At 70.1% G+C, this 56,313-nt stretch carries 56 protein-coding genes (2 of these 56 running past the window's edge); 20 read left to right on the top strand and 36 right to left on the bottom strand.

Annotated elements, in window-relative coordinates; all coding sequences use genetic code 11:
• From ADL25_RS22480 to ADL25_RS22470, 3 genes are all read left to right on the top strand, one after another.
• Positions 1-742: the 3' portion of a xanthine dehydrogenase family protein molybdopterin-binding subunit gene (locus ADL25_RS22480; protein WP_059129553.1), read on the top strand. The gene continues 1,637 nt to the left of window position 1, outside the view; only the last 742 of its 2,379 coding nucleotides appear in the window; its start codon lies beyond the left edge, outside the window; its stop codon occupies positions 740-742.
• Positions 743-897: 155 nt separating this feature from the next.
• Entirely contained in the window at positions 898-2,355 is a 1,458-nt protein-coding gene (locus ADL25_RS22475) for an NCS2 family permease (RefSeq protein WP_059129552.1), read from the top strand.
• Between the two features lie 45 nt (positions 2,356-2,400).
• Positions 2,401-3,552 (top strand): XdhC family protein, encoded by a 1,152-nt coding sequence (locus ADL25_RS22470; protein ID WP_059129551.1) that lies wholly within the window; start codon positions 2,401-2,403, stop codon positions 3,550-3,552.
• A 7-nt stretch (positions 3,553-3,559) separates the two neighbouring features.
• Here the strand turns inward: ADL25_RS22470 and ADL25_RS22465 are convergent, their stop codons facing one another.
• Both ADL25_RS22465 and ADL25_RS22460 read right to left on the bottom strand, forming a co-directional pair.
• Complete coding sequence (locus ADL25_RS22465; RefSeq protein ID WP_059129550.1) at positions 3,560-4,210, bottom strand: class I SAM-dependent methyltransferase; 651 nt, start codon at positions 4,208-4,210, stop codon at positions 3,560-3,562.
• Positions 4,207-4,674 (bottom strand): SRPBCC family protein, encoded by a 468-nt coding sequence (locus tag ADL25_RS22460; RefSeq protein ID WP_059129549.1) that lies wholly within the window; start codon positions 4,672-4,674, stop codon positions 4,207-4,209. Before ADL25_RS22460 ends, ADL25_RS22465 begins: the two co-directional genes overlap by 4 nt.
• Positions 4,675-4,832: 158 nt before the next feature.
• Between ADL25_RS22460 and ADL25_RS22455 the strand changes: the two genes are divergently transcribed.
• A complete protein-coding gene (locus ADL25_RS22455) occupies positions 4,833-5,840 on the top strand; it encodes a DUF2278 family protein (RefSeq protein WP_059129548.1) in 1,008 nt (335 codons plus the stop codon).
• Positions 5,841-5,865: 25 nt separating this feature from the next.
• On the opposite strand, the gene ADL25_RS22450 is transcribed toward ADL25_RS22455, so the two are convergent.
• From ADL25_RS22450 to ADL25_RS22425, 6 genes are all read right to left on the bottom strand, one after another.
• A complete protein-coding gene (locus ADL25_RS22450; RefSeq protein ID WP_420711354.1) occupies positions 5,866-6,576 on the bottom strand; it encodes a polysaccharide deacetylase family protein in 711 nt (236 codons plus the stop codon).
• A 275-nt stretch (positions 6,577-6,851) separates the two neighbouring features.
• Positions 6,852-9,074, bottom strand: coding sequence for a catalase/peroxidase HPI (katG, locus tag ADL25_RS22445; RefSeq protein WP_059129546.1), 2,223 nt, complete (start codon positions 9,072-9,074; stop codon positions 6,852-6,854).
• Between the two features lie 33 nt (positions 9,075-9,107).
• Complete coding sequence (locus tag ADL25_RS22440; protein WP_059129545.1) at positions 9,108-9,545, bottom strand: Fur family transcriptional regulator; 438 nt, start codon at positions 9,543-9,545, stop codon at positions 9,108-9,110.
• Positions 9,546-9,816: 271 nt separating this feature from the next.
• Positions 9,817-11,661, bottom strand: coding sequence for a M1 family aminopeptidase (locus tag ADL25_RS22435; protein WP_059129544.1), 1,845 nt, complete (start codon positions 11,659-11,661; stop codon positions 9,817-9,819).
• Positions 11,662-11,895: 234 nt separating this feature from the next.
• Complete coding sequence (locus ADL25_RS22430; protein WP_059129543.1) at positions 11,896-13,056, bottom strand: magnesium and cobalt transport protein CorA; 1,161 nt, start codon at positions 13,054-13,056, stop codon at positions 11,896-11,898.
• Between the two features lie 195 nt (positions 13,057-13,251).
• Positions 13,252-13,776, bottom strand: a complete 525-nt coding sequence (locus ADL25_RS22425; protein WP_059129542.1) for a hypothetical protein — start codon at positions 13,774-13,776, stop codon at positions 13,252-13,254.
• A gap of 83 nt (positions 13,777-13,859) precedes the next feature.
• On the opposite strand from ADL25_RS22425, the gene ADL25_RS22420 reads away from it, so the two are divergent.
• Both ADL25_RS22420 and ADL25_RS22415 read left to right on the top strand, forming a co-directional pair.
• Entirely contained in the window at positions 13,860-14,417 is a 558-nt protein-coding gene (locus ADL25_RS22420) for a hypothetical protein (RefSeq protein WP_181923184.1), read from the top strand.
• A gap of 67 nt (positions 14,418-14,484) precedes the next feature.
• Positions 14,485-15,618, top strand: coding sequence for a winged helix DNA-binding domain-containing protein (locus tag ADL25_RS22415; RefSeq protein ID WP_059129540.1), 1,134 nt, complete (start codon positions 14,485-14,487; stop codon positions 15,616-15,618).
• A 99-nt stretch (positions 15,619-15,717) separates the two neighbouring features.
• Here the strand turns inward: ADL25_RS22415 and ADL25_RS22410 are convergent, their stop codons facing one another.
• The 3 genes from ADL25_RS22410 to ADL25_RS22400 all read right to left on the bottom strand — a co-directional run bounded on the left by ADL25_RS22410 (position 15,718) and on the right by ADL25_RS22400 (position 20,105).
• Positions 15,718-16,047: a hypothetical protein gene (locus tag ADL25_RS22410; RefSeq protein WP_059129539.1), complete on the bottom strand. Its 330-nt coding sequence runs from the start codon at positions 16,045-16,047 to the stop codon at positions 15,718-15,720.
• Between the two features lie 184 nt (positions 16,048-16,231).
• On the bottom strand, positions 16,232-19,042 hold the full coding sequence (locus ADL25_RS22405; protein ID WP_420711353.1) for an ATP-binding protein: 2,811 nt from the start codon (positions 19,040-19,042) through the stop codon (positions 16,232-16,234).
• A gap of 226 nt (positions 19,043-19,268) precedes the next feature.
• Positions 19,269-20,105: a helix-turn-helix transcriptional regulator gene (locus ADL25_RS22400; RefSeq protein WP_059129538.1), complete on the bottom strand. Its 837-nt coding sequence runs from the start codon at positions 20,103-20,105 to the stop codon at positions 19,269-19,271.
• Positions 20,106-20,206: 101 nt separating this feature from the next.
• Here ADL25_RS22400 and ADL25_RS22395 point away from each other — a divergent pair, with 101 nt between their 5' ends.
• Positions 20,207-21,886, top strand: a complete 1,680-nt coding sequence (locus ADL25_RS22395; protein WP_059129537.1) for an AMP-binding protein — start codon at positions 20,207-20,209, stop codon at positions 21,884-21,886.
• Complete coding sequence (locus ADL25_RS22390) at positions 21,883-23,490, top strand: AMP-binding protein (RefSeq protein ID WP_059129536.1); 1,608 nt, start codon at positions 21,883-21,885, stop codon at positions 23,488-23,490. The genes ADL25_RS22395 and ADL25_RS22390 overlap by 4 nt, the downstream gene beginning before the upstream one ends.
• Positions 23,491-23,586: 96 nt before the next feature.
• Here the strand turns inward: ADL25_RS22390 and ADL25_RS22385 are convergent, their stop codons facing one another.
• The gene (locus tag ADL25_RS22385) at positions 23,587-24,345 is read right to left on the bottom strand and encodes a hypothetical protein (RefSeq protein WP_059129535.1); all 759 of its coding nucleotides are present in this window, start codon (positions 24,343-24,345) and stop codon (positions 23,587-23,589) included.
• A gap of 229 nt (positions 24,346-24,574) precedes the next feature.
• Here ADL25_RS22385 and gcl point away from each other — a divergent pair, with 229 nt between their 5' ends.
• Positions 24,575-26,359, top strand: coding sequence for a glyoxylate carboligase (gene gcl, locus ADL25_RS22380; RefSeq protein WP_059129534.1), 1,785 nt, complete (start codon positions 24,575-24,577; stop codon positions 26,357-26,359).
• 202 nt (positions 26,360-26,561) lie between these two features.
• Here gcl and ADL25_RS22375 read toward each other — a convergent pair whose 3' ends face one another.
• From ADL25_RS22375 to ADL25_RS22360, 4 genes are all read right to left on the bottom strand, one after another.
• Positions 26,562-27,200, bottom strand: coding sequence for a TIGR04222 domain-containing membrane protein (locus tag ADL25_RS22375; protein WP_267889272.1), 639 nt, complete (start codon positions 27,198-27,200; stop codon positions 26,562-26,564).
• Positions 27,201-27,297: 97 nt separating this feature from the next.
• Positions 27,298-27,534, bottom strand: a complete 237-nt coding sequence (locus ADL25_RS22370; RefSeq protein ID WP_059129532.1) for a hypothetical protein — start codon at positions 27,532-27,534, stop codon at positions 27,298-27,300.
• A gap of 402 nt (positions 27,535-27,936) precedes the next feature.
• Positions 27,937-28,830, bottom strand: a complete 894-nt coding sequence (locus tag ADL25_RS22365; RefSeq protein WP_059129531.1) for a 2-hydroxy-3-oxopropionate reductase — start codon at positions 28,828-28,830, stop codon at positions 27,937-27,939.
• 43 nt (positions 28,831-28,873) lie between these two features.
• A complete protein-coding gene (locus tag ADL25_RS22360) occupies positions 28,874-29,713 on the bottom strand; it encodes a TIM barrel protein (protein ID WP_059129530.1) in 840 nt (279 codons plus the stop codon).
• A 265-nt stretch (positions 29,714-29,978) separates the two neighbouring features.
• Between ADL25_RS22360 and ADL25_RS22355 the strand changes: the two genes are divergently transcribed.
• From ADL25_RS22355 to ADL25_RS22325, 7 genes are all read left to right on the top strand, one after another.
• The gene (locus ADL25_RS22355) at positions 29,979-30,227 is read left to right on the top strand and encodes a hypothetical protein (RefSeq protein WP_059129663.1); all 249 of its coding nucleotides are present in this window, start codon (positions 29,979-29,981) and stop codon (positions 30,225-30,227) included.
• A complete protein-coding gene (locus ADL25_RS22350; protein WP_059129529.1) occupies positions 30,224-30,592 on the top strand; it encodes a helix-turn-helix domain-containing protein in 369 nt (122 codons plus the stop codon). The genes ADL25_RS22355 and ADL25_RS22350 overlap by 4 nt, the downstream gene beginning before the upstream one ends.
• Positions 30,593-30,766: 174 nt before the next feature.
• Positions 30,767-31,276 (top strand): 2-oxo-4-hydroxy-4-carboxy-5-ureidoimidazoline decarboxylase, encoded by a 510-nt coding sequence (uraD, locus tag ADL25_RS22345; protein WP_059129528.1) that lies wholly within the window; start codon positions 30,767-30,769, stop codon positions 31,274-31,276.
• A 12-nt stretch (positions 31,277-31,288) separates the two neighbouring features.
• Positions 31,289-31,687 (top strand): hydroxyisourate hydrolase, encoded by a 399-nt coding sequence (uraH, locus tag ADL25_RS22340; protein ID WP_059129527.1) that lies wholly within the window; start codon positions 31,289-31,291, stop codon positions 31,685-31,687.
• A gap of 8 nt (positions 31,688-31,695) precedes the next feature.
• On the top strand, positions 31,696-32,616 hold the full coding sequence (gene pucL, locus ADL25_RS22335; protein WP_059129526.1) for a factor-independent urate hydroxylase: 921 nt from the start codon (positions 31,696-31,698) through the stop codon (positions 32,614-32,616).
• A gap of 124 nt (positions 32,617-32,740) precedes the next feature.
• Positions 32,741-34,120 (top strand): 8-oxoguanine deaminase, encoded by a 1,380-nt coding sequence (locus ADL25_RS22330; RefSeq protein WP_059129525.1) that lies wholly within the window; start codon positions 32,741-32,743, stop codon positions 34,118-34,120.
• 201 nt (positions 34,121-34,321) lie between these two features.
• Complete coding sequence (locus tag ADL25_RS22325) at positions 34,322-35,689, top strand: nucleobase:cation symporter-2 family protein (protein ID WP_059129662.1); 1,368 nt, start codon at positions 34,322-34,324, stop codon at positions 35,687-35,689.
• An 8-nt stretch (positions 35,690-35,697) separates the two neighbouring features.
• On the opposite strand, the gene ADL25_RS22320 is transcribed toward ADL25_RS22325, so the two are convergent.
• Positions 35,698-36,291 carry an exonuclease domain-containing protein gene (locus tag ADL25_RS22320; protein WP_059129524.1) on the bottom strand — a complete coding sequence of 198 codons (594 nt, stop codon included), beginning with the start codon at positions 36,289-36,291 and terminating at the stop codon, positions 35,698-35,700.
• Between the two features lie 602 nt (positions 36,292-36,893).
• On the bottom strand, positions 36,894-37,142 hold the full coding sequence (locus ADL25_RS22315) for a GntR family transcriptional regulator (RefSeq protein ID WP_059129523.1): 249 nt from the start codon (positions 37,140-37,142) through the stop codon (positions 36,894-36,896).
• A gap of 123 nt (positions 37,143-37,265) precedes the next feature.
• On the opposite strand from ADL25_RS22315, the gene ADL25_RS22310 reads away from it, so the two are divergent.
• On the top strand, positions 37,266-37,670 hold the full coding sequence (locus ADL25_RS22310; RefSeq protein ID WP_234380995.1) for a DUF6415 family natural product biosynthesis protein: 405 nt from the start codon (positions 37,266-37,268) through the stop codon (positions 37,668-37,670).
• Between the two features lie 264 nt (positions 37,671-37,934).
• On the opposite strand, the gene ADL25_RS22305 is transcribed toward ADL25_RS22310, so the two are convergent.
• From ADL25_RS22305 to ADL25_RS22275, 11 genes are all read right to left on the bottom strand, one after another.
• The gene (locus ADL25_RS22305; RefSeq protein ID WP_059129522.1) at positions 37,935-38,120 is read right to left on the bottom strand and encodes a hypothetical protein; all 186 of its coding nucleotides are present in this window, start codon (positions 38,118-38,120) and stop codon (positions 37,935-37,937) included.
• A gap of 65 nt (positions 38,121-38,185) precedes the next feature.
• Complete coding sequence (locus tag ADL25_RS22300; RefSeq protein WP_059129521.1) at positions 38,186-38,371, bottom strand: hypothetical protein; 186 nt, start codon at positions 38,369-38,371, stop codon at positions 38,186-38,188.
• Positions 38,371-38,853 (bottom strand): hypothetical protein, encoded by a 483-nt coding sequence (locus ADL25_RS22295; RefSeq protein ID WP_059129520.1) that lies wholly within the window; start codon positions 38,851-38,853, stop codon positions 38,371-38,373. Before ADL25_RS22295 ends, ADL25_RS22300 begins: the two co-directional genes overlap by 1 nt.
• A gap of 547 nt (positions 38,854-39,400) precedes the next feature.
• Positions 39,401-39,685, bottom strand: a complete 285-nt coding sequence (locus ADL25_RS22290) for a hypothetical protein (protein ID WP_059129519.1) — start codon at positions 39,683-39,685, stop codon at positions 39,401-39,403.
• Positions 39,682-39,834, bottom strand: coding sequence for a zinc finger domain-containing protein (locus ADL25_RS52240; RefSeq protein WP_420711356.1), 153 nt, complete (start codon positions 39,832-39,834; stop codon positions 39,682-39,684). Before ADL25_RS52240 ends, ADL25_RS22290 begins: the two co-directional genes overlap by 4 nt.
• 26 nt (positions 39,835-39,860) lie before the next feature.
• A complete protein-coding gene (locus ADL25_RS22285) occupies positions 39,861-42,452 on the bottom strand; it encodes a phage/plasmid primase, P4 family (protein WP_059129518.1) in 2,592 nt (863 codons plus the stop codon).
• A 203-nt stretch (positions 42,453-42,655) separates the two neighbouring features.
• Positions 42,656-42,796: a hypothetical protein gene (locus tag ADL25_RS49065; RefSeq protein WP_159044976.1), complete on the bottom strand. Its 141-nt coding sequence runs from the start codon at positions 42,794-42,796 to the stop codon at positions 42,656-42,658.
• Positions 42,797-42,821: 25 nt separating this feature from the next.
• Complete coding sequence (locus ADL25_RS49060; protein WP_159044975.1) at positions 42,822-42,971, bottom strand: hypothetical protein; 150 nt, start codon at positions 42,969-42,971, stop codon at positions 42,822-42,824.
• A 3-nt stretch (positions 42,972-42,974) separates the two neighbouring features.
• The gene (locus ADL25_RS49055; RefSeq protein ID WP_159044974.1) at positions 42,975-43,211 is read right to left on the bottom strand and encodes a hypothetical protein; all 237 of its coding nucleotides are present in this window, start codon (positions 43,209-43,211) and stop codon (positions 42,975-42,977) included.
• Between the two features lie 168 nt (positions 43,212-43,379).
• Positions 43,380-44,885: a recombinase family protein gene (locus tag ADL25_RS22280; protein ID WP_059129517.1), complete on the bottom strand. Its 1,506-nt coding sequence runs from the start codon at positions 44,883-44,885 to the stop codon at positions 43,380-43,382.
• 225 nt (positions 44,886-45,110) lie between these two features.
• The gene (locus tag ADL25_RS22275) at positions 45,111-46,445 is read right to left on the bottom strand and encodes an MFS transporter (RefSeq protein WP_420711355.1); all 1,335 of its coding nucleotides are present in this window, start codon (positions 46,443-46,445) and stop codon (positions 45,111-45,113) included.
• 197 nt (positions 46,446-46,642) lie between these two features.
• Between ADL25_RS22275 and ADL25_RS22270 the strand changes: the two genes are divergently transcribed.
• Entirely contained in the window at positions 46,643-47,044 is a 402-nt protein-coding gene (locus tag ADL25_RS22270; protein ID WP_059129515.1) for a winged helix-turn-helix transcriptional regulator, read from the top strand.
• A 10-nt stretch (positions 47,045-47,054) separates the two neighbouring features.
• Here the strand turns inward: ADL25_RS22270 and ADL25_RS22265 are convergent, their stop codons facing one another.
• The 4 genes from ADL25_RS22265 to ADL25_RS22250 form a co-directional block, all read right to left on the bottom strand.
• The gene (locus ADL25_RS22265) at positions 47,055-47,489 is read right to left on the bottom strand and encodes an acyl-CoA thioesterase (protein WP_059129514.1); all 435 of its coding nucleotides are present in this window, start codon (positions 47,487-47,489) and stop codon (positions 47,055-47,057) included.
• A gap of 118 nt (positions 47,490-47,607) precedes the next feature.
• Positions 47,608-48,237, bottom strand: a complete 630-nt coding sequence (locus tag ADL25_RS22260; protein ID WP_059129513.1) for a hypothetical protein — start codon at positions 48,235-48,237, stop codon at positions 47,608-47,610.
• 50 nt (positions 48,238-48,287) lie between these two features.
• Positions 48,288-48,938, bottom strand: a complete 651-nt coding sequence (locus ADL25_RS22255) for a histidine phosphatase family protein (protein ID WP_059129512.1) — start codon at positions 48,936-48,938, stop codon at positions 48,288-48,290.
• 85 nt (positions 48,939-49,023) lie between these two features.
• Positions 49,024-50,232: a pyridoxal phosphate-dependent aminotransferase gene (locus ADL25_RS22250; protein WP_059129511.1), complete on the bottom strand. Its 1,209-nt coding sequence runs from the start codon at positions 50,230-50,232 to the stop codon at positions 49,024-49,026.
• A gap of 87 nt (positions 50,233-50,319) precedes the next feature.
• Here ADL25_RS22250 and ADL25_RS22245 point away from each other — a divergent pair, with 87 nt between their 5' ends.
• On the top strand, positions 50,320-50,949 hold the full coding sequence (locus tag ADL25_RS22245) for a winged helix-turn-helix transcriptional regulator (RefSeq protein WP_059129510.1): 630 nt from the start codon (positions 50,320-50,322) through the stop codon (positions 50,947-50,949).
• A 99-nt stretch (positions 50,950-51,048) separates the two neighbouring features.
• Here the strand turns inward: ADL25_RS22245 and ADL25_RS22240 are convergent, their stop codons facing one another.
• The 3 genes from ADL25_RS22240 to ADL25_RS22230 form a co-directional block, all read right to left on the bottom strand.
• Entirely contained in the window at positions 51,049-51,858 is an 810-nt protein-coding gene (locus tag ADL25_RS22240; RefSeq protein ID WP_059129509.1) for a hypothetical protein, read from the bottom strand.
• Entirely contained in the window at positions 51,858-53,123 is a 1,266-nt protein-coding gene (locus tag ADL25_RS22235) for a VWA domain-containing protein (protein ID WP_059129508.1), read from the bottom strand. The genes ADL25_RS22240 and ADL25_RS22235 overlap by 1 nt, the downstream gene beginning before the upstream one ends.
• Positions 53,124-53,308: 185 nt before the next feature.
• Positions 53,309-54,817, bottom strand: coding sequence for an IucA/IucC family protein (locus ADL25_RS22230; protein ID WP_059129507.1), 1,509 nt, complete (start codon positions 54,815-54,817; stop codon positions 53,309-53,311).
• 87 nt (positions 54,818-54,904) lie between these two features.
• Between ADL25_RS22230 and ADL25_RS22225 the strand changes: the two genes are divergently transcribed.
• Positions 54,905-56,313: the 5' portion of an IucA/IucC family protein gene (locus tag ADL25_RS22225; RefSeq protein ID WP_059129506.1), read on the top strand. The gene runs 91 nt beyond the window's last position; only the first 1,409 of its 1,500 coding nucleotides appear in the window; the start codon lies at positions 54,905-54,907; its stop codon lies beyond the right edge, outside the window.

Raw genomic sequence — 56,313 nt, 5'->3', positions numbered from 1 at the left:
CGGGTCGGCCGGTTCGACGTCCGCCTCCCGCCAGACGTATCTCACCGGTGGTGCCGTGAAGCACGCCTGCGAACTGGTCCGCGAGGAGGTTCTCGACAAGGGCCGCCGCAAGTTCGGTTCGTACCATCCGGCCTGGGCCACGGCCGAACTGCTGCTGGAGAGAGGGAAGGTGGTCACCGACGCGGGCGAGGTGCTCGCGGACCTCGTGGACGTTCTCGGCGACGAGGCCGTCGAGCTGGAGCGCGAGTGGCGCCACCGCCCCACCGAGCCCTTCGACCTGCGCACCGGACAGGGCAACGGCCATGTCCAGTACTCCTTCGCCGCGCACCGCGCCGTGGTGGAGGTCGACACCGAGCTGGGGCTGGTCAAGGTCGTCGAACTGGCCTGCGCCCAGGACGTCGGCAAGGCGCTCAACCCGCTGTCCGTCGCCGGCCAGATCCAGGGCGGTACCACCCAGGGCCTGGGCATCGCGGTCATGGAGGAGATCGTCGTCGACCCGAGGACCGCGAAGGTGAAGAACCCCTCCTTCACCGACTATCTGATCCCCACCATCCTCGACACGCCGACCATCCCGGTTGACGTGCTCGAACTCGCCGACATCAACGCCCCGTACGGGCTGCGCGGTATCGGCGAGGCTCCGACCCTGTCCTCGACTCCGGCGGTCCTGGCGGCCATTCGCGACGCCACGGGCCTGGAGCTGAACCGGACGCCGGTACGGCCCGAGCACCTCACGGGCACGTGAACCTCCGGCAGCCGGGCAGGTGAACTCCTCCGGGGGACCGTGTCCCCCGGCCCCCGATGTTCGTCTCGGGCCGTCCCCCGGGTCGTGCAGATCCCCTGATCCCGTGTCCGTCACGGCGGTTGCACGGGTGCCCCATGAGCTAGGGAGACGGCAGCATGACCCAGCAGTCCGTGGACTCCAGGACCACGGCCGAGGACGCGGGCGCGGGAACCCGCGTCCCGGCCGGCCGGTCCTGGCTCGACCGCTACTTCCACATATCCCGGCGAGGCTCCACCCTCGCGCGCGAAGTGCGCGGCGGCGTCACCACCTTCATGGCGATGGCGTACATCCTGTTGCTCAACCCCCTGATCCTGTCCGGCAAGGACGCGGCCGGGGACACGCTCGGCCGTCAGGCGCTCATCACCGCGACCGCGTTCGCCGCCGCCTTCACCACACTTCTGATGGGCTTTGCCGGCAAGGCGCCGCTCGCCCTCGCCGCCGGCCTCTCGGTCTCCGGTGTTCTGTCCTCGCAGGTCGCCCCGCAGATGACATGGCCTCAGGCGATGGGGATGTGCGTGGTGTACGGCGCGGTCATCATGCTTCTGGTCGTCACCGGCCTGCGTGAGATGGTCATGAGCGCGATCCCGCCGGCGCTCAAGTACGGCATCACCATGGGCATCGGCCTGTTCATCGCCCTCATCGGCTTCTACAAGTCCGGTTTCGTGCACCAGGGCAAGGCCACCCCCGTCACTCTCGGGCCCGCCGGACAGCTGACCGGATGGCCCGTCCTGCTCTTCGCCGGAACCCTGTTGCTGATCTTCATGCTCCAGGCCCGCAACGTGCCCGGCGCCATCCTCATCGGCATCGTCAGCGGCACGGTCGTCGCCTCGGGCCTCAACGCACTGGGTGTCGTCGACGCGAACTCCTGGGCGAGCGGCGCACCCGAACTGCACGGCAGCGCGATGTCGATGCCGGACTTCTCGCTCCTCGGACACGTCGACTTCGGCGGTTGGGGCGACGTCGGCGCGATGACCGTCGGCCTGATCGTCTTCACGCTGGTCCTCGCCGGTTTCTTCGACGCGATGGCCACCATCATCGGCGTCGGCACGGAGGCCGGACTCGCCGACGACAAGGGCCGTATGCCGGGTCTGTCCAAGGCGTTGTTCATCGACGGCGCCGGCGGCGTGATCGGCGGTGTCGCGGGCGGCTCCGGGCAGACGGTGTTCATCGAGTCGGCCACGGGCGTCGGCGAGGGTGCCCGCACGGGACTCGCCTCCGTCGTCATCGGGCTGTTCTTCGCGGCCTGTCTGTTCTTCACCCCGCTGACGGCGATCGTCCCCCAGGAGGTGGCCTCGGCGGCCCTGGTGGTCATCGGGGCCATGATGCTGATGAACGCCCGTCATGTGGACTGGTCCGACCGCGCCACCGCGATACCGGTCTTCCTGACCGTGGTCCTGATGCCGTTCACCTACACGATCACCACCGGCGTCGCCGCGGGTGTCGTCTCGTACGTCGCCATCAAGGCCGCGCAGGGCAAGGCGCGAGAGATCGGCGCCTTCATGTGGGGGCTGACGGCCGTCTTCCTGATCTATTTCGCCCTCAACCCGATCGAGAGTTGGCTCGGCGTCCACTAGACGCCCCGACCGCCCTTCCGCTCACGTCGTCAAGGAGACCGAGAGATGCTGGACATCGCCGAAGATCTGCACCGGTGGGTCGAGCAGGGGCGCGACTTCGCCGTCGCCACGGTGGTAGCGGTCGGCGGCAGCGGTCCTCGCGGGCCAGGCGCCGCCCTCGCGGTGGACGCCGACGGCACGGCGATCGGCTCGGTTTCCGGCGGCTGTGTGGAGGGCGCGGTCTACGACCTGTGCCTGCAGGCGCTGGAGGACGGCGAGGTGGTCCTGGAGCGTTTCGGCTACAGCGACGAGGACGCCTTCGCCGTCGGGCTGACCTGCGGCGGCGTCATCGACATCCTCGTCACGCCGGTGCGGGCGGCCGATGCCGCCCGCCCGGTGCTCGCCGCAGCGCTTGCCGCCGCCGCCCGCGGCGAGGCCGCGGCGGTCGCGCAAATCGTGGGCGGTCCGGCCGACATGCTCGGCGGGGCGCAGCTGGTACGCCCCGACGGTGGGTACGAGGGAGGATTCGGCGCCCATCCGGAACTGGACCGCACGGTGGCGGCCGAGGCGGCCGCCTTCCTTGAGGTCGGCCGGACGGGCACCCTGGAGATCGGGGAACAGGGCTCGCGTTGCGGTGCACCGCTCACGGTCCTGGTGGAGTCCTCCGTTCCCCCGCCGCGGATGATCGTGTTCGGCGCGATCGACTTCGCCTCCGCGCTCGTCCGTGTCGGCGCGTTCCTCGGCTACCGCGTCACGGTGTGCGACGCGCGCCCGGTCTTCGCCACCCGCACCCGCTTCCCCGAGGCCGACGAGATCGTCGTCGAGTGGCCGCACCGGTATCTGGAGCGCACGCATGTCGACGGCCGCACCGTCCTGTGCGTGCTGACGCACGATTCCAAGTTCGACGTGCCGTTGCTGCGGCTGGCGCTCGGCCTCCCGGTCGCCTACGTCGGCGCGATGGGCTCGCGCCGTACGCATCTGGACCGCACCGCGCGCCTGCGCGACGTCGGTGTCACCGACCTGGAGCTGGCCCGCCTGCGCTCACCGATCGGTCTCGACCTCGGCGCCCGCACACCGGAGGAGACCGCGCTGTCCATCGCCGCGGAGATCGTCGCGGCCCGGCACGGCGGCAGCGGCGTCTCCCTCACCGGCGCCCACACCCCGATCCACCGCGATACGACGCCCCTCTCTCCGGGGCGGATCGTGTCACCTGCCTGATGGGGGATCAGACCGGTCTGCGGGCGAGGAGGTAGGCCTGCGGGGTCCTCTCCCCAAGGCCGTCGGCCGCCCGCACGAGTCGGGCGACCTCCTCGAAGCCTGCGCGGACCAGCAGTTCGGAGATCCGCTCCGGCGGATGGCGGTAGACGTCCAGCGCGAGCTCGTGCCCGTAGGCGTGGTCGAGGTGCACACACTCGTCGCCGACCTTGAAGGCCATGAGGAGATGTCCGCCGGGAGCGAGCACCCGGTGGAACTCTGCGAAGACCACGGGCAGTTCCCCGGGCGGGGTGTGCACGGTGGAGTACCAGGCGAGAGCCCCGGACAGCTCGCCGTCCCTCAGGTCGAGGCCGGTCATCGACCCCACCTCGAAGCTGAGGGCGGGGTAGGCCTGCCGGGCGACGGCCACCATCCGCGGTGACAGATCGATCCCGAAGGCGTCCAGCCCCAGCTTCTCCAGATAGGTCGTGATCCGCCCGGTACCGCATCCGAGGTCTCCGACGAGTCCGCCTCCGCCGTCCAGCACCCGCTCCGCGAACACCCCCAACATGGCACGGTCGAAGGGCATGTTCGCCAGTTCGTCCCGGAGCAACCTGTCGTAGTCCTCGGCCACCCTGTCGTACGAGGCCCGGGTCGTCAGATGGTGCTCGGTCTCCGTCATGCTGGTGGACTGTAGACGTCGCCACCGACACCGGGGCCCGGATCCCGGGCGAGCAACCCGTCCACCGCACGTCCGAACATCCTTCGTCCCGCCCACCCGAGCAGCCCGTCGAAGAGCGCGGGCAACAGTCGGACGGCCAGATCCTCCCGCCACACCACGCGCGAGCCCTCCGTGCCCAAGGGGTGCACCTCGATCTCCGCCCAGCCGGTGACGAGCCTTCCCTGCTTGACCAGGCGGCACAGCGTCGGCGGGCGCCACCGGGCCACCCGCATCGGATCGTCGAAGGTGAGGGGACCGAGACCGGTGCGGGCCACGAAGACCGTGCCCTCGGCCGTGGGCTGCGGGGTGAGCACCGAGACCCGGGTCAGCGGCACCACGGCGCCGTGGCGCGGCCAGTCCGTGAGACGGCGCCAGGCCTGTTCGACGGTGAGCCGGGTGACGCGTTCGACGAGGATGAGGACCACCGGTGGATCGTAGGCGGGGCCCGGCGATTCCTCCGTCAGGCACGCACACATGGACAGAGCGTGAATTCAGGGCAGGAGGGGTGACAGGGGGCGTGCTGTCGCTAGCATGCGCCGCATCGGGTGGATAACGCGCCTGCCTTCATGGGGAGTTGATCACCATGCCGCTGAAGACCTATGGCGTACTGATCGGGCGCGCCGTAGACACCCGCCGCGAGGGTGCGGCCGACACGCCGCACTACCAGATCCATCTGGCCGACGACCAGGGCACCCACTACCGCGCGTCCGTCAACGTGCAGTCCCAGGAGAAGCCCTCGGATCTGCTCTACCTCGTCAGCGAGGACTTCCGCCATCCGGTCACCGCCCGGCTGGAGGGGCTGACCGGCGGCTGGAACACCCTGCCGTCCGGCCCCGGCGGGCCCAACCTCGACTTCGTCCGCGGCAACCTCCTCGACCCGGCGCGTATGCGTCTGCTCCCGCCGGAGGTGTCCGGCCCGGACAACGACCTCGCGGACCTCCTCGACCACTATGTGCGCCGCGCGGTGGACGACGCCTCCGCCCGGCTGTACGTCTTCGGCGAGCGCTGGGGCCCCGAGACGAACGTCCGCGACAAGGTCTTCGGCTTCCTGCCCGGGAACGGCGTCCACGACATCCATATGAACCAGGGCAACAGTGCGCGGTTCGCCAAGGACGACGGCGTCTGGCAGGACGGCGGCCTCCTGATCCACTTCCCCGGGCAGTCCCGGTGGGTCGCGGTCTTTCTCGCCTTCCAGAGCCAGACATGGCACACCGACGACGTTACGGGGCATGCCCTGGTCCCGGGCGGCACACTCCCCGCACCGGGCGGCGGCGCCGTGCGGATCGTGGCCGCCCTGGTCAACCCGCGGGGCCGGAGTCCCGAGGCGGAGACCGTGACCCTCATCAACGTCTCGCCGGACCCGGTCGACCTGGTGGGCTGGCGCCTCGTGGACCGTCTCGGCCACGCCTGCACGATTCCTCCGGGCACCCTGGCCGCCGGCGCCTGTCTGGCGCTGCCCGTGACGGACGGCGCACAACTCGGCAATCACGGTGGCGAGATCACCCTGCTGGACGCCGACGGCCTGAAGGTGCACGGCGTCTCCTACACCGCGGAGCAGGCGGCGCAGGAGGGCTGGTCGGTCGTGTTCTGAGGCCCCCGGCGCGCACATCGGGGGTTCAGGGACGGTAGACGGTGCCCGGCTCTGCCTTCCCGGGGGCGAGCAGCTGGGGCACCGTCACGAAGACGTACCCGCGTTCCTTGAGCGCGTCGATGATCCCGGGAACCGCGGGCACGGTGCCCGGGTAGATGTCGTGGAGGAGGATGATCCCGTCCCGGCCCGCCTGCTCCAGGACCCGCTTGCGGATCAGGTCCGAGTCGTCGGTCAGGTAGTCCTTGGCGGTCACGCTCCACAGCACCTCGGCGAGTCCCTGCTCACGGCTGATGCGGTTCACGGTGTCGTTCGTACGGCCCTGGGGCGGGCGCATCAGCGTGGGCCGGTGGCCGGTGAGCTTCTCTATCGCGTCGTTCGGTTTCTGAAGTTCCTCGCGTATCAGCTGCGGCGAGATCTCGGTCAGTATCTTGTGGTCCCAGGTGTGGCTGGCGACCTCATGGCCCTCCGCGGCCATCCGCCGGACGAGGTCCGGGTACTTCTCGATGTGACCCTTGCCGAGCAGGAAGAAGGTCGCCGGGACCTTCTTCTCCCTGAGGATGTCGAGCAACCGCGCCGAGTGCTCGCTCGGCCCCGCGTCGAAGGTCAGTGCGATGCACTTGGCCTCGCGGCAGTCCACCGCGCCGAACCGGGCGGGTGCGCCCACCGCGACGTGTGCGCGGACGGCCGATGGCGCCGTGGTGTGCAGCGCGGTGCATCCCGAAATCGTGACAACCATCACGAAGAGGGCGGCCACAGCGGACAACCGGCGCGCACGTCTGTTCATCTTCCCTGTTGAGAGCATTCGACGACTATACATGCAGTGTATACACGGCATGTATAGTTACCCGGACCTGCGCCGGATCGGGACGACCGCCCGGTGGGGGAAGGGCCGGCCGAGGGCCACGCTCCCCGACACGGCGACGGTCCCGGCAGGAAAATCTGCCGGGACCGTGGGGCGAGCCGGGTCCCGTCCGGCCGGTGCAGACCGGCCGGACGGGGCGTCGGATCAGATCAGGCCAGGTCGAACCGGTCCAGGTCCATCACCTTGGTCCAGGCGGCGACGAAGTCCTTCGCGAACTTCTCGCGGGCGTCGTCGCTCGCGTAGACCTCCGCCAGCGCGCGCAGCTCGGAGTTCGATCCGAAGACCAGGTCGGCACGGGTGCCGGTCCACTTGACCTCGCCCGTGGCAGCGTCGCGGCCCTCGAACGTGGTCTGGTCCTCGGACGTCGACTTCCACGTCGTGCCCAGGTCGAGCAGGTTGACGAAGAAGTCGTTCGTCAGGACGCCGGGGGTCTCGGTGAACACACCCAGCGAGGACTGCTGGTGGTTCGCGCCGAGGACCCGCAGACCGCCGACGAGCACCGTCATCTCCGGGGCGCTCAGGGTCAGCAGGTTCGCGCGGTCGAGCAGCAGGTACTCGGCCGGCAGGCGGTTGCCCTTGCCGAGGTAGTTGCGGAACCCGTCGGAGGTGGGCTCGAGCGCGACGAAGGACTCCACGTCCGTGTGCTCGTCGGTCGCATCGACACGGCCCGGGGTGAAGGGCACCTCGATGTCGTAGCCGGCGTCCTTGGCGGCCTTCTCCACGGCCGCGGAGCCGCCGAGCACGATCAGGTCGGCCAGGGAGACCTTCTTGGCGCCGGAGTTGAACTCCTGCTGGACACCTTCGAGGACACGCAGGACCGAGGCCAGCTGGTCGGGGCCGTTGACCTCCCAGCCGCGCTGCGGCTCGAGCCGGATGCGCGCGCCGTTGGCGCCGCCGCGCTTGTCACTGCCGCGGAACGTCGAGGCCGACGCCCATGCGGTGGCGACGAGCTGCGAGACGGTCAGATCCGAGTCGAGCAGCCTGGCCTTGAGGGCCGCGACGTCCGCGGCGTCGATGGCCTCGCCCTCGGCCTCAGGCAGCGGGTCCTGCCACAGCAGGGTCTCCTCCGGGACCTCCGGGCCGAGGTACTGCGACTTCGGGCCCATGTCGCGGTGGGTCAGCTTGAACCAGGCCCGGGCGAACGCGTCCGCGAACTCCGCCGGGTTCTCGTAGAAGCGGCGGGAGATCTGCTCGTAGATCGGGTCGAAGCGCAGCGACAGGTCGGTGGTGAGCATCGCCGGGGCGATCTTCTTCGACGGGTCGTGGGCGGCGGGCACCGTGCCCTCGCCCGCGCCGTCCTTCGGCTTCCACTGCTTGGCGCCGGCCGGGGACTCGGTCAGCTCCCACTCGTAGCCGAAGAGGTTCTCGAAGAAGTCGTTGCTCCACCGGGTCGGCGTGGTGGTCCAGGTGACCTCGAGGCCGGACGTGATGGCGTCCGCGCCCTTGCCGGTGCCGAAGGTGTTCCGCCAGCCGAGGCCCTGCTCCTCCATCGAGGCGGCCTCGGGGTCGGGGCCGACGTGGTCCGCCGGGCCGGCGCCGTGGGTCTTGCCGAAGGAGTGGCCACCCGCGATCAGGGCGACCGTCTCCTCGTCGTTCATCGCCATCCGGCGGAACGTCTCGCGGATGTCGCGCGCCGCGGCGATCGGGTCCGGGTTGCCGTTCGGGCCCTCCGGGTTGACGTAGATGAGGCCCATCTGGACGGCGCCGAGGGGGTTCTCCAGCTCACGGTCGCCGGTGTAGCGCTCGTCGCCGAGCCAGGTGGTCTCGGGACCCCAGTAGACGTCCTCCTCCGACTCCCAGACGTCCGCACGACCGCCGCCGAAGCCGAAGGTCTCGAAGCCCATCGACTCCAGCGCCACGTTGCCGGTGAGGATCATGAGGTCGGCCCAGGACAGGCTCTTGCCGTACTTCTTCTTGACCGGCCACAGCAGGCGGCGGGCCTTGTCGAGGTTGCCGTTGTCGGGCCAGCTGTTGAGCGGCGCGAACCGCTGCTGACCGGCGCCCGCGCCACCGCGGCCGTCGCTGATGCGGTACGTGCCGGCGCTGTGCCACGCCATGCGGATCATGAACGGGCCGTAGTGGCCGAAGTCGGCGGGCCACCAGTCCTGCGAGGTGGTCAGCACCTCGGCGATGTCCTGCTTCACGGCCGCGAGGTCGAGGCTCTTGAACGCCTCGGCGTAGTCGAAGTCCTCGCCGAGGGGGTTGGCCACGGCGGGGTTCTTGGCAAGGATCTTCAGGTTGAGCCGCTCCGGCCACCACTGGCGGTTTCCGCCACCCTGCGTCGGGTGCGCGGCGCGCCCGTGCGCGACCGGGCAGCCGCCGGCGCCCTCGGTCTTGGGATCGGTGACGATTGCCTCATGGTTCTCGGACATGGGAATCCTTCCGGACTCGGTGGATCACGGTGCTCACGAACTGCGGGCGATGGAACAGTCGGGGCACAGGCCCCAGTAGATGACCTCGGCCTCGTCGACCGAGAAGCCGTGGTCGTCGGACGCGGTCAGGCAGGGGGCCTCACCGACCGCACAGGCGACGTCGGCGACGGCACCGCACGAGCGGCACACGATGTGATGGTGGTTGTCCCCCACGCGTCCCTCGAACCGGGCCGGACTGCCGGCCGGTTCGATGCGGCGTATGAGTCCCACCCCGGTGAGTGCGTGGAGGGCCTCGTACACGGCTTGGAGGGAGATGTGGCCCACGCGATCGCGGACTGCGGAGGCGATCGCCTCGACGCCGAGGTGGTCACCCTCCCGGACGGTCTCGAGCAGTGCGACGCGGGCGGCCGTCACCCGCAGGCCGGCACCGCGGAGCTCCTCGGCGGTGTTCGGGATCTGGGATGCGGTCACGGCGCTGAACCTACCGCTCCAAACACGAGGGATTCAAGAAAACGAATGACCCAAGTTTGACGGCAGGCCGGGTCGTTTTTGTCATGCTTCGTTGATTTGTGAGGCTTTCATGGTGACATGTTGGCCCGAGGCCGCGTCGAGCCGAGACCGGGACGGGGTCGACCACGTGAGGGGCCGGGGCCCCTCACGCGGTCGCCGGCGGTCTTCGTCCGTGTCACCGGTGCGCCGCGGTGGCGCCGCAGGGCGTTCACCGCGACGCACCGGTGGTGCGTCAGCCCTCGATGCGGTGCGTGGTCCAGAACGAGGTCAGGTCCGTGGTCGTGGCCGCCTGGGCGGCCGCCTTGAACTCGGCCGTGGTCGAGACGCCGTACCAGTGAGCGGTGGCGTAGTCCTTCAGCAGCTTGGCCATGGCGGTGTCGCCGAGGACGCGCCGCAGATCGTGCAGCGCGCACTTGCCGTAGCCGTAGACGACGGTGGAGTACCGGGAGGAGTGGGCGTCCCAGTAGGCCATCGAGTTGGTGATCTTCTCCGCCGACGAGGCCCAGGAGACGCTGTTCCAGCAGTTGGCGCCCGTCTTGTTCAGCGCCAGGTCGGTGGCGTAGTCGGTGAACGCCTCGTCGAGCCAGGGGCTGTTGTACTCGTCGTCGCCGACGATCCCGTACCACCACTGGTGGCCGATCTCATGGGTGAGCGCCGTGGTGCTGACCAGATCGAGGACGAAGCCCGGGTACTCCATGCCCCCGAACCAGAAGTTGTTGTCGATCACCGCGTCCAACTCGCCGTACGGGTAGGCGCCGAAGCGTGCGGCGTGCGCGTCCACGGCGGACTTCGCGGTGGTGAGCATCGACTGCGCGCTGGAGGAGCTGATCCCGGAGACGGAGTAGATGTTGACCGGGACGCCGGCGCTGGAGGAGCCGGAGACCTTGGTGAAGGGGCCGGCGGCCCAGGCGAAGTCACGGACCTTGGAGGCGGTGGCGGTGGTGATCGTGCGGCCGCCCGTGCCCGGGGTGTCGGTCGATGTGCCGGTGGCGGGCACCAGCAGGCTGCCCGGGTGGTCCAGGGTCACCTTGAAATCCGCGGCCAGGGAGTAGAAGGACTCGCCGTTGTTCGTGTACGGGTCCAGGTGCCACCCCGTGCCGTCCCGGACCGCGAGGACGGGCAGGGCGTTGCCGACGAAGCTGAACGCCCCGTCGTGGCCGAACCGGTCGGCGCCGCTGGGGACGGTGATGCCCAGGTCGAAGCCGATCGTGGCGGTCCGCCCCTGGGGCAGCGGCGCGGGCAGGTCGACCCGCAGGGCGGTGCAGCCGACCGACAGGGGGCCCGCGGTGCCGCCGGTGAGGTTGCGGACGGTGATCGGCGGGGCGGAGCAGGTGCCGTGGTAGTTGTCCCACAGCCTCAGATACACCTCGGTGAGCGCGGTGGAGGAGGCGTTGGTGAAGGTCGCGCTCTCGTGGCCGGTCCAGACGGTGCCGCTCGAGTCGCTGCTCAGACTGACGGTGTACGAGGGGGCGGCGGGGGTGCGCGTGGAGTCCGCCGGCGGGGTCGTACCGCCGTCCGAGGTGTCGAGGGCGACGTCGTCGAGGACGAAGCTCGTCTGGAGGCTGGAGTCCTCGGAGCCGGAGAAGGCGAGGGACACGGTCTGGCCCGCGAACGCCGAGACGTCGAACGACTTCTGGACGTACCCGGTGTTCCTGTCGAGATTCGAGTACGTCGCCAGCGTCGTGCTGCCGATCTTCGCCGTCAGCTTGTCGTAGGCGACGGAGGACGTCGTCTCGGCGGTGTCGATGTGCAGCCAGAACGTGAGGCGGGCGCTGCCGCATCCGGCCGGGATCGAGACGGACTGCGAGAGGCTGTCGGTCCGGGTCCGGCCGGTACCGTCCAGCCAGGCGAAGCTGGTTCCGCCGTGAGCGGTCTGACCGGCACGGCTGGTGATCACGGTGGTCGGGGACTGGGTCCAGGGCGATGTGCCGCTCTCGAAGCCGCTGTCGGCGACCACCTGGGCCGGGGAGCAGGCGGCGGGCGCCGCGGACGCCGAGGTGACGGGGAGCGACAGTGCGGCCATCGTCGCGGCGGCGAGCGCGCCTGCGGCGAGGGCCTTGTGGGGGGTTGGTCTCACACGAAACTCCTTTGCGGCGGCCGGGGTTCCGGCCTGCTCGGTGGCCGACGGCCGGTGTGGTGCGCCGGAGGTCGGCCGCGGGTCTGCGCGTACCGGGTTGCGTGATCGCTGGGAAGAGACGTCCGCCGTGTCCGCCCTGCGGGCAGGCCGGCGGCCGCCAAGAGCGTGACAGGTTTGACAAGAACATGCCACCATGCGAATCCTTTGGGCGCCCGAGCGCGCGCCCGCTGGTGTCTAGAGCCAGTCCCGTCGTTTGAAGATCACGTACAAACTGGCGCATACAACGCCCATCAAGCCGATCGCGAAGGGGTATCCGAACCCCCAATGCAGTTCAGGCATGTGGGAGAAGTTCATGCCGTAGATCGTGCCGACGAGTGTGGGAGCGAAGAGAATCGCGGCCCAGCTGGAGATCTTCTTGATCTCCTCGTTCTGCTCGAAGCCCGCCTCCGCCAGTGCCCGCATCTCCGCGTTCTGCTGCTGGGTGACGAGCGTGGCGTTGACCGTCAGGATGTCCGCCAGCGCCTGGCGGAATCCGTCGACGCGCTCGCTGGTGTGGGTGACATGGTCGGCCACGTCCCGCAGATAGCGCTGGAGTTCCTCGTCCGTGCCGTACTTCGCGAAGCCGGCCATCAGGGCGTGCAGCATGCCCACCAGAGGGCGCGTGGCGCGTTGGAACTCCACCATTTCCCGGGAGAGTTCGTAGATGCGGCGGGAGACCTCCGGGTCACCGCGGAAGACCTCGGTCTCGATCTCGTCGATGTCGATCTGCACGCCCTCCACCACGGGGGCGTAACCATCGACCACCGCGTCGAGGATCGCGTAGAGCACCGCCTCCGGGCCCAGCCCGAGGAGTTCCGGTGACTCCTCCATACGCTTGCGGACCGCCGACAGGTCCGGCGCCGCGCCGTGCCTGACCGTGACGACGAAGTCCGGGCCGACGAACACATGGAGCTCGCCGAAGTCGACCTCCTCCGGGGCGTCCAGATAACGGGCGGCGCGCAGTACGACGAAGAGCGTTTCGCCGTACCGCTCCAGCTTCGGCCGCTGGTGCGCCTCCATCGCGTCCTCCACCGCGAGCGGGTGCAGGTCGAACTCGTCGGCCAGGGACAGCAGTTCTGCCTCGGTGGGGCGGGCCAGACCGATCCACGCCATGCCGTCGCGCTCGTCCAGCAGTTCGCGGAAGGTGTCGGCAAGGGTGGCGGGTGAGGAGATGCGGACGCCATCTCGGTACAGGGCCGCCTGCACGATGCTGCCCGTGTCCGCCGGTTCCTCGGGCGCCGGCCCGGGGGCGGGTGCCGCGGAACCCGCGGGCGGGCTCGCCGCCTGGGTCAGGGCGCGGCGCCAGACGGACTTCCTGCCGTTCCTCGGGGCCGGACGGGCACGACGCTCGGACATCGCGGCAGCCTCCCGTGTCGAACGTACGTCTGTGTGATCACCGAGCAGGATATACGGGGGATAGGGCCCATCTCCGTAGAGAACCGGGCCGGAGGCCGTGTCGGACGCTCGGGGAGCGTTGGGGCCCACGTCGCGGTCACCGGTCCACGTCTGTCCCGACAGTGCCTGAGTACACGTGGATCCGGTACGCCGTTGTCATGCGGAGGGGTCCACGTTCCACACCTCCGGCAGGTCACCACCGCAGAAGACGCAGACGAAATGGTCCTCGCGTACGACGTTGTGCTCCCGGCAGCCGGGACAGCGCCGGAACACCGCCTCGTGAGTGAAGCCGGACGGGTGCTCGAGGCCCACCTGATCCAGGGCTCGGGCGACCGCCGGCCAGGAACTGGTGTCCGGGCAGTACCCGGTCGAATGGTTGCTGACGTGGTCGGTCACCCAACGGCCCCCCGCCTCACGGCTGAAGGCGATCTCGCCGGCGCTCAGCACGGGCCCGCCGCCGGCACACGCCACATGCTCGCTCCGTCGTGGCGCCAGCCGCAGCACGCCGTCGGTGCCTACCACGAAGGTGAACGGCTCGGCCAGATCGGCCGCCGATCGCTCCGCGACCCACCCGTCGAAGTCGGCCGCCGAGCCGATCCGTCGGCCGGTGCCGCCGGGCCGGAGGCCGGCGCTCAGGTCGACCGGTCCCACATACCGATAATTCCGCCGCGGAACGCTCATACGGGCCAACTTAGAGCACGTCCGAAGGCCGACCGAGGTACGTCGGGTGACGCGGGTGGCTGCCCACTGGCACGCTGCCGTCCATGGATCGTTCCGAGGTGCTGCTCATCGGCGGGCGGGCCGGGGTCGGCAAGACGACGGTGGGGTGGGAGGTTTCGGCGCTGCTGCGCGCCGCGGCCGTTGCCCACGCGGTCATCGACGGTGACTTCATGGGGCAGGTGCACCCGGCGCCGGAGGGGGACCCGGACCGCTCCGAGGTCACCGAAAGCAATCTGAGGGCCGTGTGGGCGAACTTCGCGCAACGCGGTTACCGCCGCTTGATCTATACGAACACCTCGTGCGTATTGCCCGAGGCGACGGGGATGTTCGAGCGCTCCATGGGGACCGGGGTGAGGATCGTACGGGTACTGCTCACCGCCTCGGACACCACGGCTCGCGCGCGCCTGGAGGGCCGGGAGCTCGGTTCGGAGCTGGCGAAGGAACTGCAGGGCAGCGCCCGCAAGGCACGTCTCCTGGACGAGCGGGTGCCTGCCGAGGTGCCCCGTGTGGTGACGGACGGCCGGTCCGTGGTGGACATCGCCCTGGACGTCATCGCGACCACCGGCTGGGACGGGTCCCGTTCGGACGGCCGGGAAATGTGAGCGTGCCCGAGTATCCGGTGGAAGCAGCGGACAGCGGCTGTCCGCAAGCGTCGATAGCGTGCGGAGCATGACGAAGACGAGTTCCGCGACACGCAAGTCGGCCCGCACGGCCTCGCTGCCCGTTCTCGGTCCGCGCGCCCTCAACCGCGCCACTCTCGACCGTCAACTCCTGCTGCACCGCTCGCCGCTGTCCGCGCAGGCCGCCGTCGGCCATCTCCTCGGGCTCCAGGCGCAGAACGTCAAACCCCCGTACTACGCGCTCGCCGCCCGTCTGGAGGGCTTCGCCCCCGGGCACCTCTCGCGGCTCGTCGGCGACCGCGAGGTCGTCCGCATCGTCACCATGCGCTCCACCATCCACGCCCACACCGCCGACGACTGCCTCGGCCTGCGGCCCCTGGTACAGCCGGCCCGGGACCGTGAACTCGGCCTCTTCCGCGACGGCCTCGCCGGAGTCGACCTGGACCGGCTCGCCGTCCTCGCCCGGGACCTGGTGGAGACCGAACCGCGCACCATGAAGCAGTTGCGCGAGGCCCTGGCCGTCGAATGGCCGCATGCAGACCCCCAGGCCCTCGCGCTCGCGGCCCGGTGCCGGCTGCCGCTGGTCCAGGTCACCCCGCGCGGACTGTGGGGCCGCAGCGGCCGGGTCGCGCTCACCACCGCCGAGCACTGGCTCGGGCGCCCCGCCGAGCCGGCCCCAGCCCCGGACGCCGTCGTCCTGCGCTATCTGGCCGCGTTCGGGCCCGCCTCGGTGAAGGACATGCAGACCTGGGCCGGACTCACCGGTCTGCGTGACGTCTTCGAACGGCTCCGCACGCGGCTCGTCGCCTTCCAGGATGCGAACGGCGTGGAGCTCTTCGACCTTCCCGACGCGCCGCGGCCCGATCCGGACACCCCCGCACCGCCCCGTTTCCTGCCCGAGTTCGACAACCTGCTGCTCTCCCACGCCGACCGCACCCGTGTCGTGCCGCCGGACCTCAAGGGCCGCAGCTGGACCGGCAACCAGGCACACCGCACGCTCCTCGTCGACGGTTTCCTGGCGGGAGTGTGGAAGCTGGAGGAGGACACGCTCGTCGTCGAGCCCTTCGGCGGGCTCACCCGTGCCCAGCGGGAGGACGTGACGCGGGAAGGGGAGCGGATGCTCGCCGTTCTGCATCCGGGAGAGCCGTACGACATCCGGTTCGGGACCGTCGTCGGGCGGTGAGACCGCCCGTTCGTCCCAGGCGCAGGCCGGTTGGAGAGGGGGCGTTGCGGGCCGCTCGTGGAGGCCCGCAACGCCCCCTGGTATCGACCTGAGGGGTACTCAGGAGTCTTCGGGGCGGCTACGGCCCGGCCTGCCGGGTCGCGGGGCGCGAGAGGGTGACCCGGGCGTCCGTCCCCGGGTCACCCGCCTCGGCGGGGCCGCCGCCCGGGAAATACTGCCTGCCAGGACGCCCCCGGTGAGCGGGAGACCGTCGCTGTCGCCCTGGCAGGTGTCCATGCCGCCGGAGAAGGAGCCGGCGAGCACCGTGTCGTACCCGAGGAAGTCGGAGCCGTGGGAGGCGCGGCAGCGGGAGTCGGAGGCGCTGTGCACGGTCGCGGTGGCCACCGGGGCGGCGGCGACGGTTCGTCTGGCGCGGTCGATCCCGAACACGAGTCTCCTCAGGGGGTTGCCGGTGGGGGGTCGCTCGGCCGTGTTGCCCGGGCGAACGGCTTGTTCCATACGCTAGAAGGCGCCGAGGCCGGGCCCAATGAGGGAACGCCCTAAGGGAGTCGGGGAGGGAAAACCCTCGGTCCGCGCGTGCGAAGCGAGCAACGGCTCTGCCGGAGAGGGGTGTTCAGCCCGGTGGCCGTCCCGCCGCCAGCCGCACGATGTCCACCCGGGACCGTATCCCCAGCTTGCGGTAGACCCGCGTGAGCGTCGCCTCCACCGTCTTGACGCTGATGAACAGACGCGCGGCTATCTCCCGGTTGGTCGCTCCCTCCATGACCAGCGCGGCCACCTGACGCTCCGTCGCGGCGAGGGCGTCCAGGGAGACCGCGGCCCGGGACGCCCGGGCAGGGGCCGCCACCGCCGCCGTCTCCACCTGGCGCAGCCACGGCATGGCGCGGCAGCGGCGGAAGAGCCGGGCCGCCTCGTCGTAGGCGGCCGGTGCCGACTGCCGCCCGGGCAGAGCGGCCAGCGCGTACGCCGCCCGCGCCTCCTCCAGGCCGTAACCGAGCCTGGCCAGTCGCGCCCGGCACTGGACCAGTTGCCGGGCCGCGGCGTCCGTCTCGCCACGGGCCGCGCGCGTCAGCGCCTCCGCCCGGTCCAGTACCGCGAGCACGCTCTCCCGTCCCAGGTTCAGCGCCCGGGCGCGGGTGGCGTCGACGACGCCCTGCGCCTCGGCCGGCTCCCCGATGCGCACCAGCGCCTCCGCGAGGTCACCGTGCCAGCGCCCCCGGGCCGGATCGGTGACTCCGAGGCCCTCCTCCAGCTCCCTGGCCCTGCGCAGGGAGTGGACCGCACCCGGTGCGTCCCCGGCCACCAGCTGAGCGTGCCCCAGGGCGGCCAGCGCCCGCGAAAGATAGATCACGTCACCGTTCTTCTCGGCGCGTGCCACCGCCTCACGGGCCAGCGCCAGTGCCCGGTCCACCTCGCCCCCGGCGGCCTCGGCGAGCGAGGTGAGCATCGCGCTCGCGGCCTCCCCGATCCCGGTGTCCCGGGCCAGCCGCAGGCTCTCGCGGGCGAGGTCCAGTGCCCGTCCGCAGTGGCCCGCCCGCAGTTCGGTCTCGGCGAGACCGCGCAGGAAGTGCACCTCGGCCTCGACCATCCCGCGACGGCGCGCCTCGCGCAGCAGTGCGCTGACCGTCTTGCGGGCCTCGGCCAGCTGATCGCTCATGATCAGCCAACGGAACCGTACCGAGCCGGCGCCGTTGTGGTCGGCGGCCACTCGCGGATCCTGCGGCTCCTTCAGCGCCCGTTTGATGGTGAGGGGCGCGTCCGGATGTCCCATCAGCGTCTCGGCCTGGGCCTGGAAGGCCAGCGCCAGCAGTTCGTTGCGCCGGTCGCCCGCCCGGGCCGCCAGGTCCGCGGCGCGCGCGCCCTCCTCCCGCGCCCGCTCGAAGTCACCCTCCACGAGCAGCGCGCGCCAGGCGAGCTGGTAGTGCACGAGGGTCAGCAGCCGCGGGTCGTCCCCGGCGTCGGCCAGCGCCTGCGGGAAGGCCGCGTCCACCTCGGCCATGGCATGCCCGGCGGCGTCGATGACGACCATCCAGGCCCGCACCCGGTCCGCCGGCTCCGTCGCCTGGGCGAGCACGTCGTGGGCGATGTCGCGGGCGAAGTCGGTCTCCCCGGCGGTCAGCGCGTCCGCGGCCGCCTGCAACCGGCGCTCGTCCGGGCCCGGTACGGCGTCGTCCGGGGTGTGCCGGGCCGCGAGCAGCCCGAGCTCCGCCGCCACCGACGGCGCGCCGCGGTCCCGGGCGGCGGCCGCGGCCTCACCGAGACCTGCGGCCACTCGGGGGTCCGTACCCGTGCTCGCGAGCGCGAGATGACGGGCCCGTTCGATCGGATCGGAGGCGGCCGTGGACAGCGCGGCGTGCGCCGCCCGCCGCTCCTGGGCGTCGGCCTGCGCGTACAGCGCGGCGGATATCAGCGGGTGCGCGAACCGCACGCCGGGTGCGTCCTGTTCGGTCACCAGCAGCCCGAGGGCCGCGGCCTGCGCGGTGTCCGCCTCCGCGTTCGTCCGGCCCGCCGCGTGCAGCAGGGCGAGGGTGGGCCGGGCGCCCGCGCTCGCCACCAGCAGGGTGCGGCGCGCCTCCGCGGACAGCGCCTCCAGCCGGTTGAGCACCAGGGCCCGCAACGAGGTCGGCACGGGCAGCGGTTCACCGGGGCTCGGCGGCGTCGTGCTCTCGAAGAGGGCACGGCCGAGTTCCAGCGCGAACAGCGGATTGCCGCCACTGGTGCGGTGGATGTCCCGCACGGTCGAGCGGGGCAGGCCGGTGTAGCCGCGGTGGTCGAGGAGTTCGGCGACATGGGCGCGGGAGAGCGGGTTGATTCTGACGGCGAGCGTGTCCGGCGGGGACGCACTCAGATAGCGGTCCTGCTCCTGGCCCTGCGGTTCGGTGTGGGTGCGCACCGCGCACAGCATCTGGACGGGTGTGCCGCCGAGACGCCGGGCGGCGAAGCCGAGCAGTTCCGCGCTGGCCGGGTCGAGCCATTGGAGGTCGTCGGCGACGATCAGCACGGGGCCGCGGGCGGCGAGGGCACGCAGGGTGGACAGCACCGCGAGCCGCAGTGCGAGTCCGTCCCGTTGCAGGGTGGATTCGCCGCGGCCGGTGAGCGCCGACTCCAGCGCGGTGCGCTGCGGGGCGGGCAACCGGTGGGCGACCTCGTCCAAGACAAGGCCGAGCAGATCGGCGAGGGCCAGGAAGGGCAGATGCGATTCGGACTCGGTCGCCGAGCACCGCAGGACGGTCCGTACCTCTTCGCCGTATTCAGCGGCCAGCAAGCGCAGAACCGTCGACTTTCCAATTCCCGCCGGTCCGTGCACCAGCACACTTCCTCCGGCGGCGAGTTGCCCCCGTGCGCCGGCGAACAGCTCCTCCCGGCCGATGACCAGGTCGGGGCGCGGTCTGCCAGGCTCCTTGAAGTCCCCTCGCACGGTCACCGCTCCCCTCAGGTGTGTCGTGTCCTGGCCAATATTAGGCAACCTGCCATTGAATTCTGGACGGACAGCCGTGGTGAGGGAAACAACAGATGCGTGGCGCAGGGGAATTCATGGGGACTGCCGAATGAATGGAGTGCCGGCGATCCGGAGGAGCGTCCAAGGGGACGGGTGGGTGGTAATCCGCCCGGCGTCCGCCGGGGCCGGGGCGCGGCGACCGCAACGGGGCCTAGGGCAATATCCCCGCCCGCCGCGCCGCGACCACCGCTTCCCATCGCGTGTGCGCCCCCAACTTCCGCATAGCCGATCGTAGATAGCCCTTGACGGTCTCCGGACGCAGCCCCAGCCGCTCCGCCGCCACCGCGTTGGTGGAGCCCACCGCCACGCAGGACAGCACGTCCACCTCTCGAGGGGAGATACCCACGGATGCGGCGGAGGACTCCGGGGACACCGCACTCGCGAGACGCCCGCAGACCTCGAGGACCTCGGCCCGCAACGCCGGGTCCTCGATCCGCTGGGCCAGTGCGCGCAGCGTGCCATGTGCCTCGCGGACCTGCTCCCAGGCCGCGCCCGACGGCCCCGCGGGCTCCCGGACCGCCGTCAGCAGGGCACGCGCCTCGTCCCGTGCGACCAGCGCCTGCTCCACGTCCCGCGCCGCGTCCACCGCCGCGCTCAGCGCGCGGTCGCCCAGGGGCTGCGCGGACCGCAGGGCGCCGTACAGCACTCCGCGCACCCGGCGCCGCACCACGACCGGCACCGCCAGCACGGATTTCAGACCCTCCGTGGCCACCGCCGCGTCGTACTCGTGGCTGATCCGCCGGGAGGCCGAATAATCGGTCACCGCGCACGGCCGGGCCAGCGCCGCCACCTTTCCGCCCAGACCGTTGCCGGAGACGACGGCCAGCGAGCTGAGCGCCGTCGTCGTATTGCCGCTGAGTTCGCTGATGCGGATCTGCGGCCGTCCGGACTCCACGAGTCCCCCGAAGGCGACCGGCAGCCCCGTGGTGCGCCGCAGCCGCACCAGTGCGCCGCGCACCTCCACCGCCTCGGCTGCGTCTGCTGCCACGTGCTCGCCCTTTCATCGTGGCGTACCCCCGTTCGGGGGTGGTGAGACCTGCATCACGGATTACACGATGTTAGGTGGCTGTCCGGCAATGAGGAGGACACATGACGGCGAACACGGACGCGACGGAGGCCTTCCGGGCCGCGCGGGACTTCCTGCTGGAACATCGCGAGGAGTACGAGGCGGCGTACTCGGGCTTCCGGTGGCCGCGCCCGGCGTACTTCAACTGGGCGCTCGACTGGTTCGACGTCATCGCGGACGGCAACGACCGCACGGCGCTGCACATCGTGGAGGAGGACGGCACCGTCACCCGGCTGTCCTTCGCGGAGATGGCCGAGCGCTCGAACCGCGTGGCCAACCGGCTGCGGGAGTGGGGTGTGCGCGCCGAGGACCGTGTCCTCGTCATGCTGGGCAACCAGGGCGAGCTCTGGGAGACCGCGCTGGCCGCGATGAAGCTGCGCGCGGTGGTCATCCCGGCCACTCCGCTGCTCGGTCCCGCCGACCTGCGCGACCGCGTCGAGCGCGGCCGGGTGCGGCATGTCGTCGTCCGCGCCGGGGACACCGCCAAGTTCGACGAGGTGCCCGGCGACTACGGCAGGATCGCGGTCGGCGGCGCGCCCGAGGGCTGGCGGGCGTACGAGGACGCGTACGCCTCGGACGCCGACTTCCGGCCGGACGACCCGACGCACGCCGACGACCCCCTGATGCTGTACTTCACCTCGGGCACCACCGCCCGGCCCAAGCTGGTCGAGCACACCCATGTCTCGTATCCGATCGGCCACCTGGCGACCATGTACTGGATCGGCCTGAAGCCCGGGGACGTGCATCTCAACATCTCCTCGCCCGGCTGGGCCAAGCACGCCTGGTCGAACCTCTTCGCCCCGTGGAACGCGGAGGCGACCGTCTTCCTCTACAACTACACGCGCTTCGACGCGACCCGGCTGATGACCGAGATGGACCGCGCGGGCGTGACCACCTTCTGCGCCCCGCCGACCGTGTGGCGCATGCTCATCCAGGCCGACCTCGGCCAACTGCGCACCGCCCCGCGCGAGGCGGTCGCCGCCGGCGAACCGCTCAACCCCGAGGTGATCGAGCAGGTGCGGCACTCCTGGGGTGTGACCGTGCGGGACGGTTTCGGGCAGACGGAGACGGCCGTACAGGTCTCCAACAGTCCCGGTCAGCCGTTGAAGACGGGGTCCATGGGCCGTCCCAGCCCGGGATTCCGCGTCGAACTGCTGGACCCCGTGACCGGGGCGCCCGGCGTGACGGAGGGCGAGATCGCCCTGGACCTGTCCGAGCGGCCCGTAGGCCTGATGACCGGCTACCACGCGGACGCCGAGCGCACGGCGGAGGCGATGTCCGGCGGCTACTACCGCACCGGGGACATCGGTGCACGCGACGAGGACGGATACATCACCTATGTCGGGCGCTCCGACGACGTGTTCAAGGCGTCCGACTACAAGATCTCCCCCTTCGAGCTGGAGAGCGCGCTCCTCGAACACGAGGCGGTGGCCGAGGCGGCCGTGGTGCCCGCGCCTGACGAGGTGCGCCTCGCGGTGCCGAAGGCGTACATCGTGCTCGCCGCCGGCTGGGAGCCCGGTCCGGACACCGCGAAGGTCCTCTTCGAGCACTCCCGCCTGGTGCTGGCCCCCTACAAGCGTATCCGCCGACTGGAGTTCGGCGAGCTGCCCAAGACCGTGTCCGGCAAGATCCGCAGGATCGAGCTGCGCGAGGCAACGGCCGCCGGCTCCGAACACGAGTACCGCGAGGAGGACTTCCGGTGACCGAACCGTCGTACACGCACGGAACGAGCGGGACGTCCCTGCTGGGGGACACGATCGGTGACAACCTGGACCGGGCCGTGGCCGCCTGGCCGGAGGGTGAGGCACTCGTCGACGTCGCGTCCGGGCGGCGCTGGACCTATGCGCGGTTCGCGGAGGATGTGGACCGGCTGGCCTGCGCGCTGCTGGGGAGCGGGGTCGCCAAGGGCGACCGGGTGGGGATCTGGGCCGTCAACTGCGCCGAGTGGGTGCTGGTCCAGTACGCCACCGCACGCATCGGCGCGATCATGGTCAACATCAATCCGGCCTATCGCACCCACGAGGTCGAGTACGTCCTCAACCAGTCCGGGATCTCGGTGCTCTTCGCCTCCGTCAGCCACAGGACGAGCGACTACCGGGCGATGGTCGAGCAGGTGCGGGGCAGGTGCCCGCAGTTGCGCGAGGTCGTCCACATAGCCGATCCGAGCTGGGACGCGCTGCTCGGGCGCGCAACGCCCGACCTGCGCGAGGAGTACCGCGTCCGCAGGAGCGAGCTGTCCTGCGACGACCCCATCAACATCCAGTACACCTCGGGGACGACCGGCTTCCCGAAGGGAGCCACCCTCTCCCACCACAACATCCTCAACAACGGCTACTTCGTGGGCGAGTTGATCGCCTACACCGAGCAGGACCGGATCTGCATCCCCGTGCCCTTCTACCACTGCTTCGGCATGGTGATGGGCAACCTCGCGGCGACCTCGCACGGCGCCTGCATGGTCATCCCGGCCCCGTCCTTCGACCCGAAGGCCACGCTGCAGGCCGTTCAGCAGGAGCGCTGTACCTCGCTCTACGGCGTGCCGACCATGTTCATCGCGGAGCTGAACCTGTCCGACTTCGCCACGTACGACCTCTCCTCCCTTCGGACGGGCATCATGGCGGGCTCGCCCTGCCCGGTCGAGGTGATGAAGCGGGTGGTCGCCGAGATGCACATGGAGCAGGTCTCCATCTGCTACGGCATGACGGAGACCTCGCCGGTGTCGCTGCAGACACGGATGGACGACGACCTGGAGCACCGCACCGGGACCGTCGGCCGGGTCCTGCCGCACATCGAGGTCAAGGTCGTCGACCCGGCCGGGGTCACCGTGCCGCGCGGCACCGCCGGCGAACTGTGCACCCGCGGCTACAGCGTGATGCTCGGCTACTGGAACGAGCACGACAAGACCGCCGAGGCCGTCGACCCCGGCCGCTGGATGCACACGGGCGACCTCGCGATGATGCGCGAGGACGGCTACGTCGAGATCGTCGGCCGAATCAAGGACATGATCATCCGCGGCGGCGAGAACGTCTACCCGCGCGAGATCGAGGAGTTCCTGTACACGCATCCGAAGATCGCCGACGTCCAGGTGGTCGGGGTTCCCCACGAGCGGTACGGCGAGGAGGTCCTCGCCTGCGTCATCCCGCGCGATGCGGCCGATCCGCCGACGCTTCAGGAGGTGCGGGCCTTCTGTGAGGGACGGCTCGCCCACTACAAGGTCCCGAGCAGACTGCAGATCCTCGGCTCCTTCCCGATGACCGTCTCGGGGAAGGTGCGCAAGATCGAGCTGCGCGAGACCTACGCGCGGGACTAGGGCCTGTCGTGTGGATCATGTCGGCGTCGCGGGGCGCCGAACGGCGCGGTCTCTCCCGGCCGACCTGATCCGAACGACAGATCCTGGGAACGGGCGTCACCGGGCCCGGCCGGCGGCCAGTTCGTCGGCCGGGTTGTTCACCGGCTGCGGCGTGCCGGTGAGGTCGAGGACGAAGAGCGGGACGTCGAGACGGTCGGCCATGGAACGCGCGTCGTCGTCGTAGCCCGCGAGTGAGAAGTAGACGCAGCGGGCGGACGCGGACATGGCGGTCAGCCAGAGGCACTCCACGTCCCGCAGTTCGGCCGGGCGCAGCGTCGGGTCCACCTGCGCGAGGATCCCGCGCGCCGCGAGCCCGATCCCGTTCGGCTGCCGCTGGTCCGCGCGCCGGACGTGGCGGTAGCCGAGCCAGCGCAGATACTGCGCGGCGGCGGTGACGGCGTCCCGGGTGGTGCGGATGGCGACGGGCCGGAAGACGCCTCGGGGAGGCTCACCGTTCCCGCCGCGCAACGGGGCCGCCGTGCCACCTCCGTGCGTTGCCCCCGGGCCCGCGCCGACGGTGTCCGGGCCCGCCGGTGCGGCGGGTGCCGGTCGCGGTTCGCGGCGCAGGGGGAACCTGAGCATCGTTCCGCACGAACAGCCCAGCTCCGGCTGCGGCCACTCGCCCACCCGGTCGCAGGACCCGCAGCGGACCGTTACCCATGCGTCGTCCCAGGTGGGACGGGTGACGACGCGCGGTGCCGCGAGGCGGTCCAGCGGCGGGGTGACGGGCGTGCCGCACGGGCACGGATAGGCCGGCGCGGTGTAGAGGTGCTCGCGCCCACAGGCCGGGCAGCGCACCGGCACGGTCTCGGGCATGGCCCACTCCAAGGCGTCGGTTCAGGACGGCGCTCCCATGGTGCTCCCGCGATCCCCCGCTTGTCCTTCGCTTCGTCAACCGGGAAGCCGGGCGTCAGCGGCCCTTGACGCCTCCGGCCCGCCCACCTAGATTGATTCCAGATAGTAGAAAACAAATTCCACAATACGAAAGTGCTCACCGCGGGGCGCGACGGGAGCGCGAGTCCGACAGCCGAGGCAGGAGTACTCAATGGCTCGTATGACCGCTGCCCGCGCGGCAGTCGAGATCCTCAAGCGCGAAGGCGTCAGCGACGCGTTCGGGGTCCCGGGTGCGGCGATCAACCCCTTCTACGCGGCCCTGAGGGCCGCCGGCGGCATCCACCACACCCTGGCCCGCCATGTCGAGGGCGCCTCCCACATGGCGGAGGGCTACACCCGTACGCGCCCCGGCAACATCGGCGTCTGCATCGGCACGTCCGGCCCGGCCGGGACCGACATGATCACCGGGTTGTACTCCGCCATCGGCGACTCGATCCCGATTCTGTGCATCACCGGTCAGGCGCCGACCGCGGTCATCCACAAGGAGGACTTCCAGGCCGTCGACATCGCGTCGATCGCGAGGCCGGTCACGAAGATGGCCGTCACCGTCCTGGAGGCGGCACAGGTCCCGGGCGTCTTCCAGCAGGCCTTCCATCTGATGCGCTCCGGCCGTCCGGGCCCGGTCCTCGTCGACCTGCCGGTCGACGTCCAGCTCACCGAGATCGAGTTCGACCCGGAGACGTACGAGCCGCTGCCGGTCTACAAACCGGCGGCGACCCGCGCCCAGATCGACAAGGCGATCGGACTGCTCAACGCCTCCGAACGTCCGCTCATCGTGGCCGGCGGCGGTGTCATCAACGCCGACTCCGCCGAACTCCTCGTGGAATTCGCGGAACTGACGGGCACTCCGGTGGTTCCCACGCTGATGGGCTGGGGTGTCCTGCCCGACGACCACGAGCTGAACGCCGGAATGGTGGGCCTGCAGACCTCGCACCGCCACGGCAACGCGACGTTCCTGGAGTCCGACTTCGTCCTCGGCATCGGTAACCGCTGGGCCAACCGCCACACCGGCCGGCTCGACGTCTACACGGCGGGACGCACGTTCGTGCACGTGGATATCGAGCCCACGCAGATCGGCAAGATCTTCGCCCCGGACTACGGCATCACCTCCGACGCCAAGGCGGCCCTCGAGCTGTTCGTCGCGGCGGCACGCGAGCTGAAGGCGGCGGGCCGGCTGCCCGACCGCTCCGAATGGGCCGCCGCTGCCCAGGAGAAGAGGGCCCGCCTCCAGCGCCGGACACACTTCGACGACATCCCGATCAAACCGCAGCGCGTCTACGAGGAGATGAACAAGGTCTTCGGTCCCGAGACGCGGTACGTCTCCACCATCGGCCTCTCACAGATCGCCGGCGCCCAGATGCTGCACGTCTTCAAGCCGCGCCACTGGATCAACTGCGGCCAGGCCGGACCGCTCGGCTGGACCGTCCCCGCCGCGCTCGGCGTCGCCAAGGCCGACCCGGAGGCGCCCGTGGTCGCCCTGTCCGGGGACTACGACTTCCAGTTCCTGATCGAGGAGCTGGCCGTCGGGGCCCAGCACCGGATCCCGTACATCCATGTGCTGGTGAACAACGCCTATCTGGGCCTGATCCGCCAGGCGCAGCGGGCGTTCGAGATCGACTTCCAGGTCAACCTGGAGTTCGAGAACATCAACTCGCCCGAGCTCGGCGTCTACGGCGTCGACCATGTGAAGGTCGCCGAGGGCCTGGGCTGCAAGGCGATCCGGGTGACCGACCCGAACGAACTGGGCGCCGCCTTCGAGCAGGCCAGGAAGCTCGCCGCCGAGTACCGGGTCCCGGTCGTCGTCGAGGCGATCCTGGAGCGCGTCACCAACATCTCGATGTCGACGACCAACGACATCTCCCAGGTGGTCGAGTTCGAGGAGATCGCCACCGAGCCCGGGCACGCGCCCACGTCCATCAGGACGCTGAAGGTCTGACACAACGTGAGGGCCCCGCCGGTGCGGCGAGGCCCTCACCTCTCCCGCGCGGGCCGTCCGTGTGCGGCCCGGCCGGCCGTTGCCGGGTCCCTGCCCACCCCCACGACGGACGTCCGGCGACCCACGCTCCACGCGCCGAACGACGCGCACCCGGGACCTCGTCCCGCGGCACGGACCGCCGCTCCGCAGGACCCGAGCGACCTCATGTCGTGCCGCAGGAGAGACCCGAGCCGTCGCCCCCGCCCCAGGACTGCCGCAGCTCGAGCTCCGTGGTCCCGCTCCGCCCGACGAGCCCCGCCTCGCCTGCGAAGCGCGGTACGAGCGCGGTCAGCGCCCGGTCGCCGTACAGCGCGACGGCGAGCAGCAGTTCGTCGTCGGACAGGCCCGACCTCGACGCGGGGAGAGGGGCGCCGTCCCGAAGGTGCCCGCGCAGGCGCCGCCCGGACACCGTGGGGCCGGGCAGGAAACCGCGCAGCAGTCCGGCCGCCACGAGCTCCCGGCGCAGTTCGGTCAGAGCTTCGCGCACGCCCCGCCGGTCCATCAACTGCCGTAGTCCCGCGGGCCGGTAGAGCGCGGAATGCACGGCCTTGGCGAGCGCGGGCACGGGCCGGCCCGCGGCGCCGAGCGCCCGTGCTGTCCGCATCGTGCCCGCTCGGCCCGCCTCGACGGCGCCTCGCAGATGCAGGTCGAGCACGGCGACCGTGACGGCGGCGCGCGGACCGCCCCGCAGAAACGCGATCTCGTGCGGCTCCGGCCGATTCGTCTCGGTGTCGCCCATGGAATCCTCCGAACGGGGCGGGGCCCGCCGCCCCCGTGTCGGCGGGTCCCGCGTGCCTCGAATCTGCCCCGGCCGAGGGGGAGTTGAAGCCTCCCGAGCGGTGTTCAGAGGTTGATTTGAGGGTTGCGTACCCGGTGTACGCCCGCGGGCGTAGGCGGGCTCATTCGGTGTCGTGCTCGGACAGGCCCGGCCAGTCGTCGGGCCCGCCGCCCTGCCACTCGATGAGGTCGCTCTCCTCGACCTCGATCCGGTCCAGGTCGGCCAGCCGCAGGATCTCGACGACATCGTCCAGGTGACTGGCGATCCCGAGGGTCACCGGGCCCTCGGTGACCCGGCGCGAGCCGTCCAGGGCCGGGGAGTGCACCACGATGTGCGGATGTTCCGTTGAGTTCTGCATGTCTTCAGGCTCCTGCCGTCGGGGCCGATCCGCACCCGGGCACACCGAGAGCGCCGGACACGTCGTTCCGTGTCCGGCGCTCCCGGTGCGTACATGAGGGGGGACCGCGACGGGTGCGACGGTCCGGGGCGGGCCTCTCTCGGGTCGAGAAGCAGGCCCCGGGCCTTCACCACCGCACTGGCTCGCACGCCGCCGCGGCCCTCCCCCCAACCCGCCGCCGGGTCGGGCGACCACCCCTCATCCGGGTCGCCGTCGGCGGCGGGTCATGCGTCCGCTTCCCGACCTTCCGTCAGGGTCCGGACGCGGTCTCGGGCTCGTCGAAGGTGGTTTCCGGGCCGTGGCGGCGCCTTGGGCGCGACAGGACAGTTGTCGGCGCCGCCGCGGCCCGGAGTCTCGGAGGTGTCAGACCTGCTCGCCGGAGAGGCGTTCCACACCGCGCAGCAGGGCCGAGTGGTCCAGTCCACCGTCGCCCTGCGCCCGCAGACTGGCGACCAGTTGGGCGACCACGGCACCCACCGGGATGGCGGCCCCCACGGTGCGGGCCGCGTCCGTGACGATGCCCATGTCCTTGTGGTGCAGGTCGATGCGGAAGCCCGGCTTGAAGTCGCGGGTCAGGAAGTTGTCCTTCTTGCGCGCCAGCACCGTGGAGCCGGCGAGTCCGCCGCCCAGGACGTCGAGGGCCGCTCCGAGATCCACGCCCGACCTCTCCAGGAACACCACGGCCTCGGCGCACGCCTGGATGTTCACCGCGACGATCAGCTGGTTGGCGGCCTTCACCGTCTGGCCCGATCCGTGCGGACCGCACAGGACGACGGTCCTGCCGAGCGCCTCGAAGATCGGTCGCGCCGCGTCGAAGTCGGTCTGCTCACCGCCGACCATGATCGACAGCACGGCCTCGACCGCGCCGGCCTCACCGCCGGAGACCGGGGCGTCGAGCACCCGGATGCCCTTCTTCCCGGCGGCCGCCGCGAGATCGACGGATGTCCGCGGGGTGATCGAGGACATGTCGATCAGGAGGGTGCCGGGCCGGGCGTTCTCCAGGATGCCCTCCGGACCGTATGCGACGGCCTCGACCTGCGGGGACGCGGGCACCATCGTGATCACGACATCGGCGCCCCGGACGGCCTCGGCGACGGAACCGGCCGCGGTGCCGCCCGCGGCGCTCAGCCGCTCCAGCTTCTCCTGCTCCAGGGTGTAGCCGGTGACGTCGTATCCCGCCTTGATCAGGTGCTCCGACATGGGGGAGCCCATGATGCCGAGGCCTATCCAGGCGATCTTGGGGAGCGTGGTGGTCATGGGGCGCCTCTCTGACTACTGCGATACGTCGTTGGGTTGCTGCTCAGCGGGCGGCGCGTGCGTGGGCCGGCAGCCAGCCGAAGGCCTCGGCGCTCGGTGCGTCCCCCGGCTTGTACTCCAGGCCGACCCAGCCGTCGTAGCCCGCCTTGGCCAGCTGGTCGAGGAGGTCCTCCAGGGGGAGGGACCCCGTGCCCGGTGCGCCGCGGCCGGGGTTGTCGGCGATCTGGACGTGGCCGGTCCTGGACGCGTACCGCTCGATCACCGACGGCAGGTCCTCGCCGTTCATCGACAGGTGGTACAGGTCCATCAGGAACCTCGCGTTGCCGAGGCCGGTCGCGGCGTCGACCGCGTCCACGACCTCCATCGCGGAGGGAGCGCTCACCAGCGGGTACCGCGGTGACTCCGGCCTGTTGAGGGCCTCGACCAGCAACACGGCCCCGATGCGCTCCGCGGCCCGCGCCGCGAGCACCAGGTTCTCCAGGGCGAGCGCGTCCTGAGCTGCGGGGTCCACACCGTCGACGCGGTTGCCGTACAGGGCGTTGAGCGCCTTGCAGCCGAGCGACTGCGCGAAGTCCGCCGCGACGTCGACGTTGGCGCGGAACCTCTCCGACTCCTCGCCCGGGACCGACAGCGCCCCGCGGTCCGGCCCCGGAAGCCGTCCTGCGTAGAAGTTCAGCCCGGTGAGCCGGACTCCCGCGTCCTCGATCGCCTTTCTCAGGGCGTCGAGCCGGGACCGCTCCGGGGCGGGGGAGTCGGCCCAGGGCCACCACAGTTCGACCGCGGTGAAGCCCGCCGCGGAAGCGGCCGCGGGACGTTCCAGGAGGGGCAGCTCCGTGAAGAGGATCGACAGGTTGACGTTGAAGCGCTGGTCCGCGAATCCCATCAGGGTGCCGCTCCTTTTCCGTATTGCGGAACTATCTTTCTGCCTTATGGAAAGCCTGCCGCCGGGTGCGGAGGCTGTCAAGGGCGTGCGCCGAAAACCGGGCCCGCAGCCGGCGGGTGCGAGCCGGGTGCTGCTGCCGCCCTCTTTTCGGGGCGGGGTCCGGCGAGGTGGTCCGTTAAGGTCTCTGCAGGCGGCCGGGGCGGTCCGACCCCGACGGTGGACCCGGCGGTACGCGCGGGTCGGAGGAGATGCCATGGGGGCACAGGTGCGACTGAGGGTGGAGTTCACGACCGAGCCCTTCGATCTCGACGAGGCGCCGGCGCATGCGCTGGTCGCCCGGGAGGTCCTCGGCTCGGCCGAACTGGACGCCGTGGACGTGGGCCCGTTCGGCAACACCGCGGAGGGGGCCGCCGACGTAGTGCTCGATGCCGTCGGCGCTGTGCTGCGCAAGTCCCTCGAGGCCGGTGCCACCCGGATCTCCCTGCAGGTCAACGTGATCGGGGAGGGGGAGTGACGGGCCTCGGCGACGAGCCGTTCATCGCGGCCGTGAAGCCGCTCGTCGACGCCATGGGCGGCGAGATGCTGCCCCCGGACCAGGCCGGCCCCGACGATGTCGTACTGGCCTGGGAGGGCGCGGACGTGGTCGCCGTGCGCCTGCCCCAACTCGCCGACTCGCTCGATCACATCCTGGCCGCGATGGAGCGCCGGTGCGGCAAGCCGCTGGCCGAGCTGGACCGCAAGGCCAAGCAGGAGGTCGTCCGGATACTGGAGGCGCGCGGTGCCTTCTCCGTGCGCCATGGGGTGGAGACCGTCGCCGGGGCTCTCGGCGTGAGCCGCTTCACCGTCTACAACTACCTGAATCGTGAGAAGGGGGCCTGACCGGCCCCGGAGTTCCTTTTCTGAGCCCGCCGCGAACCGCCGCCCGGTGTCCGAGTGGCGGTTTCCGTGTTCCGGCCCTCGCGGCCCTGAATTTTCAACAAAGTGTTGACGTTGCGTCGCGGGTGGGCGTTAGCTGTTCGCAAGCCGTTCAGCCCCCAGGCCACGGAGGCTCCCGTGACTTCGACTTCCACGCCGCCGGGTCTCACCCGGTTCAACTCCCTGGCGGAGCCCACGGCCCGGGCCGTGCTCCTGGAGGTGTGCGCCTCCACGACATGGGCCGGGCGGCTCCTCGCCGCGCGCCCCTACACGGCGGCCGAGGACCTGTACGCCGCGAGCGACGCCGCCGTGGCCGGACTGACCGCGGAAGACCTGGACGAGGCCATGGCGGGACACCCCCCGATCGGCCGTCCCCGGGCCGGGGACCCGGCCTCGGCCCGTGAGCAGCGCGGTATGGCCGGGGCCGCCGAGGAACTCAAGGCGGAGATGCTCGAACTCAATCTGGCGTACCAGGAGAAGTTCGGCCATGTCTTCCTGATCTGCGCGAGCGGGAAGACCGGGGAGCAGATGCGTGACGCGGCCAAGGAACGGATCGGCAACGGGCCGGAGCAGGAACGGGAGATCGTCCGCACCGAACTGGGCATGATCAACCGTGTTCGGCTCGCCCGACTGCTCGACACCGCCTGAAGAGGAAACCGCATGAGCACCGAGACCACCGCCTCCGTGTCCACGCACATCCTGGACACCAGCGCCGGCCGCCCCGCCGGGGGAGTCGCCGTCCGCCTCTTTGCCCGATCGGGCCGGGGCGCGGACTGGCGCGCGCTCGGCGGCGGCGCGACCGACGCGGACGGCCGGTGCAAGGACCTCCCGGCCCCGCCGGAGGGAACGACCCACGTACGGCTCGACTTCGCCGTCGAGGCGTACTTCGAGAAGAAGCAAGCCGATGCGCAGCAGGACGCCCCCGCGAATCGGGACAGTGGTGCGGCAGGAGTGTTCTTCCCGGAAGTGGCGATCACGTTCGCGGTCGTACCGGGCGAGCACTACCACGTACCGCTGCTGCTCAACCCGTTCGGCTACTCCGTATACCGAGGGAGCTAGCAGACACCATGGCAGACCATTCCCACCCGGCCCGCCCGGCGGTCCTGGGACAGAACCAGTACGGCAAGGCGGAGAACCGCGTCGTCAAGATCACGAGGGACGGCGCCACCCACCACGTCAAGGACCTCAATGTCTCGGTGTCGCTCTCCGGCGACATGGAGGAGGTCCACTACTCCGGCTCGAACGCCCACGTCCTGCCGACCGACACCACCAAGAACACGGTGTACGCGTTCGCCAAGGAGTACGGCATCGAGTCCGCCGAGCAGTTCGGCATCCATCTGGCCCGGCACTTCGTGACCTCGCAGGAGCCCATCCGGCGGGCACGCATCCGCATCGAGGAGTACGCCTGGCAGCGGATCGCGACCTCCGGTGAAGGCGCGCACTCCTTCGTCCGCGAAGGCCGCGAGACACGGCTTGCGCAGATCACGTACGACGGTGGGACATGGGAGGTCGTCTCGGGTCTGAAGGACCTCGTCGTGATGAACTCGACCGATTCCGAGTTCTGGGGTTACGTCAAGGACAAGTACACGACTCTCCCCGAGGCCTACGACCGCATCCTGGCCACCGAGGTCTCCGGCCGCTGGCGGTTCAACTGGACCGAGGAAGCGCGGGAGATGCCCGACTGGGAGAAGTCCTACGAGCAGATCAGGAAGCACCTGCTCCAGGCCTTCGCCGACACCTACTCCCTGTCGCTGCAGCAGACGCTGTACAAGATGGGGGCACGCATCATCGAGCACCGCGACGAGATCGACGAGGTCCGCTTCTCGCTGCCGAACAAGCACCACTTTCCGGTGGACCTGGAGCCGTTCGGACTGAAGAACGACAACGAGGTGTACCTCGCCGCCGACCGCCCGTACGGCCTGATCGAGGCCACCGTGCTGCGGGACGGCTGCGAGGCGAGGATCCCGGTGGACCTCACCAACCTCTGACGCACCGGGTGCCCCCGGTCCCCCGGGGGCACCCTCATCCTTCGGCACCCGAGGCCCCCGGGCCGCGGCACTCAAACCTCCGGGGTCCTGCCGTGCCCTCTCCACAGAGCGAAAAGGACGAACCGTGGCAGCAGACCGGCGCATCGTCATCGAGAACTGTGCGATCGCGACCGTGGACGCCGACGACACCGAGTACGCCTCGGGACATGTCGTCGTCGCCGGGAACCGGATCGAAGCGGTCGGCGCGGGCAGGGCGCCGGAGAACCTGGAGAACGTCGTGCGGCGCGTCGACGCCTCCGGCCACCTGGTCACCCCCGGCTTGGTCAACACCCACCACCACTTCTACCAGTGGATCACCCGGGGCCTGGCGACGGACCACAACCTGTTCGACTGGCTCGTGGCGCTGTACCCGATCTGGGCGCGCATCGACGAGCCCATGGTCTACGCGGCCGCACAGGGTTCACTGGCCATGATGGCCCGCGGCGGCGTGACCACCGCCATGGACCATCACTACGTCCACCCCGAGGGCGCCGGCGACCTGTCCGGCGCCGTCATCCGCGCCGCCCGGGAGACGGGCGTCCGGTTCACCCTGGCCCGTGGCTCGATGGACCGCAGTGAGAAGGACGGCGGTCTGCCGCCGGACTTCGCGGTCGAGACCCTGGAAGGTGCGCTGGCCGCGACCGAGGCGACCGTCGACGAACACCACGACGCCTCGTTCGACGCCATGGTCCAGGTGGCGGTCGCGCCCTGCTCCCCGTTCTCCGTCAGCACCGAACTGCTGCGCCAAGGCGCGGAGCTGGCACGGCGGAAGGGCGTGCGGCTGCACACCCACGGGTCCGAGACGGTGGAGGAGGAGAAGTTCTGCCACGAGCTGTTCGGCATGGGCCCGACGGACTACTTCGAGTCCAGCGGCTGGCTCGGCGAGGACGTGTGGATGGCGCACTGCGTCCACATGAACGACTCCGACATCGCCGCCTTCGCCCGCACACGGACGGGGGTTGCGCACTGCCCCTCGTCCAACGCCCGTCTGGCGGCGGGTATCGCCCGGGTCCCCGACATGCTCGCCGCCGGCGTACCGGTCGGGCTCGGAGTCGACGGCACGGCCTCCAACGAGTCCGGCGAACTCCACACCGAGCTGCGCAACGCGGTGCTGATCAACCGGCTGGGCGCCCATCGGGAGGCCGCCCTCAACGCCCGTCAGGCATTGCGCCTGGGCACGTACGGGGGCGCTCAGGTCCTGGGCCGCTCCGCGGAGATCGGTTCCCTGGAGCCGGGCAAGCTCGCCGACCTCGTGCTCTGGAGGCTCGACACCCTGGCCCACGCCTCGATCGCCGACCCGGTGACCGCGCTGGTCCTCGGTGCGGCGGCCCCGGTCACGCTCTCGCTGGTCAACGGCGAACCGGTCGTCGAGAACGGCCGTCTGCTGCACGTCGACGAGGAAGCCGTCGCCCGCTCCACACGGGACGAGGCCCGGCGCCTGGCGCGGATCGCCGGGCGCGACTGAGCAGCCGAGGACTCCGGCGGGGAGGGACGGCTCCCGGCCGGCGGCCGTGGATCCGAGCGGGATCCACGGCACCCGTCTCCGGGGCACGCAGGGACGTGCGTGCCCCGGAACGGACTTCCGTCCCCGAACGCACCCGACCACATGCACCACCTCCTTGAAACCCACGTCGGAGCCGACGTGCAACCGACCGGAGGAACCACCGTGGCCGCCCACCCAGTCGACGAGAAGCTCCCCGCCCTCAAGATGGCGGCCAGTGGCCTGCAACATGTGGCCGCCATGTACGCCGGAGTCGTCGCCCCACCTCTGATCGTCGGCGCCGCCGTGGGCCTGACCGGCACCGACCTGACCTTCCTCACCGGTGCCTGTCTGTTCACCGCGGGCATCGCCACCCTTCTGCAGACCCTCGGTCTCTGGAAGATCGGCGCCCGGTTGCCGTTCGTCAACGGCGTCACCTTCGCCGGAGTCGCGCCCATGACCGCGATCGCCGCGTCCACCGACGACCCGTCCGCCGCCCTGCCGGTCATCTTCGGCGCGGTCGTCGTGGCCGGGCTGCTGGGCTTCCTGGCGGCCCCCTTCTTCAGCAAGGCCGTCCGCTTCTTCCCGCCGGTCGTGACGGGAACGGTCATCACCCTCATCGGGGTCTCGCTCCTGCCGGTCGCCTTCGGCTGGGCGCAGGGGCCCGACCCCGCCGCGGACGACTACGGGTCCGCGACACAACTCTCCCTGGCGGGGGTCACTCTCGTCGTCGTCCTGCTGCTGCGCCGCTTCACCCGCGGCTTCGTCAAGCAGATCGCGGTCCTGCTCGGGCTCATCGCCGGCACGCTCGTCGCGATCCCCTTCGGGGTCATCGACCTCACGCCCGTCCTGGCCGCGGACGTGTTCGGCTTCCCGGCCCCGTTCCACTTCGGGGCACTGCAGTTCCACCTGGCCGCGATCCTGTCCCTGTGCGTGGTGATGGTGGTCTCGATGACCGAGTCGACAGCCGACATGCTCGCCCTCGGCGAGATCGTGGAGCGTCCGGCCGACGAGCGGACCATCGCGGCCGGCCTGCGCGCCGACACCCTCGGCTCCGCGCTGAGTCCGCTGTTCAACGGCTTCATGTGCAGCGCCTTCGCGCAGAACATCGGCCTCGTCGCCATGACGCGGATCCGCAGCCGCTTCGTCGTCGCCACCGGCGGTGGTTTCCTCGTCCTGTTGGGGCTGTGCCCGATGGCCGCCTCGCTCATCGCCGTCGTACCGCGCCCGGTCCTGGGCGGGGCGGGGGTGGTCCTGTTCGGCTCGGTGGCCGCGAGCGGCATCCAGACCCTCGTGCGGGCCGGACTGGACAAGGACGACAACGTGCTGATCGTGGCCGTCTCATTGGCCGTGGGCATCATCCCCATCACGGCCCCGCACTTCTACCACGCCTTCCCGCAGACGGCCCGGATCGTGCTGGACTCCGGCATCTCGGCCGGCTGTGTGGCCGCCGTCCTGCTCAATCTCGTCTTCCACCACCTGGGCCGGCGCCGAGCGGCCGAGGACACGAGCCGTCCCATGGATGCGGGCGAGGAGATCGCGGCGGCGCACTGAGCCGGTGCCTACGCGGGACCCGGCCATGCCATGAGGTTGGCGAGGAGCTCGGCCTGCTCCACAGCGTCGTCCAGGGCGTGGTGCGAGTGAGGGCGCTCCGAGAGCAGATGGGGCGGCATCGTGCGCTTGGCGACCGCGCGCAGGGGGAGCCCCGCCTTCGTCGCGTAGAGGGTCTTCATGTCCAGGCAGCCGGAGTGGCCGAACGGGCTCGCCCCCGTGAAGCGGATCAGATACCAGTACAGGAACGTCCAGTCGTACGAGGCCGGGTAGCCGCACATCACGGGCTGCCTGCCGGCGCTCACTTCACGCACCCAGTCCCCGAACTCCGCGAGCGCGACCCCGGGTTCACTTCCCTCGGCCTTCAGCCGCTCCCGGTCGAGCCCGCTCACCGCCAGCGCCTGCGGGTCGAACTCCTCGCTGATGGGGCGCAGTTCGCGGTAGAAGGTCTGCTGCTGCGGATCGGCTGCGGTGAAGCCCTGGGCGTCATGGAACCCGGCCACCGCCGCACCCAGGCCGAGCATGGAGTACGGGCCCGGAATCGGGCCGTCGGCCTCGATGTCCACGGACAAGTCTCTACCTGAGGTGACACTCTGAGCGACCATGATCCGTGATCAAGGTCTGGAAGTAACCGCAGGTCAGAGCGCTGCATAACCATGCGGATCATGGTGGATTTGCCAACTGCAAACATCCGGCGCTCTGAGCGCCCCTGAGCGGGTGCCAGCACTGCCCCCGGTCCACCCGTCCGGCCGGTGTGCCGGACGCTGCCAGGGACGGCCAGGGGAGCGCCGCTCCCGTCTGCCAGCACGGCCAGCAATGGCCGATGATCTCCGCTGTCATCTCCATCCGCGTGGAGATGCAAGGGCTCACGCCATGGCCACCACTGCACGCCGTTGCACTGGCCATCCATGCACCGTGCAGCCATGCACGCTTTGCCAGTCCATGACCTGAGCACGGCCAATCCATTGCCATGTTTGCTGTGCAACCAGGGGCAAGGCTGTACCAGTACACGACCACGCAGGCCAGCGGCCTGCGCTGAGCCTGCGCCCGTGGGTGAGCAAAGCTGGAGCGAACGCTCCGCCGCGCCGCTGGCGCGCATCATCGCAGGTCAGAGGGGCAGAGCCTCCCGTCTGACCCGGGGGTGTTAAACCGTGGCTGCTGAGCTGGGCTGGAGCACGCACTCACATTCGCTCCAGACCCCTCAGGCTCACGCCTTCGGCGGCTGCTCCCGGACGAAGATCCCCATGCCGGTGACGGTTTCCACGAGTCCTTCGTCCTTGAGCACCTGGACGGCCTTGCGCAGCGTGTCGCGGGCCACCCCGTAGGTGGCTTCCATTTCGACGAAGCTCGGAATGCGTCGGCCAACCGGGATCGTGCCGTCCTCGATCAGTTCCCTGATGTGTCCGGCGATCTGCCGGTACGGCGGTACGGGACTGTCCCGGTCGATAGCGCTCATGATCCGGACGTTAGGCGACTAACCCCGTCCGCCCATAGCCACCCCCGGGGGTAGTCAGGGGTAGTACACCCAGATAGCGTGGGAGCTGAAGGACCCCGGCGAGTCGGTCAGGACTCCCGGGGCATGGTCAACCTGAGAAAGCAGGTCGACATGGCGAAAGCTACCGCCACCCCACGCCGGGCCCAACAGGCGGACCCCCGTCCGCCGGACGTGGCCGAAATGCGCCGCCGCGCGGTGCCGCTCATGGACCCGGAATCCCCGGCCCCCGCGCCGGAAGAACTTCAGACGCTGAACGCGCTGATGCGCGGGCACATCCAACTGCTCATCCCCGAAGTGGAAAGCATGGCCACTGCACTGCCCATGGAAGACATTCCCCGCGCCTGCGCCCTGGCCTGTGTCGGAGAGGCGCGCATGCGGCTGCGGATCGGCTGGCCCGAGGATTCCGAAGCCGTACGCCTGTCCGTGGCCAGGAAACTGGCCCGCTCCGTCAATGCCCTGTGCGACCACTGGGAGAACCTGACGGAGTGAAGGCGCAGGATTGAAGACAGGGAGGGGGAGGGCCGTGTGACGGGAGTCCTCCCCCTCCCGCGCGCAGCGCCAGGAAACAGACAGTATCTGCGGCCTTTTTCAGCGAAATACATGGCATTTGCAGCGCAGAAATAGAGAAACCCCCGGGAGGTGGTAGCCCGGGGGTTTTCTCTGCGCCTGTCAGAGGCTTTTTTTCACGCCGGTAGGTCATGGCCTTGAGGGTCCCTCAGCGTGAATGCACGCCTCACAGGCAACTGCGCAGTCTCAGGCGGTCGGACCGGTGTAGGTCTGCATGGACCCGCCCAGGAATCCGGAGTCCGGGGACTCCGTGTGCATGGCATTGGGTCCGGGGCGCTGTGCGCCGTGATTGGTGCCCATCACGGGCTGCTGCGTCGATACCGCCGCCGGGTCGGCGCAGGTGCCCTGCTTTGCCAGGATGTCCGACCACACGGCCCCGCCTTCATGGCCGGGCCAGGTCTCGGCAAACTCAGAGCCTGAATTCTGCTGGGAAGTCATCACTGTCCCGTCTCTTCGCCGCCACCGCCGAACTGAGCGTTCATCACTGCACCGTCGGCACCGACGGGTGCGGCGACATTCGGTGCCGCACATCCGCCTTTGAGGGCCTTCATGGGCTGAATGCCACCGTGGCCCGGGTCGCCGGAAAGGTCGGTACCCGGAACTGCTCGGGCGTAGTTGTCCATCACTGCCACCCCTGTCCGTTGTAGCTCTGGGTGCCGTTCGTGTTGCCCTGGCTCCGGAGGATGTCCATAAGTTCTTCAGGGCTGGCAGCGTTCTGAATGCGATTGGCCATCTCTCGGTCGCTGCCGAGGGGAGGCGCGGCCTGCACGCCCATTTCTTGCAACCGCTGCATCTGCATCATCTCCTCCTGCGTGAGGATCGGAGAGCGCGGATTCCCGTTCTGCTGCGTCAGGATGTTCTGAGGTGCGTAACCCGTTCCCTGCGGGCCCTGGCCCAAGAGATCCCGGTTCGCTTCCTCGGCCTCTTGCAGCCTTGCCTTGAGTTCGGCGTTCTCCGCCTGAACCCTCTGCGCATAAGCGCGCAGTCCCTGTCCGCCACGCTGGCGCTGCTGGGGCTGCTCTTCGATTTGCTGCTCTTCGTACTCGTCGGGGTCAAAGCCGCCATAGGCGCCGCCACCGCCGTAGTACCCCATGCCGTAGGACACGACAGGTCCCCTTTCGTAGGCCACTCGATCCCGGGACAGGAAAGAGGCTCCACTCCGGACTTAGATCCGTCGGTGCCGGGCGATCCGACGGTGTACGCACATTACCGGGGAAAATAGGGACCCCCAGCCGGCGACTTGGTCATGAATTTGGTTACTCGCTTTAGGAGTTGCAGTCATCGGTGCACGTCTACGGCAGAGGGATTGCCCTTTTCCTTGACCTACTGGCGTGCAGAACTCGTCGGGCAGCGTGCTCTAGTCCGGGGTCGCGTTCAATCACGCCTATGAACCAGGCGAGCCGAATGACAGGCTCTTCCCCGGTACGGCTGTGCGCCCTTCTCGTGGCCTCGGCCACGGTCAGGGATACGCACTGAGGACAGGCGGCTTTCAGTCCGCCCCAAGGGCACTCGCGCACGTGCTGGACTACTGCGCGGTCGAATCGCATGATGGTCTCCTTCGTCTTCTCACGCGGGGATGAGGATCGGTGGCCCGCCCCTACATGTCCCGGGGGCGGGCCACTCGTCTTATGCGAGTATCCGGACGGGGGCCGTCACTGCTTCTCCTCGGGAGCAAGCGTCAGCTTTCGCCGATCCTCCGTGTTCGGGAAATACGCCCGGTCCCTGGCAAGGTCGGGGCGCTCGACCGCAAACGCAGCCTCAAGTGCGGCGCGGGCCAGTGTCAGGGCTCGCACCGCATCGTCGAGTTTCTTGGGCGCGATCATGGTGCGTGGATAGGCATTCGCCGTACGCACGGCGCTGCGGATCAACTCGCCATGTATCGCGGCGAGCATGGCTCCCATCTCGGCGTGCTCTTCAGGGCTGAACCGTGACTTCATTCCCTCTCCTCAGTGTTGTTGCTGACCGCCCATTTGATGGCGGCTCGGATCTGTAGGGCCGTCCTCTGCGCGTGCGGCGCAGGACGGCCGTTCTTCATTGCGCAGGGCGCGCCAACGGGCGCGGCGCACGCCGGGCAAGCGAAGTCCATCGGCATGGGCATCGGTATGGACGTGGTCATCGGTCCTCCCTCTTCGGCGGTACGAACGGACGGCCAGGGGTGCGGGTCGGATCACTCTGACCAGGGCGGTTACCGGAGTTACCGGAAGGGTTGTTCCTCTGGGCAAACGGCTCTCGTATGGGAGGAACAAGCGCTGCGGTAACTGCGGTAACCGGGGGCTCTTCTCCGGTGTCCTGAATGGCTTCTTCTACGTCGTCCGTGGTTGTACGGAAGCGGACACCGACCCACGCTTTGTAGGTCGTCGTCCGGGGCTTGTACGGCTCGAATGACCCTGGCTCCCGGACCGGTTCGGAGAGCCTTGCGCTCGCCTTCACGGGCTTGTTGACGACACCACGGCTACGGAACTCGTCGTGTCCCCCGATCCGGGTGGCCAAAGTCTTGGCGTTCCACGGATTCATCCGCTTTTCGGCCAACCACCGGTTCAGCTCCTCCAGGAGATCGGAGGCGCGTACGTGGCGGTCCGGATCGAACACCAACTGCTCCGTGATGAACGCGAGAGCCATGTCCGACTCCTTGCGCCATTCCAGGGTGTCGGTCTCAACTCGCCCGGGAAGCGGCGGCATGACTCGCTCCGCCGCATACCAGCGCTGCGCGCCTTCAACCAGCCACGTGAGGGTGGCGGTGTGCACATCCGGGTTGTTCTCACATCGGGCCCGAAGTCCCGGATCTCCGTGTCGGTCGTCCGGACTGACCAGCTCTTCCCCGGGCTTACGGAATCGATAGGGGAACGTGAGTAGCGCCAGGCGCCGCCATGAACCGTGGTCGGTCTCCGTGATTTCCGGCCGGAAGTTGGTCGAGATGAACATGGCGTGAGTGGCCGTGTACGTCACAGGGTCCTGACGCATCCGCCTGGCCGTGATCTGCGGCGTACCTACCGTGCGCTTGAGGCGCTGCGTGTCCAGCCTGCGCGCTTCCGGGGTTTCCTCCAGCACCGCGAAACGAACGCCCATCAAATCCATCAGTTCCGTGGGATGGGCCGACGGGTCGGCCATCAGGACGCGGTCCGAAAGCAAGGTGAAGTAGTCACCCAAGGCCCGTGCAACGGTTGCGTTTTCGGTCGTCTTTCCGTTCTCGCCCGAACCCTGGGTGACAACCAAAAGGTCATCAGGTGGGGTGTGCCCGGTGGTTGCCTGCCCCTGGCGTATCTGGAGCCATTCGCGCGTGTCATCCGGCACCGCTTCCAACACCTTGTCCCAGTCCGGGTGCCGATAGCCGGGGCGGTATTCCGCACCCGCCATCTTTGTCATGAGCAAGTCCGGGTCGTGGGGCAGCGGTTCACCCGTGATCAGGTTCACCACACAGTTCTGAGCGTTGAGCAGATCAGGGTTTCGGTCGAGTTCTTCCGCCAGGGTGAACACACCTTCAAAGCCCCGGGTCATCTTCAGCACGGTGGCCTGCTTGTCGCCTCTCAGCGTCCGGCGCCATCCGTTCATGATTTCCCCGGGAACACTGCCCGGCTCCTGGCGCTCCTGGTCCAGAGCGCCCTGGTATTGCCGGACAGCCCATTGCCGGACCTGTTCGGCCACCTCCAACTCATCGCACTGGCGCCAGACTTTGCCGGTCCAGCATTTCCACTCAAGCCCTGGAACGAAGCGGTATGTACCGGCCAGCACGTCGGCCACCACGGACTCCGCCAGGAATGAATCTGCGAACTGATCACTAGTCCGTGGTGCAGTGCGACGCGTACGCCGTTCCTCCCAAACTCGGGGCTCTTTGCCTGCGTCCTTCAACCCCTGCTCGATTCCGGCGTAACCCTTCTCGTGGCCGTCCTCCCATGAGTCGACAGCAGCGCGCAGCGCCGTGCGCAATTCCTCCACGGAGATCTGATGCGGGGCGAACTGCGCCAGCTCGAATGCGATGTCGTTGAGCGGCTGCGTGGCTGGAGATCCCTTACCGGCACTGGCCGGTGGCATCGCACGGACCTCTGCGCACCTCTGCTCGATGTACCGGCGCAGTCCCTCTGGCGCGCCCTGGGAGCCGTTGATGGGCTCTGCGCCCCTCTGGGTGACCGGAGGCGTGCTGGGCCGTCCTGGGGGCACGTACGGCTTTCGGTCCAGTTTCTCCGGGACCCACGCGGGCAACTCGGCGGGCCGGACTTTGACCGTGCCCCAGTACTGCCCGCGCTTTCCGTCCTCCTCCACCATCGACGGGGCGGCCACCACGTATCCACCATCGCCCCGGGTGTCAACGTCCGGCCCCAGTCCGGCCTTTTCAGTCCCCGTGGAGTTCCTTAGGCGAGGTTCTGGCATCTGGAAGTAGTGCTGCCATCCGCCGGACCACGTCCGAACCGTGTAGGTCTTCGGCAAGGCGCCGTGCTCGGTCTCCAGCGCGGCCAGGGTCTCCGCGCCTTTCTTCCCGTTCTTCGTGTCCACATCGATCACGAAGAGATTCGAGGCGCCGGTGGCGATGCCGATGTTGGCGTTCGGCGTCTCGGTCCACCACGCAGTAATGACGCGCGGGTCGGTGGTGGCGTCTTTGAAACCGTTGCGAGTGGCAGGAACCTTCGACAGGGGACGCAGCGGAAAGACTGACCAGCCCATTTGGGCATAGGCCACTGCCACCTGAAGAAGGGAGCCCTGATCTGGCATGCTTGACCTAACTCGTTTAGGTCGCCCCGGTGGGATTCCTCTCCCTCCCCGGGGCGATCGTCTTTTAGGGACCCGGCAGTCAGTCCGCCTAAGGCGGTTCCTCTCCTCCGGACGGGTCCTAAGGCGCTATGTCATCCTGGGCGTGCCTTTCATCGAGGTACTGAGACCGCCCCGGGCCTGCACCCGAGGCGGTTCTCTTTTGGTCAGGCAGCGTTGCTCTTGAGCCTGTCGAGGATCTTGTCGAGCTTCGCTTCCATGCGCGTCATTTGTTCCTTGTTCGACCGCTGACTAGCGGCGATCTGCTCTACAAGGTCACGCATGGACTGCGCAGTTGTTTCAGACATGGTTCTGCCTTTCATCGAGGGTGTTTCAGGTGTCGTCCTCCACGTCCGTTTCCGGAGTGTCGGAGGTCTCTTCGGTCTCTCCGTCTTCCGTCTGCTCGGTGAGGATGACTTTCCAGTCCAGTCCGGCCGTGCCGAAGTGGTGCCGGACTGCGGGGTTGTCGAACCAGTCGGGCATGGCTCACGCCGCCTTATCGGACGCTGCGGGCGCCGCAGGTGCCAGCAATGAGCGCAGCCTTTCAAGCTGCTCGGGTGTCGGCGCGGGTGCCTCATTCGCAACGCGCTGTATCTCTTCTTCGAGCAGCGCTACGCGTAGGTCGCGCTGGTCTTCACTGACATCTGCGTCGGGGTGATGTCGCCGCGTATTCGCGATACGTGAACGCACCTGGCGCCATGTAGGGCCGGGTTCAACGGCCATGAGTCCTCTCCTCAAGGGCGTGCGCACATACCGGCACCCCGCCGGTATGGCCCCCTCTCCTTGAGGCATTTAGGAACGTACAAGGTCCCGACGGGATATCCAAACTCCCACCGGGACCCTGTAGTTATTGCTTTACCTATTGGTTTCTTTGTCTGTGCCTCCGGGTTGTTACCGCTCCACGCGCACCCACCTGCACCTATCTGCGACAGAGTCCGAGTCGCTATCTACCACTCGCCTAACCCTTACCTGCCCTAGAAGTTCAGGGCTCAAGAGCAGCGAAGCAATGGCCCGCTGTGCCGTGATCTCCGTGCGTTCCCAGCGCTCCACAGCACCGGGGCCCACCTCGAACAGGGACGCCAGGGGATTGGGCGCCGTGAGGGCACGCTCCCGCTCCTGCATCTCCCTGATGCTCGCCTCCAAGGTGGAGATCTTCCGCGCGATGATGCGCGCCTCTGCCGGGGTCTCCGGGTCCTCTGCCTCGAATGCCTCCAGGCTCGCCTGTGCCTGTGTGAGTTCTGAGCGCACGGCGGACAGTTCTGCACTGTCGCCAGGGGCGGTAAGGGCCGCTGCCACGTCCGGCCGTGAGAGATAGGCCAGGATCACGCCGGGGTGCTCTGCATCCCCGATCAGGAACTCATCCACCCTGGCTTTATCGAGCCGAGTGCATGCACGCGTCCGGCAGATGTAGGCGGCGTGGCCATGGTGACCGCCGCCCTGTTTCTTCGGACGGGTCCCCGGAGTGAGCGTCATTGGCCCGCCGCACACGTCGCACCGCAGCGTCCCTGTGAGCACGTGGCGAACAGAGTTTGTCGTGTGGGTCTTTCGGGTGGGGTCGGCCAGCAATCGCTGAACCGCATCGAACGTCTCCCGATCGATGAGCGGTTCCCAGTTCCCCGGACGCTCACTGCCACCGTGCGTACGGATACCGATGTACGTCTTCCGCGTGAGCATGGGGCGCAGATTGGCAGCCGCGAAAGGAACGCCGTTCTCCCGGCTCACAATGCCGCGCCGCTCCCAGTCCCGAGCAATGGAGCCCATGGACTCCGGGGCCTTCTCAGGACCGCCAAGGACTCGCCGGAACAGCTCCTGAACCAATGGCGCCTCTTCGGGGTCCGGGTACTGCTCAACCGGCCGTGAGCGCCCGTCGATTACCTCGTAGCGGCGTGCGTACCCGAACGGTCGTTTCCCGTGTGGCTTTCCCTCTGCGAGAGCGGAGTCCGTTCCACGCAACACGCGGACGGACAACAGACGCGCCTCTTTCTCGGCGTCATTGATCCCGGAGATGAGACTGTGCCTGTCCTGATAGTTGGCGGGGTTGTAGGTGCGCTCGTGGGACGTGATGTGAATCAGGTATCCGCCCAACTCGGCAGCGTCCACCAGGGCTACGCCCTTACCGGTTTCCCTCGCTAGGCGGGAGATCTCCCACAACACGAGAACCGTCCCCGGTTCTCCGAAGTCCTTCGACTCCAGATCTGCCATGAGCCGATCGAAGTCATCGCGCGTCTTCCGCGCGAATTTGGAGGCGCTACCCGTGTCGGCGTACGCCTCTCCCCATTCCCATGGGCCGTGCACTTTCCCTGCGTTGACGTTGTCCCGCTGCTGGTCCGCGATGGACCGGGCGACGCGCCCTTTGCCCTTCGAGACGCGTAGGTACTCCCTGGCCGTTGTGGTCATGTCCTCTCCTCCTGAGGTGCCCTCTCAAGGGGACCATAGGTAGAGAGGTGTCCACGGAGATGTACAGACTCGGCTTGATCGTTCGGGGTGCCGTGGACGTGCAGCATCGCACCTCGGGACGACGCCCGCACCCGATATCCGCCTCACGCGGTGCCGGACGGACCCGGCCGCCGTGAGCTCCGCCGGGCGGCCGCGCGGCTCGTCGCATCGCCACCCCGCCGCCGGTCACGTCCGTCGCCGCAGCACCCCCGCCGCCAGTACGAGTGCCGCCAGCGCGAACCCCGTCGCCACCATGAACGCGAGCCGATAGCCGTCCGCGGTGGCCGGCAGCAGCCCCGCACCCCGTCGGAGCAGCCCTTCGGTGCGGCTCGCCGCGAGTGTCGACAGGGCCGCGAGGCCCAGTGAACCGCCCACCACCTGCGTGGTGTTGAACAGTCCCGAGGCCGCACCCGCGTCCTCCCCCCGCGCCCCCGACATGGCGAGCCCGGTCAGTGCGGGCATCGCGGCCGCGAAGCCGGCGGCCAGCAGGAGCAGCGGTGGCAGGACGTCGGGAAGGTAGGAGCCGTCGGCCGGCGCGCGGCTCAGCAGTGCCATTCCCGCGGTGATCAGCACCAGTCCGGCGATCAGGACCCGGTACGCGCCGAACCGGCCGATGGTCCGCGCGGACAGGCCGAGCATCAGCACCCCGATCGCGACGGGTGCCGGCAGGAAGGCCGTGCCTGTCGCCAACTCGCTGTATCCGAGGACCTGTTGCAGATACAGCGCGCCGATGAACTGGAAGCCGTACATCGTCCCGATCATCAGGATCTGCACGGCGTTCGCGCCGGTCACCAGGCGGGAGCGGAACAGCCGCAGCCGCAGCAGAGGCCGTGCGGCCCGCGCCTGACGGAGGGCGAAGGCCGCGAAGAGGGCGGCGGCGAGCACGGCCGACAGCAGCGTGGCGGTCGGTCCGCGGTCACCGGCGCCGACGATGACGTACACCGTGAGCATCAGCGCGCCGGTGACGAGGGCCGCCCCCGGATAGTCGGCGCCCCTGCCGAGCCCGGCGCCGTCCTCCGGTGACACCACACGGACCGCGGCGATCAGGGCGGCCACCCCGATGGGCAGATTGATCAGGAAGATCCAGTGCCAGCCCAGAATCTGCGTCAGTGCCCCGCCGAGGAAGGTGCCGAGTGCTCCACCCGCCGCTCCGACGGCGCTGAACACGGCGATGGCGCGGGCCTGTTCCCGCGGCTCGGGGAACAGCGCGACCAGCATGCCGAGCACCACCGCGGACGCCATGGCGCCGCCGACGCCCTGCGCGGCCCGCGCCGCTACCAGCACGCCCTGCCCGGTGGCCACCCCGCACAGCACGGAGGCCGCGGTGAACACGGCGAGCCCTGCCGCGAACATCCGTTTGCGGCCCACCAGGTCCCCGAGCCGTCCCGCCAGCAGGAGCAGCCCGCCGAAGGGGATCAGATACGCGTTGACGACCCAGGCGAGTCCAGGCCCGCTGAACCCGAGGTCGCTCTGGATGGCCGGCGTCGCCACGGTGACGATGTTGCCGTCCAGGATCGTCATCAGCGTTCCCGCGCACAGAACGGCGAGGGACGCCCAGCGGGAGTACGTGCGGTGCGGCGACGCCACCCGCGCCGATGCCCCGGTCGTGGTCGACATGACCTCGTGGCCTCCGTCATCTCCATGGTCACCAAAGGTGCACGACTTGTAACGGGGTTAATCGTCAGTGACCATGGAGGGCGGCGTAAGGAGGCAGTTCGATGTCCCAGAGGAACACCGGTGTTACGGCGCAGGTCGTGAACGCGTACGCGTGCCCGGTCCGCGAGGTTCTTGACAGGGTCGCAGGCAAGTGGAGCGTGCAGATCCTGGTGGCGGCCGCGCACGGGCCGATCCGCTTCACGGAGCTGGAGCGCGGCATCGAGGGCATCAGCCGTCGCATGCTCACGCTGACGCTGCGCAATCTGGAACGCGACGGACTGGTCACCCGTACCGTCCATCCGACGGTACCGCCGAAGGTGGAGTACGCACTCACGCCCATGGCCCAGGAACTGCACGAGACCCTGCAACGGCTGACCGACTGGGCCGAGCGCAACCGCGTCCACATCGCCGAGGCGCGCGCCGCCTACGACGTGGAGCACCGTCCGGAGCAGCTGGGCGAGTAGGCCGGGGACCTCACAGACCGAACGCCTTCGGCTCGAGTGTCAGTGACCGGAAGTACCCCTGCGGGTCGGCCACCAGCCTGCGCTCCTTGAGGTCCATCAGCCCGCCGACCGACGCGATCTCCGCGGAGACCGTGCCGTCCGCCTTGAGGATCGTCTGCACCACCCGGAAGGTCTTGCCCTCGCCCCACTCGAAGGCGCACGTCACCTCGACCTCGTCGCCTGCGCGCAGTTCGCGCAGATAGCGGATCTTCGTTTCGAGGACGACCGGTCCGATGCCCTTGGCGAGCAGCTCGGACGGACCCACCCCGGCGGCCTGGAGAATGCTCCAGCGCGCGTGCTCGGCGTACTGCAGATAGACACTCTGGTTGAGGTGTCCCAGGGCGTCGGTCTCGTACCCGCGGACGGTGACCCCGACGGAGAACGGGGCTGCGGCGGTGTCGGCCATGAGCTTCCTCCAAGGTGACGGCATCAGACGTAGGAAATCTACGTCAGGGCTCAGCGTCCCGATCATCCGGTCGAGGACAACGGCCCTCCGGCGGCGGGCCGTTCACGCCGTGGGCGGCTCATCTGCGCCGCGGCGACGCCAGGAGATACCGCGCCCGGGTCCTCGGCTCCGAGTGCTCGCTCACCTGCCAGCCCGCCTCCTCCAGCGTGGCTGCGCAGGCGCGCAGCGCCGTGAGGTCCTCGTGGTGGACGGCGATCGCCTCCGGCTGCGCCGTCGCCCGTACCCGATAGCCCTCGCCGTCGCCCGGCGCGGGACGATGTCCCGCCGCCTCCAGCGCGAGCGCGGCGGACCGCACCAGATTGGCGCGCTCCCACGCGCACGGGCGGTCCACGGCGTCGCCCGGATTTGTCATCCGCCGCAGTTCCAGCAGCCCCTGCCAGGCGCTGTGCACCTCCCGCCGCCGCGCGGGGGTCGCGTCCGCGGCCTCCTCGCCGCCCACACGCGCGGCGAACACACCGGTGTCCTCCGGCGGCGCGGGCGAAACAACCGGTTCCTCGACGGACGGCGCCTCCCGGATCCGATGGCCCGCGGGGGTCAGGAAGTGGTCGTGCGGCGGACGCGGATGCCGGAAGGCGAGGCCCCGCTTCACCAGGGCGGAGAGCTGGGCGTCCGTGCCCCTCAGGCGCCCGGTCACGGGGTCGGCGGTGTTGATGACACGCAGCTGCGCGGCGGTCGGCGGCCGGGTCACGGCGTGCTCCCTCCCGCGCGGGCGGACCGGACCGGCGCCCGGAGTCCGGGTCAGTGCTCCGGGAGTCCCGCCTCTCCCGCGGAGAGGGACCCGTGCGAACAGTACGCGTCGGGTCTGACATTCCAGCCGGCCACGACATGGCGGCGGTGCTCGAGGCCCAGTCGGCTCATCGTTCCGGTGGAGAGCAGGAACAGCGCGCCGGCCGAGGCGGACAGGCCGAGGCGCCGCGCGGTCAGCACCCGCAGGAAATGGCCGTGGGAGACCACGACCACGCTGCCCTCGGCATCGCCCAGCGCCGCGTCGATCTTGGCGAGCACGCGGTCCGCACGCGTCCCGACCTCGTCGGGGCTCTCCCCGGGATGCTCGGGCGGTCCGGGTGCGACCCCGTCGGTGAACAGGAACCAGTCCGGCCGCGTCCGGTGGATCTCGAAGGTCGTGACCCCCTCGTACCCGCCGTAGTCCCATTCGGACAGGTCCGCGTCGACGCGCGCTCCGCCGATACCGGCCAGCCGGGCGGTCTCGAGGGCCCGCTGCATCGGGCTGACGAACGCCGCCGCGATGTGGTGCCGTGCGATCAGCGGCGCCAGCCGACGCGCCTGCTCCCGGCCGTTGTCGGTCAGCGGGACGTCGGTCCGGCCGGTGTGCCGCCCGGACAACGACCACTCGGTCTCCCCGTGCCGGACGAGAATGAGGTCGCCCACGCCGTGCCCTTCCTGTATCCGTCTAACGGCACCGTGCCACAGGCATGCCGTGCCGGCAGGGCGGATTGAGCCAGACGGCCGCCCCCTACTGGCGGTATCCGCCGAGGAACCGGCCGATCCGCCCGATCGCCGCCTCCAGGTCGTCCGCGTGCGGAAGCGTGAGGATGCGGAAGTGGTCGGGAGCGGGCCAGTTGAAGCCGGTGCCCTGGACCACCTGGATCTTCTCCCGCAACAGCAGGTCCAGGACGAACTTCTCGTCGTCGTGGATCGGGTGCACCTTCGGATCCAGGCGAGGGAAGGCGTACAGCGCGCCCTTCGGCTTCACACAGGACACGCCGGGGATCTCGTTGAGCCTCTCCCAGGCGCGGTCGCGCTGCTCGCGCAGACGGCCGCCCGGTGCGGTCAGCTCGTGGATGGACTGCCGGCCGCCGAGCGCGGCCTGGATCGCGTACTGGGCGGGGGCGTTGGCGCACAGCCGCATGGAGGCCAGCATCGTCAGGCCCTCGAGGTAGTTGCGCGCGTGCTGCTTCGGACCGGTCACCACCAGCCATCCGGAGCGGAAGCCCGCCACCCGGTACGTCTTCGACAGCCCGCAGAAGGTGAGGACCACCAGGTCGGGGGCGAGCGCGGCGGCCGAGTGGTGCACGGCGCCGTCGTACAGGATCTGGTCGTAGATCTCGTCGGCGAGGACCATCAGGCCGTGCCGGCGCGCGAGGTCGAGGATGCCCTCGATGACCTCCTTCGGGTAGACCGCGCCCGTGGGGTTGTTGGGGTTGATGATGACGACGGCCCTGGTGCGGTCGGTGATCTTGGCGGCCATGTCGTCCAGGTCGGGGTACCAGTCGGCCTGTTCGTCGCACAGGTAGTGGATCGCTTTGCCGCCGGCAAGGGTCGTCACGGCCGTCCACAGGGGGAAGTCCGGTGCGGGGATGAGGACCTCGTCGCCGTCCTCCAGCAGCGCCTGTACGGCCATCGACACGAGCTCGGAGACGCCGTTGCCGAGGAACACGTCGTCGACGTCCACGTCCAGGCCCCGCTCCTGGTAGCGCTGGGCCACGGCGCGGCGGGCGGAGAGGACGCCGCGCGAGTCCGTGTAGCCGTGCGCCTGCGGCAGCATCCGGATCATGTCCTGGAGGATCTCCTCCGGCGCCTCGAAGCCGAAGAGGGCGGGGTTGCCGGTGTTCAGGCGCAGCACGCTGTGGCCCGCCTCCTCCAGCGCGTTCGCGTGCTCGATCACCGGGCCGCGGATCTCGTAGCAGACCTCGCTGAGCTTGCTCGACTGCCGGAACTCCATGTGCCGCTTCCCCTCCGCCGACTGGTGTTGCTTGGTTTTACCAAGTGGAAGCTTGGTAAGTCCAACAACGTGTCTAGACTGCGTCGCATGTCACCTCGCCGAAGCTACGACCAGTACTGCTCCACGGCCCGGGCCCTCGACGCCGTCGGCGACCGCTGGACTCTTCTGATCGTCCGTGAGCTGCTTGCGGGACCGCGCCGCTACACCGATCTGCACGCGGACCTGCCGGGTGTGAGCACCGACGTCCTGGCGTCCCGGCTGAAGGACATGGAGCGCGACGGGCTGACCACACGGCGGCGGCTGCCGCCGCCCGGAGCCGCGTTCGTGTACGAACTCACCGCCCACGGAAGAGGTCTGCTCCCGGTGCTCCAGGCGCTCGGCGACTGGGGCGCGCCCGCACTGGCCGAGCGCCGGCCGACGGACGCGGTGCGCGCACACTGGTTCGCGCTGCCGCTGCTGCGCTCGCTGGAGGGCGAGGGCCTGGTCGAAGTCCGGCTGGACGAGGGCGAGTTCCATCTGTGGCTGGGCGGCGCCGGGGAAGGCCCGGTCTACGGCGACGGCGCCGCCCCCGGCGAGCCCGACGCCCGGCTGGCGCTCGACGGGGACACGTGCACGGCCCTGAGCCGGGGCTTCTTGACGCTGCATCAGGCTGTGCGTGATGGACGCGTGGCGGTCTCGGGCGAGGGGAGGCTCGCCAAGTCGCTGCGCGGGGACTGAGCCGCCCACGGGGCGCTCCTCCCGCGCGCCCGAGGGGCGCGGGCGGCGACGCAAAGGCCCGCCGTGCCGGAGACACGGCGGGCCTTCGACGGCGGTGTGTCAGTAGCCCTGCGGCACCCGGGACGGCCGTCCCGAACCACGCGTCAGCGCGTAGCCCCCGATGCCCGCGAGCGCCGCGAGGATGCCGCCGATCGCGGTCCACACCCAGCGGTCGGACCACCAGCCGGACGTCCAGCCGTCGTCGGGCTTCAGCGAGGACAGCACGGCCGCGTCCGACTCGGACGAGGTCTCCTCCTGCGAGGTGGTCGCGATCCCCGGCACCAGCGGCTGCGCGAGCGATCCGTCCACGGCCGCCGAGCCGCCGATCTCCTTGGAGTCGACCCGGAGTTCGGTGTTCACCGGCAGGCCGAGGTCCGCGGCACCGAGGCCCACGGCCGTCAGCCGGACGTAGTACGTGCCCGGCAGCGGGTCGTCGGCCCACGGCTCGGACCAGGCGCGGACCGTGCGCAGCGTGCAGGCCAGGTCCACGGAGGACGCACCCTGAGCCGCGGTGCGCGTCTGAGTGCCGTACTGGCACGCCTGCCGGCGCCGCAGCCCGTCGTAGACGTCCAACTGCCAGCTCTGCGCCCCGCTGCGGGACGTCGAGGGCAGCTTCACCGTCGCCTTCACCGTGGGGCGCTGCCCCGCGTCCGCGGGGAAAGACCAGTACAGGTAGTCACCGGTGGAGGCGCTCGCCGTGGCCTGCTGTCCCTGCTCGATCTCCGTCGCCGTACGGAACGACGTGCCCGCCGAGGTGGGCGCGGCGCTGTCGCCGGACGGGCTCGCGGAGGGCGAGGAGTCGGCGACGGCCGGGGTGACGGAGGCGCCCAGCAGCAGGGCCGCCGCGGTCAGCATCTTTCCGATACGCATCAGTTGGTCCTCCAGACCGCGAACCGCCAGCGCGAAATCCAACCCCACAGGACACCCGCGAGGAAGCCGGTCAGGACCAGGGCGCCGAGCAGCCACCAGCCGCGGCCGAGACCGAAGGAGGCGACGTCGCCCGCCTGGTCGGGACCGTCGACCACGTCGACGGTCAACTCCAGCGGGAACCCGGGCGTCGTCTTGACCCCGGCCGCGGGCGAGAAGGAGTTGGCCACCTGCAGGCACACCGTCTCGGCGGGGGCGTCCTCCTCGTCGCTCTTCGCCTTCGGATAGCGAAGGCCCGTCGACATCACGTCCGTACGGCCGGAACCGGTCGCCTCGCCGCGCACGATCTCACGCCCGTGCACGGTGATCGCCCGCAGTGTCACCCCGTAGTCGGGGTTCACCTGCCGGTCGTCGGAGACACTCACGGAGGCGCGCAGCTCCTGACCGGGCGCCACGTCCACGCGGTAGAAGCGGTGCTGACCGAACTCCTCGCGGTCCGTGTACAGGCCGGACTTCAGCGTGGGCGCCGACGTGCACTGCCCGGTGCCGTCCACGGCCACCGGCGTGACCACCTTGTCCGCCGTACGGTCCACCAGCTGATTGACCTTGTCGGAGAGCTGCTCCTTGTGCTGCACCGAGGTGTAGGTGCCGCCGGTGGCCTCGGCGATGCAGCTGAGCTGCTTGCTGAGCTTGGCGTTCGGTACGAGGCCCAGGGTGTCGATGGTCAGCCCGATTCCCTTGGCCGCGATCTCACGGGCCACCTCACAGGGGTCGAGCGGGGCGCAGGTGTCCTCACCGTCGCTGATGAGGACGATGCGCCGGGAGCCGTTGCCGCCGTCGAGGTCGTCCGCGGCCTTCAGCAGCGCCGGGCCGATCGGGGTCCAGCCGGTGGGCTGGAGCGTGGCCACGGCCGTCTTGGCCTCGGTCCGGTCCAGCGGCCCCACCGGATAGAGCTGCGCGGTGTCCTTGCAACCGGTCTTCTGGTCGTTGCCCGGGTAGTTGGCGCCCAGCGTCCGGATGCCCAGCTGCACCTCCTCCGGAGTCGCGTCGAGCACCTCGTTGAAGGCCTGCTTCGCCGCGGCCATCCGTGAGCCGCCGTCGATGTCCCGCGCCCGCATGGAACCACTGACGTCGAGGACGAGATCGACCTTGGGCGCGTCCTGGGCTGTCGTCTCGTCGGCGACGGCGCCGGCCGGGACGGCCATCCCGGCCGCCAGGGCGGCGAGCAGGGTGCAGACACCCGTCGCCAGCCGTTTTCTTGTGATCATCGGCGGATCTTATTGATCAGACGGTGCGTGCTTCAAAACGAGCCGTGGAACCCTGGCGGTCCAGTCGAACAACCCTGCCGCACCGGCAGGTGGAAGCATGGTGAAGCTGCGGACGCCCGGGCCGCGTTCGACGCCGGCGGGTCCGACTGCTGGGCGGCCGACGGGAGTCCGGCCGCTGCGCCGCGTCACGGACCCGCCCCGGTCAGCGGGTTCGGCAGCAGCGTCCACAGATCGCCGGACCGCCCCGGCGACAGCCGCATCAGAGTCAGGGCCTTGGTGGGCAGGGGCTCCGCGGACAGCACGGCCAGATCCGCTGTGCGCGGCAGATCCCGCACGGCCGGCTCCAGTGCGTCCCGCAGCGCCGCCGCCGACCCCGCGGTCGAGGCCAGCGCGCCCGCCACCAGGGAGCCGAACAGTTTGCGGCGCAAGGTCGTCTCGTCGTCCGTGACCATCCGGCCCGCCAGGTCCGGGGACTTGATGCCGTGCCGGGCCAGCCGGGCCGGGCTCACCCGGATGTCGGCGAGATCGCGATAGACCAGCCGTCGCGGGGCGCCCGTGGGCGAGAGCACGACCAGCAGGTTCTGGCCGTGCGCCTCCAGGGCGACCCCCAGGTCCAGCAGCCGCAGTCCCACGGTGAGGACGAGCCGGGTGAACGCCGCGAACCACGTGGCGGACGAGGGCAGGCCAGTGAGCGGCAGAGCGGCGACGGGCACCACCCGCTCGCCGGCCGCGGTGTCGGCCCGCGTCTCGGGCGACTCGCGCACCACCGCCGCGAGATCGGGGGAGTGCGCGCTGACCGCCCCGAGAGTGCGGGTGACGTGCAGCAGGCCGTCGGTGCGCGCGGCCGTCGACGCCACGAAGTCGGAGACGGCGAGCGACGTCTCGACGGACTGCACCGAGATGTCCCGCACCGAGGACGTCAGCCGTGCGCTGAGCGCCGTCTTCACATGCGGGCCGCCGTCGGGCAGGGCCAGGGTCCGCAGGGACATCAGCGGATGCGCGGCCGGCCCCTCCTGCGCAGGCGCCCCGAGTACGTGAGCCGTCTGCCAGGGATGGACCGGGACCAGGGGGCTCCCGCCGTACCGCAGCCACTTCGGCCACTCGCCCCGTACGATGCCGCCGTCGTCCAGGGGCATCAGGCCGAGGCGTACCAGCGGCCGGTGCTCGGGCCCGTAGGCGAGCTGCTCGGCCACCGAGAAGCCCGGCCGGGACCGGCAGTTCGGATGGAACGGGTGCCCGTCGACCACCCGCTGCTCCCATTCCCAAGCGCTCGCCGGTTCCGGCAGGCCCTCCGGCTGGTCTGCGCGGGACAGCGCCAACGACGCCGTGCTGTGGTCGAGTTCGGCGGCGAACGGGTCGCCGTGGGGGACACCGAGCGCCGTCATCAGCGCGCCCGGACGGCCGTGCGCCCGTCCCTCCAGGAGCACCTCGGTCGCATACGCGTCGGTCGCGTACGGGTCGGCGGGCGGCCCGTGCAGCCGGCGCCCGTCGGTCAGGTGGAGCAGGAGCCCGTCGACCGTCGGCTCCCGGCGCGCGATCCACGGCAGCGGCTCATGGGCCAGTGCCCGCCACAGGCGCGACAGGACGGCGGCGCGGGCGCCGGGGAGCGCGGCCGCGTACGCCGCCGACAGGCCGGGCCGTACGAGATCGAGCTCGTGTGCGAACTCGGTCTCGGTGGAGGGGGAAGGGGGCACGGTCGGGCTCCTCGGGGGACGGGGGCGGCGGATCCTGGAGGCGGACCACCACCGACATACTGAGCGTCAGTGCACCGTACGGAACGAATGGATCACGTGGACCGCATGCACCCCAGGGACGACGTCCCCGAGCGCGCCGACGCCTACGCGCTGGCGCCGCTGCTGAACTGCCTGATCCGCGAGGCGGCGGAACCCACCGGCGAACCGGGCGTCCACCGGCTGCGGGCCGGCGGCCGGCTGATTCGGATACGCGGCGGACGCCGGCCACGGGATCCGGAGGTGTACGCCGGCGGCTCCTGGCAGCCGCTCACCCATGCGGAACTGGTCAAGCTCACCGCCGACGAACTGCGCCGCGCCACCGGCCTCGACAGCCCGGAACTCCCCGTGGAGATGATCGACAGCCGGGACGCGGTGGCCGCGATCCTGGCCGCGCGTGCCCGGGCGACCGCGCCCGAGGACCCGTATGTGCGCTCCGAGCAGTCGCTGATCACCGGTCACCCCCACCATCCCGCCCCGAAGGCGCGCGGCGGCGGCCCCGTCGCGAACTGGCTGCCGTACGCGCCGGAAGCGTACGCCCGTTTCCCGCTCGCCCTCCTGGGCGTACGCGAGGACGCGGTGGCCGAGGAGGGCGACACGACGGCGCTCGACGAGCTCGGTTCCGCCCCGGCGGGGTACCGGCTGCTGCCCGCGCATCCCTGGCAGCTCGCTCTGGTGGCCGCCCGCCCGGAGATCCGGGAGGCGTTCGACGACGGCCGCCTCGTCCGGCTCGGCGAGACCGCGCTGCCCGTCGCCCCCACGGCTGCGATCCGCACCGTCTACGCCCCGGACGACGACCTCTTCCTCAAGTTCAGCCTGGACGTGCGGATCACCAACGACATCCGCCGGCTGTGGCGCCACGACCTGCTCAGGCTGCGCAGCACCGACGAGGCCGCCGTCTCCGCGTTCGCCGCGGGTCCTGGCCCGGCCGCCTGGCTGAGCGACCGCGGCTACCGTACGGCCGCCTTCGCCTTCGAGGAACTGGCCGTGCTGGTCCGCGACGGCCTGCGCCCGCATCTGCTGCCCGGCACCACGCCGCTCCTCGCCGCGGCCCTCGTGGAGGGCTTCGAGGGCAGTCCGCTCAACGCGCTCCGCGACCCTGCGGCCTGGTGGACGGCCTATCTGCGCCAGGTCGTCCCGCCGGCTCTGGAGGCGTTCGAGCGGCACGGCGTGGTCCTCGAGGCGCATCTGCAGAACACGGTGGTCGCCGTGGACCCGGCGGGCCTGCCCGTCCAGGCGCTGTTCCGGGACGCGGAGGGCGTGAAACTCCTCGCGGAGGTGTCCCGTGCGGCTGGCTGGGAGCGGCTCGTCTACTGCCTGGTCGTCAACAACCTCACCGAAGTGGCCGCCGTGCTGGCGGAGCGTCGTCCCGGCTGGAACCCCTGGCCCGCCGCCCGCGCCGAACTGGCCCGCCATCCGGTGCCCGAGATCCCGGGCCTGCTGGCCTCGCCCACCCTCCC

The organism is Streptomyces sp. NRRL F-5122 (assembly GCF_001507435.1).
In the GTDB taxonomy this organism is placed as follows: Bacteria; Actinomycetota; Actinomycetes; order Streptomycetales; family Streptomycetaceae; genus Streptomyces; species Streptomyces lannensis.
Note: the sequence above shows the minus strand (reverse complement) of the source record. Positions and strands in the feature narration are given on the sequence as shown.

What these genes read in the sequence shown, in the direction of transcription:
- ADL25_RS22475 (WP_059129552.1), top strand. Translation starts at nt 898, where the DNA reads ATGACCCAGCAGTCCGTGGACTCCAGGACCACGGCCGAGGACGCGGGC.
- ADL25_RS22470 (WP_059129551.1), top strand. Translation starts at nt 2,401, where the DNA reads ATGCTGGACATCGCCGAAGATCTGCACCGGTGGGTCGAGCAGGGGCGC.
- ADL25_RS22465 (WP_059129550.1), bottom strand. Translation starts at nt 4,210, where the DNA reads ATGACGGAGACCGAGCACCATCTGACGACCCGGGCCTCGTACGACAGG.
- ADL25_RS22455 (WP_059129548.1), top strand. Translation starts at nt 4,833, where the DNA reads ATGCCGCTGAAGACCTATGGCGTACTGATCGGGCGCGCCGTAGACACC.
- ADL25_RS22450 (WP_420711354.1), bottom strand. Translation starts at nt 6,576, where the DNA reads ATGGTTGTCACGATTTCGGGATGCACCGCGCTGCACACCACGGCGCCA.
- katG (WP_059129546.1), bottom strand. Translation starts at nt 9,074, where the DNA reads ATGTCCGAGAACCATGAGGCAATCGTCACCGATCCCAAGACCGAGGGC.
- ADL25_RS22430 (WP_059129543.1), bottom strand. Translation starts at nt 13,056, where the DNA reads ATGTCCGAGCGTCGTGCCCGTCCGGCCCCGAGGAACGGCAGGAAGTCC.
- ADL25_RS22425 (WP_059129542.1), bottom strand. Translation starts at nt 13,776, where the DNA reads ATGAGCGTTCCGCGGCGGAATTATCGGTATGTGGGACCGGTCGACCTG.
- ADL25_RS22420 (WP_181923184.1), top strand. Translation starts at nt 13,860, where the DNA reads ATGGATCGTTCCGAGGTGCTGCTCATCGGCGGGCGGGCCGGGGTCGGC.
- ADL25_RS22415 (WP_059129540.1), top strand. Translation starts at nt 14,485, where the DNA reads ATGACGAAGACGAGTTCCGCGACACGCAAGTCGGCCCGCACGGCCTCG.
- ADL25_RS22395 (WP_059129537.1), top strand. Translation starts at nt 20,207, where the DNA reads ATGACGGCGAACACGGACGCGACGGAGGCCTTCCGGGCCGCGCGGGAC.
- ADL25_RS22385 (WP_059129535.1), bottom strand. Translation starts at nt 24,345, where the DNA reads ATGCCCGAGACCGTGCCGGTGCGCTGCCCGGCCTGTGGGCGCGAGCAC.
- gcl (WP_059129534.1), top strand. Translation starts at nt 24,575, where the DNA reads ATGGCTCGTATGACCGCTGCCCGCGCGGCAGTCGAGATCCTCAAGCGC.
- ADL25_RS22370 (WP_059129532.1), bottom strand. Translation starts at nt 27,534, where the DNA reads ATGCAGAACTCAACGGAACATCCGCACATCGTGGTGCACTCCCCGGCC.
- ADL25_RS22365 (WP_059129531.1), bottom strand. Translation starts at nt 28,830, where the DNA reads ATGACCACCACGCTCCCCAAGATCGCCTGGATAGGCCTCGGCATCATG.
- ADL25_RS22360 (WP_059129530.1), bottom strand. Translation starts at nt 29,713, where the DNA reads ATGGGATTCGCGGACCAGCGCTTCAACGTCAACCTGTCGATCCTCTTC.
- uraH (WP_059129527.1), top strand. Translation starts at nt 31,289, where the DNA reads ATGAGCACCGAGACCACCGCCTCCGTGTCCACGCACATCCTGGACACC.
- pucL (WP_059129526.1), top strand. Translation starts at nt 31,696, where the DNA reads ATGGCAGACCATTCCCACCCGGCCCGCCCGGCGGTCCTGGGACAGAAC.
- ADL25_RS22320 (WP_059129524.1), bottom strand. Translation starts at nt 36,291, where the DNA reads ATGGTCGCTCAGAGTGTCACCTCAGGTAGAGACTTGTCCGTGGACATC.
- ADL25_RS22315 (WP_059129523.1), bottom strand. Translation starts at nt 37,142, where the DNA reads ATGAGCGCTATCGACCGGGACAGTCCCGTACCGCCGTACCGGCAGATC.
- ADL25_RS22310 (WP_234380995.1), top strand. Translation starts at nt 37,266, where the DNA reads ATGGTCAACCTGAGAAAGCAGGTCGACATGGCGAAAGCTACCGCCACC.
- ADL25_RS22300 (WP_059129521.1), bottom strand. Translation starts at nt 38,371, where the DNA reads ATGGACAACTACGCCCGAGCAGTTCCGGGTACCGACCTTTCCGGCGAC.
- ADL25_RS22290 (WP_059129519.1), bottom strand. Translation starts at nt 39,685, where the DNA reads ATGAAGTCACGGTTCAGCCCTGAAGAGCACGCCGAGATGGGAGCCATG.
- ADL25_RS52240 (WP_420711356.1), bottom strand. Translation starts at nt 39,834, where the DNA reads ATGGACTTCGCTTGCCCGGCGTGCGCCGCGCCCGTTGGCGCGCCCTGC.
- ADL25_RS22285 (WP_059129518.1), bottom strand. Translation starts at nt 42,452, where the DNA reads ATGCCAGATCAGGGCTCCCTTCTTCAGGTGGCAGTGGCCTATGCCCAA.
- ADL25_RS49065 (WP_159044976.1), bottom strand. Translation starts at nt 42,796, where the DNA reads ATGTCTGAAACAACTGCGCAGTCCATGCGTGACCTTGTAGAGCAGATC.
- ADL25_RS49060 (WP_159044975.1), bottom strand. Translation starts at nt 42,971, where the DNA reads ATGCCCGACTGGTTCGACAACCCCGCAGTCCGGCACCACTTCGGCACG.
- ADL25_RS49055 (WP_159044974.1), bottom strand. Translation starts at nt 43,211, where the DNA reads ATGGCCGTTGAACCCGGCCCTACATGGCGCCAGGTGCGTTCACGTATC.
- ADL25_RS22280 (WP_059129517.1), bottom strand. Translation starts at nt 44,885, where the DNA reads ATGACCACAACGGCCAGGGAGTACCTACGCGTCTCGAAGGGCAAAGGG.
- ADL25_RS22275 (WP_420711355.1), bottom strand. Translation starts at nt 46,445, where the DNA reads ATGACGATCCTGGACGGCAACATCGTCACCGTGGCGACGCCGGCCATC.
- ADL25_RS22270 (WP_059129515.1), top strand. Translation starts at nt 46,643, where the DNA reads ATGTCCCAGAGGAACACCGGTGTTACGGCGCAGGTCGTGAACGCGTAC.
- ADL25_RS22265 (WP_059129514.1), bottom strand. Translation starts at nt 47,489, where the DNA reads ATGGCCGACACCGCCGCAGCCCCGTTCTCCGTCGGGGTCACCGTCCGC.
- ADL25_RS22250 (WP_059129511.1), bottom strand. Translation starts at nt 50,232, where the DNA reads ATGGAGTTCCGGCAGTCGAGCAAGCTCAGCGAGGTCTGCTACGAGATC.
- ADL25_RS22245 (WP_059129510.1), top strand. Translation starts at nt 50,320, where the DNA reads ATGTCACCTCGCCGAAGCTACGACCAGTACTGCTCCACGGCCCGGGCC.
- ADL25_RS22240 (WP_059129509.1), bottom strand. Translation starts at nt 51,858, where the DNA reads ATGCGTATCGGAAAGATGCTGACCGCGGCGGCCCTGCTGCTGGGCGCC.
- ADL25_RS22235 (WP_059129508.1), bottom strand. Translation starts at nt 53,123, where the DNA reads ATGATCACAAGAAAACGGCTGGCGACGGGTGTCTGCACCCTGCTCGCC.